The 40864-nt window shown below is 41.9% G+C and carries 39 protein-coding genes; 11 read left to right on the top strand and 28 right to left on the bottom strand.

All coding sequences use genetic code 11. From position 1 onward, the window contains the following. Positions 1 to 152: 152 nt before the first annotated feature. The 26 genes from RDN93_RS14365 to RDN93_RS14240 all read right to left on the bottom strand — a co-directional run bounded on the left by RDN93_RS14365 (position 153) and on the right by RDN93_RS14240 (position 27382). Positions 153 to 434 carry a type II toxin-antitoxin system RelE/ParE family toxin gene (locus RDN93_RS14365; protein WP_308746148.1) on the bottom strand — a complete coding sequence of 94 codons (282 nt, stop codon included), beginning with the start codon at positions 432 to 434 and terminating at the stop codon, positions 153 to 155. Continuing rightward, a complete protein-coding gene (locus RDN93_RS14360) occupies positions 428 to 649 on the bottom strand; it encodes a hypothetical protein (RefSeq protein WP_308746147.1) in 222 nt (73 codons plus the stop codon). Before RDN93_RS14360 ends, RDN93_RS14365 begins: the two co-directional genes overlap by 7 nt. 275 nt (positions 650 to 924) lie before the next feature. Further along, on the bottom strand, positions 925 to 1509 hold the full coding sequence (locus tag RDN93_RS14355; RefSeq protein WP_308746146.1) for an N-acetylmuramoyl-L-alanine amidase: 585 nt from the start codon (positions 1507 to 1509) through the stop codon (positions 925 to 927). A gap of 12 nt (positions 1510 to 1521) precedes the next feature. Next, positions 1522 to 1959: a WbuC family cupin fold metalloprotein gene (locus RDN93_RS14350; RefSeq protein ID WP_308746145.1), complete on the bottom strand. Its 438-nt coding sequence runs from the start codon at positions 1957 to 1959 to the stop codon at positions 1522 to 1524. A gap of 100 nt (positions 1960 to 2059) precedes the next feature. Further along, positions 2060 to 2737 carry a PIG-L family deacetylase gene (locus RDN93_RS14345; protein ID WP_308746144.1) on the bottom strand — a complete coding sequence of 226 codons (678 nt, stop codon included), beginning with the start codon at positions 2735 to 2737 and terminating at the stop codon, positions 2060 to 2062. Positions 2738 to 2755: 18 nt separating this feature from the next. Further along, positions 2756 to 3418, bottom strand: a complete 663-nt coding sequence (locus RDN93_RS14340; RefSeq protein ID WP_308746143.1) for a sugar transferase — start codon at positions 3416 to 3418, stop codon at positions 2756 to 2758. Between the two features lie 335 nt (positions 3419 to 3753). Further along, positions 3754 to 4947 (bottom strand): ATP-grasp domain-containing protein, encoded by a 1194-nt coding sequence (locus RDN93_RS14335; protein ID WP_308746142.1) that lies wholly within the window; start codon positions 4945 to 4947, stop codon positions 3754 to 3756. After that, a complete protein-coding gene (locus RDN93_RS14330; RefSeq protein ID WP_308746141.1) occupies positions 4944 to 6110 on the bottom strand; it encodes a glycosyltransferase in 1167 nt (388 codons plus the stop codon). The genes RDN93_RS14335 and RDN93_RS14330 overlap by 4 nt, the downstream gene beginning before the upstream one ends. Then, positions 6110 to 6901 (bottom strand): glycosyltransferase family 2 protein, encoded by a 792-nt coding sequence (locus RDN93_RS14325; RefSeq protein WP_308746140.1) that lies wholly within the window; start codon positions 6899 to 6901, stop codon positions 6110 to 6112. Before RDN93_RS14325 ends, RDN93_RS14330 begins: the two co-directional genes overlap by 1 nt. 2 nt (positions 6902 to 6903) lie before the next feature. Continuing rightward, positions 6904 to 7914 (bottom strand): EpsG family protein, encoded by a 1011-nt coding sequence (locus RDN93_RS14320; protein WP_308746139.1) that lies wholly within the window; start codon positions 7912 to 7914, stop codon positions 6904 to 6906. 43 nt (positions 7915 to 7957) lie between these two features. Continuing rightward, positions 7958 to 9079 carry a CapA family protein gene (locus RDN93_RS14315; protein WP_308746138.1) on the bottom strand — a complete coding sequence of 374 codons (1122 nt, stop codon included), beginning with the start codon at positions 9077 to 9079 and terminating at the stop codon, positions 7958 to 7960. Next, positions 9072 to 9629, bottom strand: coding sequence for an acyltransferase (locus tag RDN93_RS14310; protein ID WP_308746137.1), 558 nt, complete (start codon positions 9627 to 9629; stop codon positions 9072 to 9074). The genes RDN93_RS14315 and RDN93_RS14310 overlap by 8 nt, the downstream gene beginning before the upstream one ends. A gap of 2 nt (positions 9630 to 9631) precedes the next feature. Beyond that, positions 9632 to 10480 (bottom strand): ATP-grasp fold amidoligase family protein, encoded by an 849-nt coding sequence (locus RDN93_RS14305; RefSeq protein WP_308746136.1) that lies wholly within the window; start codon positions 10478 to 10480, stop codon positions 9632 to 9634. A gap of 56 nt (positions 10481 to 10536) precedes the next feature. Next, entirely contained in the window at positions 10537 to 11697 is a 1161-nt protein-coding gene (locus RDN93_RS14300; RefSeq protein WP_308746135.1) for a glycosyltransferase, read from the bottom strand. A 3-nt stretch (positions 11698 to 11700) separates the two neighbouring features. Then, on the bottom strand, positions 11701 to 12735 hold the full coding sequence (locus RDN93_RS14295; protein WP_308746134.1) for an acyltransferase family protein: 1035 nt from the start codon (positions 12733 to 12735) through the stop codon (positions 11701 to 11703). Continuing rightward, positions 12735 to 13733, bottom strand: a complete 999-nt coding sequence (locus RDN93_RS14290; RefSeq protein ID WP_308746133.1) for a glycosyltransferase family A protein — start codon at positions 13731 to 13733, stop codon at positions 12735 to 12737. The genes RDN93_RS14295 and RDN93_RS14290 overlap by 1 nt, the downstream gene beginning before the upstream one ends. Positions 13734 to 13922: 189 nt before the next feature. Next, a complete protein-coding gene (locus RDN93_RS14285; RefSeq protein ID WP_308746132.1) occupies positions 13923 to 15389 on the bottom strand; it encodes a lipopolysaccharide biosynthesis protein in 1467 nt (488 codons plus the stop codon). 163 nt (positions 15390 to 15552) lie between these two features. After that, positions 15553 to 16821, bottom strand: coding sequence for a nucleotide sugar dehydrogenase (locus RDN93_RS14280; RefSeq protein ID WP_308746131.1), 1269 nt, complete (start codon positions 16819 to 16821; stop codon positions 15553 to 15555). A 34-nt stretch (positions 16822 to 16855) separates the two neighbouring features. Next, positions 16856 to 17830: an SDR family oxidoreductase gene (locus RDN93_RS14275; protein ID WP_308746130.1), complete on the bottom strand. Its 975-nt coding sequence runs from the start codon at positions 17828 to 17830 to the stop codon at positions 16856 to 16858. A gap of 13 nt (positions 17831 to 17843) precedes the next feature. Continuing rightward, on the bottom strand, positions 17844 to 18926 hold the full coding sequence (locus RDN93_RS14270) for an NAD-dependent epimerase/dehydratase family protein (protein ID WP_308746129.1): 1083 nt from the start codon (positions 18924 to 18926) through the stop codon (positions 17844 to 17846). A gap of 1 nt (position 18927) precedes the next feature. Continuing rightward, the gene (locus RDN93_RS14265; RefSeq protein WP_308746128.1) at positions 18928 to 20247 is read right to left on the bottom strand and encodes a UDP binding domain-containing protein; all 1320 of its coding nucleotides are present in this window, start codon (positions 20245 to 20247) and stop codon (positions 18928 to 18930) included. 16 nt (positions 20248 to 20263) lie between these two features. After that, positions 20264 to 22684: a polysaccharide biosynthesis tyrosine autokinase gene (locus tag RDN93_RS14260; protein WP_308746127.1), complete on the bottom strand. Its 2421-nt coding sequence runs from the start codon at positions 22682 to 22684 to the stop codon at positions 20264 to 20266. A gap of 9 nt (positions 22685 to 22693) precedes the next feature. Then, positions 22694 to 23521 (bottom strand): polysaccharide biosynthesis/export family protein, encoded by an 828-nt coding sequence (locus tag RDN93_RS14255; RefSeq protein WP_308746126.1) that lies wholly within the window; start codon positions 23519 to 23521, stop codon positions 22694 to 22696. A 16-nt stretch (positions 23522 to 23537) separates the two neighbouring features. Next, complete coding sequence (locus tag RDN93_RS14250; protein ID WP_308746125.1) at positions 23538 to 25466, bottom strand: nucleoside-diphosphate sugar epimerase/dehydratase; 1929 nt, start codon at positions 25464 to 25466, stop codon at positions 23538 to 23540. A 52-nt stretch (positions 25467 to 25518) separates the two neighbouring features. Next, positions 25519 to 26091, bottom strand: a complete 573-nt coding sequence (locus tag RDN93_RS14245) for a UpxY family transcription antiterminator (protein WP_308746124.1) — start codon at positions 26089 to 26091, stop codon at positions 25519 to 25521. Positions 26092 to 26434: 343 nt separating this feature from the next. Continuing rightward, on the bottom strand, positions 26435 to 27382 hold the full coding sequence (locus RDN93_RS14240; RefSeq protein ID WP_308746123.1) for a tyrosine-type DNA invertase cluster 3b: 948 nt from the start codon (positions 27380 to 27382) through the stop codon (positions 26435 to 26437). 135 nt (positions 27383 to 27517) lie between these two features. On the opposite strand from RDN93_RS14240, the gene RDN93_RS14235 reads away from it, so the two are divergent. From RDN93_RS14235 to glyA, 8 genes are all read left to right on the top strand, one after another. Further along, positions 27518 to 27928, top strand: coding sequence for a DUF4119 family protein (locus RDN93_RS14235; protein ID WP_308746122.1), 411 nt, complete (start codon positions 27518 to 27520; stop codon positions 27926 to 27928). Between the two features lie 214 nt (positions 27929 to 28142). Further along, the gene (locus RDN93_RS14230) at positions 28143 to 28481 is read left to right on the top strand and encodes an SH3 beta-barrel fold-containing protein (RefSeq protein WP_308746121.1); all 339 of its coding nucleotides are present in this window, start codon (positions 28143 to 28145) and stop codon (positions 28479 to 28481) included. Between the two features lie 23 nt (positions 28482 to 28504). Continuing rightward, positions 28505 to 29293 (top strand): DUF4373 domain-containing protein, encoded by a 789-nt coding sequence (locus RDN93_RS14225; protein ID WP_308746120.1) that lies wholly within the window; start codon positions 28505 to 28507, stop codon positions 29291 to 29293. Between the two features lie 103 nt (positions 29294 to 29396). Continuing rightward, the gene (gene pyrB / locus RDN93_RS14220; protein WP_308746119.1) at positions 29397 to 30338 is read left to right on the top strand and encodes an aspartate carbamoyltransferase; all 942 of its coding nucleotides are present in this window, start codon (positions 29397 to 29399) and stop codon (positions 30336 to 30338) included. Further along, complete coding sequence (gene pyrI / locus RDN93_RS14215) at positions 30335 to 30796, top strand: aspartate carbamoyltransferase regulatory subunit (protein WP_308746118.1); 462 nt, start codon at positions 30335 to 30337, stop codon at positions 30794 to 30796. The genes pyrB and pyrI overlap by 4 nt, the downstream gene beginning before the upstream one ends. A gap of 29 nt (positions 30797 to 30825) precedes the next feature. Beyond that, on the top strand, positions 30826 to 31392 hold the full coding sequence (locus tag RDN93_RS14210; RefSeq protein WP_308746117.1) for a flavin reductase family protein: 567 nt from the start codon (positions 30826 to 30828) through the stop codon (positions 31390 to 31392). Positions 31393 to 31398: 6 nt separating this feature from the next. Next, positions 31399 to 32130 (top strand): porin family protein, encoded by a 732-nt coding sequence (locus tag RDN93_RS14205; protein ID WP_308746116.1) that lies wholly within the window; start codon positions 31399 to 31401, stop codon positions 32128 to 32130. 135 nt (positions 32131 to 32265) lie between these two features. Continuing rightward, the gene (gene glyA / locus RDN93_RS14200; RefSeq protein ID WP_308746115.1) at positions 32266 to 33546 is read left to right on the top strand and encodes a serine hydroxymethyltransferase; all 1281 of its coding nucleotides are present in this window, start codon (positions 32266 to 32268) and stop codon (positions 33544 to 33546) included. A 319-nt stretch (positions 33547 to 33865) separates the two neighbouring features. On the opposite strand, the gene RDN93_RS14195 is transcribed toward glyA, so the two are convergent. Continuing rightward, positions 33866 to 35533 (bottom strand): formate--tetrahydrofolate ligase, encoded by a 1668-nt coding sequence (locus RDN93_RS14195; protein ID WP_308746114.1) that lies wholly within the window; start codon positions 35531 to 35533, stop codon positions 33866 to 33868. A 116-nt stretch (positions 35534 to 35649) separates the two neighbouring features. Between RDN93_RS14195 and aspT the strand changes: the two genes are divergently transcribed. The 3 genes from aspT (at position 35650) to RDN93_RS14180 (ending at position 39686) form a co-directional block, all read left to right on the top strand. Next, positions 35650 to 37344: an aspartate-alanine antiporter gene (gene aspT / locus RDN93_RS14190; RefSeq protein ID WP_308746113.1), complete on the top strand. Its 1695-nt coding sequence runs from the start codon at positions 35650 to 35652 to the stop codon at positions 37342 to 37344. A gap of 49 nt (positions 37345 to 37393) precedes the next feature. Continuing rightward, on the top strand, positions 37394 to 39037 hold the full coding sequence (gene aspD / locus RDN93_RS14185; RefSeq protein ID WP_308746112.1) for an aspartate 4-decarboxylase: 1644 nt from the start codon (positions 37394 to 37396) through the stop codon (positions 39035 to 39037). A 115-nt stretch (positions 39038 to 39152) separates the two neighbouring features. After that, positions 39153 to 39686 (top strand): occludin, encoded by a 534-nt coding sequence (locus RDN93_RS14180; RefSeq protein ID WP_167965343.1) that lies wholly within the window; start codon positions 39153 to 39155, stop codon positions 39684 to 39686. A gap of 28 nt (positions 39687 to 39714) precedes the next feature. On the opposite strand, the gene RDN93_RS14175 is transcribed toward RDN93_RS14180, so the two are convergent. Further along, positions 39715 to 40737, bottom strand: coding sequence for an SDR family oxidoreductase (locus RDN93_RS14175; RefSeq protein ID WP_308746111.1), 1023 nt, complete (start codon positions 40735 to 40737; stop codon positions 39715 to 39717). Positions 40738 to 40864: the final 127 nt, after the last annotated feature.

Raw genomic sequence — 40864 nt, 5'->3', positions numbered from 1 at the left:
CGCAAAGATATGTCGGCTAACAACTTATGTCAAGGCGGAAAATAGAATGGTTACATATAATACTAAGCCATAATCTTCACAGAGAAAAGATATATCACCACATTCAAACCATTTATTTCACTACAATAGGAATCATTTTACTATCCATGCGATTATCCCATGATATATGCGATATAAATAACAGAATCTTCTATAAAATAAATTATACGATGATGAGGATACTCTAATAAAGAACGGTATTGCTTCTCTCTACCTACCAATAGTTCTTCTACCTTACCTAATTGAGGATTAGACTGTAAAATACGAACAGCATTCAATATGCCATTTCGAAACTTATCTGCAGCTTTCTGACCTAAATTCTTCTTATACCACTGAAATATAGCCTTGAAAACATCTAAAGCTTCTTCATCCCATTCAACTTGAAACTCTACCACGACATTATTCTCTTTAAGGCTTCTTCATTACACACCTTTTTTCCCTGAGAAAAATTCTTTTCTACACGGTCTAAAATTGTATGAAGTTCATCTATTGAACAACAACCTGGTATAGATGTAGAACTTGAATAAGCTCCATATTCAGAGGTTGGTTCTGACACATGTGAAAGATATTCTTTCTTCTCTTCTATATCATGAGATTCTTTCTTTTTCATTTTATGAATTATTTTATACCACAAAGGTAACAAGTAAATCCGAGAATAGATACTAATCCATAATTATTTTCCCTTAAACCGATAAAAAAGGACGTTAATCAACATACCCCCTAAAACTGATATATCAACCATCTTCACAGACAGTTGATATATCTTACATACAAACACATATCAGCTTTTACGCTAATATGAGGGATAAGTCAGGAATATACCGCTGTATTCTTCCCAACTCGTATAATGCAGGGAATTCATGAATATATCATGAGTTCAGGGACCTACATATTTCTTTGATATTCCTTTAAATAGTTCGTAATACCTTCCAGCAATATATTCGTGACACACTGCTTCCCTTCTTCCGAGAGAAGGAATTCAACATCCTCCTTATTATCCTGAAAGAAATTCTCGACCAGCACTGCCGGACAATTCGTTTTCTGACAGATATAAAGATTGGCAGTCCAATACAACTTTTGTGGAGACGGACGACGTACTTTCACCTTCATGTTCAAGGCAGCTTGTGCCAATTGCCGGGCAAGCCGTTTGCTATTCATTGAAGCATTGTTACCAACAAATACGCTCCATCCGTTTGCAGACATCCACTCAGCACCATTCCCCATCGCATTGCAATGGATTGATACCAATATAGCCTCTTTGCCGAATGCATTGACACGCTTCACACGCTCAGATAACGTCACATCATTTTCTTCCGGCACAATACGCATAGCATCAATGCCTTCATTTTGTAATCCGGTTACCACTCGGTCTGCAATCTCACGAGTATATGCATACTCCTTCAAACGACCGTCAGGCGAACATTTGCCGGAAGTTTCCTTGCCGTGTCCGTTATCTATTAATATTTTCATGTGTAGATGGTTCTATTTTTGATACGCTCCGTCCTTGGCCTCAAATATCACCGAAGGCTCAAATACTTCTACTGTATGCCATGCACCTTTGGGGATTTGACAGCCATACTTGGCTTCTGCAGGATTGAGGTGAATACGTTGTACTTCTTGATACGACACCTTGCGAGATACATCTTGAGCATCCATACCTTGTAGAAGTCCTGCCATATCATTCTCATATGAAACAACCTCTTCATAAATAATTTCGTCCAACTTACCACACAAGCAGATTACAGTTTCTGTAGTATCTTCATGGCGATGGATAGGCACTTCAGTTCCTGGCAACAATGCATTGAGCATGCGTTGGCTGGTATCAGCAGATGAAGTACGTAGGTCAAAGCTCTGACGCAAACGTGAATTTTCTTTAGCCTCTGCAAAGAGAGTTTCAAGCATTTTTTTATTTATTTCCATACTATATATTCAATTATTGGGCATTCGTTTTGCTCTTCTAGGGACAAAAAAGTAGAAGCAAAATATCCATATAGCTTTTAAATATTTCATACATAAAATATTAATAACGTCTCAACACCACTTGGAACGCCTCTGCGTAACTGCATCCCCATTGACTACCTCGCATTGCAGCCAAACCTGAAATATACTCATTGCTACGAGGATGAGGATATGGACGCATGACACCACGGTACATAGCCAACGCCTCGCATTTGGCATCCACACCTTCCTTACCCACCTCAACATAACAGTTAGGACGAAATAAATTCATGGCATCATTGATTGCCCACTCGCTACATGAAGGTACTTCCATATACCAAAACTCCTTCACAGACTTTATATTTGACTGGCGCTGAAACAAACGAACAGCCTCCTGACAAGCCATGGAAGTCTGCAAATGATCATTGTTTGTATCTGCAGGATGATGTGTAATGATAATATCCGGCTCACTCTCACGTATTACACTTTCAATAAATTGTACCAATTTCAAGTGAGGAACAGTATTCATTTCAATATTTGGGAAAGTTCCTTCATATATTTTACTTACACCCAAAAACTTATTTGATGCATTTGTGTCATCTTCCAATTCGTTATCTCCTAGACGAAACGCACGAGCCTTTGCTTCCGTACACATGATAGCTACATCCACTGTCTGTCCTTCACGAGTCCATTTATACATAGATGCACCAGCACCAAGAGTCTCATCATCTGGATGGGCTACTACAAGTAAGTATTTCATAAATTTAGATTTTAAATGTTACTTTTCCATTGTTTCTTTCGCATCATTTATAAACTCGTTCAGCATCCATGTACATTCCTTACCGAACAACGCATAAATAATACAAATCACTGTATATATAATCATTTTCAAATCGTAGAAGATACCTGCTTTTTTCACGTATGTATATTCCAATTCACGACGTGTAGGATATACTTTTTCCATATATTCCTTTTCATCCGTGATTTGGTCCCCATATATAAAATCATACAAAGCAGCAGGACCACTCAATCCTACAGGTACTTTTGCAGCCTCATTCCATTTGCCATAACGAAACATTTCAAACTGATCTTGAGCAACAGGACGAGGACCAATGATTGACATTGTGCCATTTAAAATATTTAACATCTGTGGTAATTCATCAATCTTCACTTTACGAATAAAATGACCAAATGAAAAGATACGTTCTTCATCAGGTCTTAAAGAAGCCTCCGTTGCCGCTTTTACTGCCCGCATAGAACGGAACTTATACATTTTAAAAGGTTTATTATCTTTACCTATACGATGTGCTATATAGAATATCGGTCCCCAATCGGAAACTAAAATACCAATAATACTAATAATCCACAATGGTGAAGTGCCAATGATACCTATCAAAGCACAGATAAAGTCAAAAATTCGCTTGATTAATTTGTAAAACATAATTTATTGAAGTTATGAATATCCTTTTAGTTTAGCCAAATAAAATAGCATTGTTCCCAATTTGGCGTTAGTAGGCAAATTTGAGCATTCCCCTTTTTATATAGTATCATAATCGATACCTTATAAAAAACACTCATAAAATTATTGGATTTTAACGGTACCTTGTTCTTCATACAGAACCTTCTACCAACACACTGACTGGTAAAACCTCCATCTAGTACTTAATATAAAGTTTTTCTAAATCTTCACTACTGTACATAAGGATATTTTTACTTCAGCAGTAAAGATATGGTTACCCAATTAAGCACCTTTTTGAATACTTACTTAATTTCTAATTATTTTTTTAATTTTGCTTTTCTGAAACTTGGGTTCAGATACTTCAGTATACCAGCAAACATACCAGCAAGCATTGGCAATGGATCATTCCATGCACCATCATGGTAACTTACTTCCTTGCCAAAAAAATTGAACCAAGACGGTCTAAACTTGAATCTGTCCTTTGAGAACAAGAACCACATCACATCCAACCCCATCCAACGAACCTGCTTTCCAATCTTATATTCGAACTTAGGCATCGGCTCATTAAACTCATCTGCAACGAACACTTTACCGAAATCCACTCCAGCGGCAAAGGCTGCCTGAAAACTCGATGGCACACGAGGATTAATCTCGATAATCTTCAATTCATGTGTCTGCACTTCTTCCAACACATCAAAATCAGCAAAGCCGACCCAATTCAGTTTTTGCAAGACTTCTCGGCATTGATTGAGCAAATACTCATGCTCAACCGTCTCACTGTAACAGCTGCTGCCACCTTTGATTGGGAAGAACCTGCGGATCTTTATAATGGTGTAGTTGTCCATATTGCCCTTCTTGTCGCGATAGAGCATCACGTTATAATAGTAATCTGGTTGCTCCACATACTGCTGCAAAGTGCATGCACCAAAATGCTTATGTACATCTGGATATTTCTCCATCAGCTCTTTCATGTTGTCCACACGCATAATACCTTTAGCTCCTTGCGACAGATTAGGCTTAATCATAGCGGGAAATCCTACATAGCCAACCACCTGCCTAATCTCATCGGCTACCTCTTGAATATCTCTAAATCCAACCGGCAGCCCTCTTGTATGCGGATGGCAGAGCCCATACTTTTCGCATAGCTCCATTAGCTTCTGCTTATCATTGGCAATATTGAAGACCTCAAAAGACAGTATAGCACACTTCAAATGAAACTTCTCTTCTATTATTTCTTTATTCTTACTCAGAAAATCCGCACCATCGTCAGCAAGTGGAATAATCAAGTCCACCTGATGCAGCCCCAAATAATCGTAGAGAAACGACTTGAACTCAACAGTATGCAATGTAATATCAGGCGATTGATGTTTTTCACTCAACCATCTTGTAGCATATCCGCTTGTCATCTTATGGTTACAGAAGCCAACCACACGATGCCCTTGCTTCCTCAGAGAACGAGCCAAACAGATAGCCTGAACCCCCTCGGCATTTATCAGAAGAATATTTTTCATTTTTGAGACTCTTTATATAGCTTTAATCGATCCTTGACAAATTCACACTGATAAAGTTGAGAGTCAAACTCATCCTTGACTTTATTATAGCAATTTTGACTCAGTCTAGCGTATTCTCCAGTATCCATACTCAACGCATCTTTCATTGCCCCTCGCAGGCTATCCGTTGATTTTGCCTCACAAACTATGCCGTTTTCACCATGATGGATAAACTCTGTTGGCCCCTTGATATTGCTAACGATTGTCGGCACGCCAAATGCAGCAGCTTCTAATGCTACAGAACCAAATCCCTCTCTATAGCTTGGAAAAACAAAAAAGTCAAATGCCGCATAAAACTTAGCCGGATTGCTCACAGATCCTGTGAAGTGGATCTTCGGATGCTCTTGGGCCTTTTTAAATATTTCTTGGTTCAGCCTTTCTGTTTCATAATAGGGACCTACGATAAACAAAGACACATCATTGTCGCTATCAAGCGACATGAATGCCTCGAGCAACTCATTTATTCCTTTCTCTGGTACTATACGTCCAACAAATCCTAATACTCGATCATTATGAGGAATGTCATACTCATTACGTATTTCTTCACTCCATTTTTCTTTTTTAGAAATGTTAAACTTTTTCAAATCCACTCCACAAGCACTACCATGAAATATCACATTTCCTTTTTTACGAGAATACAGTTTTTCTGCAGTTGCAAACTCCAGATTACCAAAACTATCAGGCTGCACACGGGTTGAGAACAAACAAGTCACCTTGACCATCGTCTTATAGAACCATTTCTTAATACCAGTATAATCTGTATAAGAAATCCCCCACTGGCAATAGATTCTGACTGGAACTCGGGCAAGCCAGCTTGCTATAGAGCCATACAATGCAGCATTGGAAGATGTATATTGTACGATGTCGAACTTCTCTTTCTTAAAAACTTTATATAGCATACGAACACTTTTAATCACTTCTAAAGGAGACACATTTCCCCTTGACATCTTTTGTGGTAAATATGTTATACCAGCCAAGCTCTCACCGTCAAACATATCACTTAGCTCACAGATGATATATGATTCAAATCCGTTTTTTGCTGCATAGCGTAAATTATCCAACATAAACCACTTGATACCCTGAGCCTTGGTAGCCACACCTGCTATCTTGATTTTTTTCTCCATTACGTTTTCTTGTTATGAATCATGTAAATTAACTTTTTAGGCAGCAACCACGATACAATGGGTTTCAAAATCCATGGATATAGAAACAGTGGCATTTTGCATGCATTAAACCCAAGCCACATAGTCTTTGTAGCTCCCCACGTCATATTCCACGAACTCTTCTTGCTGTAATCTGACAAACTGTCATGATAACGCAATACTGGCTCCTGAAGGTTATATCCTCTGAATCCTTTGGCATAGAAGCGAAACCACATATCATAGTCCTGCCCTCGCTTAGTGCGGTCGCTCACTATATAACCATTCAGTGCATCGTATACCGATTTGCGCATCATGATGGTGGGATGAAAGAAGGGTACACCCTTGGCTAAATACTCTTTCCGTGGTTTCTCGGGATTGAAGATGGTCTTCTTTACCTTCTCACCATCAAACAACATCACACCACCACCTACGACTGCTAAATCTGGATGTGCATCAAGAAAAGCCACCTGCTTCTCCAGACGGTCAGGCAGGCATAGGTCATCAGTATCCATACGAGCGATATACTCGCCTTGGACATACTTCAAACAATGATTCAGAGAATAAGCCAAACGACTATTTTTCTCGTTGCGAATCACTCGAATATTAGGATACTTCTCGGCATACGACTTTGCTACATCGAAGGTATTGTCCGTCGAGCAGTCATCGCAGATTATTAACTCCCAATCTTTACAGGTCTGCTGTAGTACAGAATCGATGGATGCGGATAATGTGGAAGCAGCATTGAAGGCTCCCATTATTACTGAGACTTTCATTTTTAATTCAACATTACATTAAAACTATATGGAACAATATGTCCAATCTTAGAAAGGTATATATAGAAATATCCTAAATGGCCTACTATAGCAATCAACCAGAATACTGCATTTAGAGAAGTGACTCGATGTTTGTGCAGGTATGCCCACAGAATTATTGTAGAGACCTGGAAGTATGCTGCAAGTCGGGTAACCTCTCCATACAAACCAGACAAAATTACAACTACATAAATCAAACTACCAAAAATCAACATATTCAGCAGGACATCATAATTCCTAATATACTCTGCCTTGATTTTTGACCGTTGCAAAATAAAGAACACACTCAGAATCAAATAAAAAACTGTAAACATTTCTCCACCGCCTTCATGTTCTGTATATACACTATATCGGTCCTCAATCGTAGCAGCAAAGGTCATAATTCGTGGAATGATAGCACCCGTTACCAAACCGCCAACAATAATCAATGCCAAAACCTTATTGGAAAATGGCAGTCTGAAGAAAAAGTATAGTGGTAAGGCTACAAGAGCTGTTTGGTGAAACAAGGCCGCAATACATACTGTAATGGCATACCTCTTAAAATCCTTATTAAGCAGATACGGTATCGACAACATATAAATACCGATTGCTACCGCCTGGCGAGAAGCAGCAAATGCAAACAAATAGAATGCCAAAGTAATATATACAAATAAGGAAAGAGTCTTTGATTTCGATAATTGATTTATCACTCTTAATGCAGCAGCTGTACAGATAATACCCACTGCGGTAAGAATTATAAAATAATGCTCACCCAAACGTATCAACAACAAATTCAACAAATTCCATCCGGGCTCAGTAGAGAATCCTTCGAGTGTATCAAGAGACAATGAATAGTTAGCCTTGTCCAAAAAACTGCGACAATAACCACCTGTATCCGTTCCCACCTCTGCACTTCTAAATCCAATTAATACTATCAAAGGTATAGCACAAAGAACCAAAAACAATTTGTTCTGGCTCTTCTGATAGACGGCCATAAAAATCGATGCTAATATTAAAACTACGAAATAGGGTGTCATATCAATAATTATATTTATTCAGCAAAGTTTCTATCACTTCACGGTGGGCATCACAACGCACAAGATTATTGGTCACATTCAACTGCCATTTGGAGTAAAGCAGTCGTACCAACTTATTTCGAAGCAGACGATTCAAGCGATTAGTCTGCAAGCCGTGACCATAAAGCATAGAAAGATAGAGGGGTTCTATTTCATTGCAGAACTTCTGCCATTCAGCCTCGATAAAGGCCATATCTGTGATTTTGGCTGATCGCTCCATAAAAGGTACCATAATACCATCGGGATTTGACGAAAGACTGATCAATCCATTGCTTTGTGTCTCCAAGGCCGTAAACACAACGCTTACTTTATCCTCAACACTAACTGTTAACACCAGACTTTCATTCCACTTATCATCGCCCTTCCTGTAACCAAAAATGCTATTGCCCTGACCGTACAGAATAGTTCCACCATGATACTTTTCGTAGGAACCTATGCAATGACTATGCTGGACCAACACCACATTAGCTCCCGAGTCCACAAACTTTCGACATTTCTTCCGAAGCAAAGGGCTGGGATAGCGATAATTCTCTATACCGCCATGAAACAACACAATAACACAATCCACCTGTGCCTTCAACTGACGTATGCGATCATAGTCTTCGAACACATCCAACGCCTTGGCACCCATCTTTCCGTTTTTTGTGTAGTTGAATTCTCGTTCTGCAAACGATGCAAAACCTATCTTCTTGCCCTTCACTTCAACTATCAGCGGAACGGAAGCTGCCTGCTCGTCGACACCAGCTCCGAATGTACGGATGTGGTGTTGCTGGCAAATGTCCAAGGTAGAACATATACCCTCATCTCCGCAGTCGCGAATATGATTGTTGGCAAGGCTCACAGCCTTCAAACCCGCATCGGCTATGGTAGCCATGCATTTAGTACTGCCATACAGCACCGGTCCGCATTTCTTTACCGGAGTAGGGTGGTCAGTAATTGCACATTCCAAATTGGCAATGCAATAGTCTGCCTCCTTGATTAGGGGAAGCACATTGCCAAACAAACTCTCACCAGAGCCCGACTCGAATGCCTCCTTGGTATCATTGGTTGGGCAAATATCTCCAAATATCAGTATCTTACTCATGTAGTTTCTTTATTACCTTCTCGCGTTTGTTATAATAGATGACATTAGCAGGAACATCCTTATTAACCAATGAACCAGCAGCTATCACACTACCAGAACCAATATGTACGCCTTTGAGGATGATTACATTATCGCCTATCCAGACGTTATCACCTATAACGATTTCTCCGTACGTATAACCAGCCTCCTTCATATTACCAGCCACATGTATTTCATGATCATGGTCATACATAGAAACGTGAGGTGCTATCATCACATTATTTCCGATGGAGATCTTGTGATGGCAAGTGATGATTGTATAAAAACCCATGGATGAGTTATTCCCTACTGTAAACTGACCATGACCGGCAACTGACAATATCACACCATCTGCAAAATTAGAAACTGCTCCAATTTTTGCAGATGCACCTTTTCTGATACGAATTGTTGCAGTACGAGAGACGTGGGGCAATCCAGTAAACTGCAAACTTCTACCAAAAGCGAACTTATAAAAGAATGCCTTGATTAGCCCCAATACAGAGGGGTATGTATATAAGAATCGACGTAACATACTTATTCTTTTTCAAGTTTCCACATTTCGCCTACAATCGCATCATACTCAGCAGGCACAAAGTCGGGAGCTCCGCCAGCAGGAAAGAAAGTCAATTCACCAAAATAAATCTTTCCACACACTTGGTAGAGGTCAACACGAACGTATTGGAAGGGTTTACAGAGATCACGTACAATTTTCTGCATCTCATCATACATCTGAGGGCGTGGGACATTGATGTTCGGATTGTGTGGGAGCTCCTTCCCGAAAGGCATCAGGTTCCAATCCATATCGTAGAAGTTGCGGGTGTTGTGCTCAGTTCCACGCCCCACTTCCAACTGCATAAACCTAGATTCACCATTGAAACAGTAAAACTTATAATCACGTAATTCTCCAGTCTCATCTTCAAGGTACTTCTCGGCAATGATGTGCCTTGGCATGCTTTGATACACCCACTCACGTCCGCTCCATGCTATGGTTTGGTGAAGCCAAGTGTGCATCATCATCTTTGCTTGCCATTTACACAATTGGCTCTTGTCTTTCACAATGATATTATGTCCGCTGCCATGAGTATCTTTCAGCACAAACTGATTAGGTAGAGCATTAAAGTCAATCTCCGACACATTTTTATATACTCCTAACAGATCATTCAGCAAATGTCCATAACCAACACTTTCTATATATTCTCGTACCGTATATTTATTTGCGACTTTCTCCATTAAAGGCTTACGAGCATACAACTTATACCACTGTAGTTTTTCGCTAAACAACTGCGGATCTTCCATATTAGCAGGACGGCCTCCAGTGTGCTTGCGATAGTAACAATCAACAGCTTTTTCGTCAGACACTACTATAGGCATCAGCCAGCTCATAAAACAGTGATAAACACTTATTGGATATTCTAACCAAAAACTTCTTGCCATAGTTCTTATTTATCGTTACAAATCATATTCAAATACTTATCTTCAATGTCTTTTATCATTGACACAGAGTTGTATCCTCGTTTGTCAAAGGCGGCTACGATTTCTTCATGCGTCGGTTCTTCCTCTTTTCTCTTTCGTCCAATCTCCTCCGCCCATGCATTAACGTCATCCAGCGGAAGAAATCTCACTAGCCCCAACTTTACATCTACTATCTGTGGAATACCTGTTGACAGTAGCGTAGATATGCCAGCAGCTTGAGCTTCGATGGCTGCCATTCCAAAACCCTCGGTGGTGGATGGCATCAGAAACACGTCAAATGCCTTGATGTCGTGCGCTACATGGGTGGTGTTGCCCATAAAGTGAACTTTGTCAGTGATGCCAAAACTCTCGGTCAGTGCCACCAATTCGGCACAATAGGCATCCTTCTGGGCATCAAAGCGACCGTAACATACAAAGTGTATCTCCATGCCTTGCTGATTGAGGAGAGCTACAGCCTTAAGTGCCAACTCATAGTTTTTGATGCGAGCCACACGCCCTACCGAACCTACCACAAACTTACCTTCCATACCTATGGCAGCCTTTGCCTCTTGCACGTCCTCGGGCGTAGAAAAGTACTTCTGCACATCAATCATGTTGGGGATAATCACCTCATGCTTCCAAGGATAGAACAGTCGTCTCCAAGCCTCGTGCGAACAAGCCCAATAATGGTTGGAATAGGTATTAACGTATGCTCTCAGCACTTGCAAAGTAAACTCTTCTTTCAGGTTACTAATGAGGCCACCCTTGAAGCGGATATCGGCATGACAATGGCTAATACGGCATTTAATGCCAACTTTCTTTGCTGCCATACAGATAATACCTCCATTGGCATTCAGGTGGCTGTGGAGAATGTCAATCTTACCTAATTTGCTTACATATTCCTTGAATTTGCGACAATATCCGCTGATACCTAAACTGCCCACAGATGGAATATAGACAATCTCCACTCCTAGGGAGTGAATCTCATCATCGAATATACCTTTCTGTATCTCACCTTGATAATGCACCATTAGGATATAGCGTACACGACCAGTCTGGTGGCGGAAAATCTCCATGATGAGCGTCTCCGTACCACCGGTATTCATCGTTCCATTTGCTATTAGTATGGTTGGTTTATGTTGTTGCATAGTTTATTTCTTATTCACCTCAAACAGTCCCATCACTCTCTGATAGATTGAAGCCAGTATATATGATGTTATTAATATGGTCAATGTGACGGGTATAAACCAAACAATAAACGAGTTCTGATCCGTATAGAACCTCTCCATCACCTGTGGGTATATCAGTTGGTCGCAGAGATAGGAAAAGAGGAACATCTCGTAGCTGGCAAGCGATACGCTAGTCACCACCTTCCCGATGGCCTTGGTCTTGATATCTACCTTATACAGACTGACGAACAGAAGCGTCATAGCTATATAGCCTGGGAGTGCGTAATATGGTCCAAATAAATTCGGCAAATTACCCTCATTACATACAATATTGATTTTCAACCAATTAGTCAAAGGATATTGTAGATATATTGCACAAATAGCCAAAATAGCCAAAACTTTACGCTTGATCACGGGTTGAAAATATCGTATATATGCTCCCGTAAAATACAGTAGCACAGGGAAACACATCTGCCAGTAGTTGGGTACAATACGAAACTCTCCCCTATCCACCAATGGAGGCAAGCTGGTCATGAAAATCAGTACTGCAAAGAGTCCATATATCAACTTCTTTTTATCCGAGTTGAATACCTTCTCCACCACTATATTCAGGAATGGTACACACAGGTATAGACCGATAAACATCTCTACATACCAAGCATAGCCAATGGTCTTATACCCCAAGGTACCAAAAAACAACTCCTTGATAGAATGATCAGCCGACAGTACTGCCCATGTCAGAACTGAGATGATGGCATAAGGTATCAGCACTCGCTTGATGTTCTTATAATATTCTGAGGAAAACTCCTTCCGGCAATTGAAATACCCCGTAAGCATCAAGAACAAGGGTACACCCAAGTTGCAGAAGAACGCCTTTAGGCATCCTTGCAGCAGCATACTTCCACCCTCAAATAGTACCTGATTGTAAGGTGTATTGACAGTGAAGAAATGACCACAAACCACACATACGATGGCCAACGTGCGGATTATATCAGGACCAATTTCTCGCTGCTTCATTATATTTTGATTTTTCGGTAAATAGTGCGCGCCAACATCAAACTGTCGTATTGCAACTTTGCAAGCAGATTTCCCATCATGTAGCCTTTATAGAAAAGATTGGTTCGCTTGCTCAAAGCGCATGCAGGAGAATTGATATAGGCGATAGCATCAGTATCCAGTCGCTCACGAATCATCTGCATAGCATCCGGTTGTAGTTCTGGCTTGATATAATCATACATGCCCTGAAGCAGTCCAAGTCTGCTCCGAAGGTATTCATCCTTGTAGGTCGCATAGAGATTGTTCCTCTTCAGATATTCGCCAGTGATATCCATTACGTATGCCAAAGAATAGACACTCTTATCCTTTCGGCTGGTAGTATTGAACGGATTTTGGCGATAGTATGACAAGCGCTCAGGAAGAACTGCAACTTTATCAAGAACAGTAACTAGATGCCACCATACAGGAATATCCTGTTTGGTTAAACCCTCTGGGAAATGTACACTATGATCACGAAGCACCTGTGTACGGATCAGTTTCAAACACGTGAAGGCAGGACACTTCAAGAGCGCAATCTTGTCTTTCGGTTCAAAGCCGATGAGGTCAGACGGTTTATTAAGAAGTTGCGGCAGGTCTTCATCCCTATAGAAAGCGCAATAGTCCCACATCACAAGATCTGCATCCGTTTTAGCAGCTTTTGTGTAAGCCTTCTCCACCATATCCAGAGCGAAAAGATCATCGCCATCAAGCATAAGTATATACTCACCTTGCGCCAACTCAATGGCACGATTTCTCGAAACTGACAACCCTTGGTTCTTAGGCTGCTTCACTAGTTTAATACAACTATACTTTTGGGCATACTCCTGCAGAATATCAAATGTCTTGTCTTTCGAGCAATCATCAATACAGAGTATCTCCAAATTCTGATACGTCTGGTTGATAATCGTCTCCAGTGACTGTCGTAAATATGATTCTACATTATAAACTGATAAAGCAAGGGTTATTAAAGGGTAACGCATAATTTAAAACTTCCCCTAAAGAGATGGGAATATATTTTATTATTAATTTATTTATGATTAGAACTATTATTAGAGCCAATGTTACTCTTAATTGACTGTGAAAATACAACTCTATTGATTATTGATATCATTACGATATCATATATATGATGACGATACCTTTGAGAATATCAAACTGATTAAAACGTACTATTTATATTTATGAAGTTTTGAAAGAACTAGTTCCTTAATCATTACTCTTTCTGATTTTGAGCAATCTATAAACAGTATCGCAATTAATCCAATAACCAGAGTACAAAAACATAGGACTATAAAGCCTGCCCAACCATCCGCTCCCCATTTATATAGCAACTGAACTCCTAAAGACAATACTAATGAAACCAGAAAAAGTCGGAATACCATGGCAAAATATTTTTTTAGCGATAAATCTATCAATTTGTAGCATCGCTCTATAGTCAGTAGCCAATAAAACAAAGATGACACTATCAACACTACAAACGGCCAAAAGCTATTCTGATCTAAGTTCAATATAAAATAAGATAATGGCAAGACTAACATAAATATACAGCCACTCCAAAACTGATATTTCGCTACCTTACCAGTAGCATGTATAGCGGTCATTAGCGGATTTGCCAATACTATAAACAATTGACCAATTAAGACTAATCGAGTAAAGGCTACAGAATATTGAGGAATCTGCCCTAACCATAATTTGAAAATCAAGGGAGTTTCATAAAGAAATACTAAAGATACAAGAAACATCATATAGTACCCCAATCTGGTTGATATATTCAACAATTTCAACATTTCTTCAGTTTCGTTGGCTGCATAAGATTTTATCAGCTGTGGACGCATAGCCGTATAAAAATTCTGAACCAAAGTATTAACAGCCCCCTCAACTTGATATGCAATACCTCTAGACGCATTCACCACAGGACCAAAGAATATGTTAAGAAGAATATTAACACCTTGAGCTTTAAATATATTCGATAATGCCCCCCAAACGCCCCAACCGGCGAAGCCACCAATTTCTTTTATCTTATTTTTATCATATATATATATATACTTAGTTTCCTCAAACTTCATTAAGCAATAAACCATATAAAAAACAAATACAGATACAGATAACAACATTATGAAGAAACCATATATAATCAACTTATCTCCACCCAAAGCCAAAATCGAATAAATCAAAGCTAGCTTCAATAAGGATTCGGCAATCGAAACATAGGCATATACCCCCATCTTTTCACGCGCAATGATAGCTGCATTAAATGGGGAACTAAGAATAGTACACAAAAAGGAAATGATAGAGAACTGATAAATCCAATTAGCAGCTACCATTCGCTCGTCAGGGATCACCAACTTATTGTTAATAAACCACAATCCTAAAGTCTCTGCTAAAACTAATAATATAACACAAACCCCAATATACAAAGTCATGCTGTTACAAAAGATAGAATGTAAATTCTTTTTATCCCCTTTTCCTAATTCGAATGATAAGAATCGTTGTGTGGCAGATGAGAGTGAGTTATTTAAAAATGCAAGCATCGTCACTACTCCACCGACAACATTATAAATTCCATAGTCTTCCTCTCCTAATGCATTTAAGACTATTCTCACAGAGAACAATCCTATAAACATAGTAAGAGCCATTCTGAAATACAGAAACACAGTATTCTTCGCTATTCGTTTATTATTTGATTGAGTACCTGACATTATTATTTGTATAAAACGAAACTCTTTCTTATTCGATGTACGTGATGGTATTAAACCATAGGCAATAGCCTCACCTATGCACGCACTTATCCATTACCTCTTACAAGCGAGCATCAACAATGCTACGGTCAAGAGTACACTTCACATCGAAGATAACATGCTTCTCTTTGAGGAGGGCAAGTACATCAAGACCTTCGAATGCTTTGTGTGCAACGGCTGCAATGACAGCATCGTACTTTTCTGCAGAGAGTTCATTCACGACTTCAATATCATACTCGTGCTTTGTAATAGTAGGATTAGCCCAAGGATCGTAGACAGTTACATTAACATTATACTCCTTGAGAGCTTTGTAGATGTCAATAACCTTGGTGTTGCGAACGTCAGGACAGTTCTCTTTGAAAGTAAAACCGAGGATGATGACCTCTGAGTTGAGCACCTGAATACCTTTCTTGAGCATATGCTTTACAGTCTCGGTGGCTACATACTCGCCCATACTATCATTCATGCGGCGACCTGCAAGAATGAGTTCTGGATTATGACCATGACGCTGAGCACACTGGGCCAAATAGTAAGGGTCAACACCGATGCAGTGACCACCTACGAGTCCAGGACGGAATGGAAGGAAGTTCCACTTGGTACCCGCCGCTTCAAGTACATCAAGAGTATCAATGCCCATCTTAGTAAAGATGTGTGAGAGTTCATTGACAAAGGCTATATTGATGTCACGCTGGCTATTTTCAATAACCTTAGCTGCCTCTGCTACCTTTATAGTAGGCGCAAGGTGAGTACCAGCAGTAATAACAGAAGAATAAACCTCATTCACATACTGACCAATCTCAATGGTAGAACCTGAAGTTACTTTCTTGATGTGTTCTACAGTATGTTGCTTATCACCTGGATTGATGCGCTCAGGTGAGTAACCTGCGAAAAAGTCTTCGTTGAACTTCATTCCACTAACTTTCTCTACTACAGGGATACACTCATCCTCAGTAACACCAGGATATACGGTAGATTCGTAAATGACTACATCCCCCTTAGAAATCACTTTACCCACAGTAGTAGAGGCCCCATAGAGAGGGGTAAGATCGGGATTATTATTCTCATCTACCGGAGTAGGAACAGCTACGACATAGAAATTACAATCGCGAATCTTCTCAATGTCAGCTGTACATATAAAACCATGGTTGTTGATAGCATCCTGAAGAAGTTCGTCACTAACCTCGAGGGTGGCATCGTGACCTGCCATAAGTGCTTCGCAACGCTTTACATTCATGTCGAAGCCTATAGTCTTGTACTTGGTAGAAAACAAACGGGCTAGTGGAAGACCTACATATCCGAGGCCAATCACACATATTTTTGTCTCTTTCATTTTGTTATGATGATTTATTATTTCTAGTGTTTGCTTACAGATTCTCTTTATACCATTGGATTGCAGCTTCAATACCTTTCTCGAAACTCCAGTCGGGTTTGTATCCGAGAAGTTCCTTTGCCTTGGAAATGTCGGCATTGGAATGTTTAATGTCGCCTGCACGGTTAGGTCCGAACTCTGGCTCCATATCTACCCCAAGGGCTTTGGTCAGACCATAGTAAATGTCAATGAGGTATTCGCGACCACCATATGCAATATTGAATGCCTGACCAGCTGCCGATGATGGTGCGAGACATGCCTTAAGATTGGCTTCAATAACGTTCTCTATGTAGGTAAAGTCGCGTGATTGCTTACCATCACCATTGATGAGACACTTCTGCCCGTTGATGAGAAGTTTGATAAACTTTGGAATAACGGCTGCATAAGCTCCGTCAGGATCCTGACGACGACCGAAGACATTAAAATATCGCATACCATAGGTATCGAGTCCGTAATGACGAGTGTACTGCTTGGCCCACTCTTCATCACAACGCTTGGTTACTGCGTAAGGGCTAAGAAGGTTGCCTTCAATACCCTCTTTTTTCGGAAGATTTGGTTCATCACCATAAACAGACGATGATGATGCATAAACAAACTTCTTCACTCCATTCTGTCGGGCAGCTTCAAGCATATTGAGAGTACCTTGAATATTATTGAGAGAATAAAATAACGGCATTTCGATAGAACGAGGAACAGACCCCCATGCAGCCTGATTGAGTACATAGTCAACATCTTTACAAGCAGTCATACAGGTATCAAGTTCCTTGATATCACCCTTGATGAACTCGTAACGAGGATTGCCGAGAAACATATCAACATTCTTCTGTTTGCCAGTAGAAAGATCATCGAGTGCACGCACACGATATCCCATCTCAAGGATTGCTTCACATAAGTTGCTGCCAATAAAACCTGCAGCTCCAGTTACGAGAAACAAAGAGTTCTCGGGAAATTTCAAATGTCTGTAAGCCATAATTGCTTTTTATTTACTTTATAATTTTATTCTTTTCGTTGTTACCATAATATTTTGCATACCACTCAGCAAACGCTCTCAAGCCATCACGAAGTGGCGTATTCGGCTTAAAGCCGAAATCTTGATCCAAAGGTGTGGTATCGGCATATGTAACAGGAACATCTCCCGGCTGCATAGGTACCAATTCTTTGTGTGCTTCGAAATCGTAGTCTTCAGGAAGCACCTTTGCAGCAATAAGTTCTTCCTGAAGAATGGTCACAAAGTCAAGAAGATTTTCCGGAGAGTTATTGCCTATATTGTATACTTTATAGGGTGGTATCGGAAGTCCGTCCTCTCCATTCTGTTTCTCAGGGGCATGCTGCATAATGCGGACCACACCTTCAACGATATCATCTACATAAGTGAAATCACGTTTGCAATTTCCATAGTTGAAGATCTTGATTGTCTCACCTTTGACCAGTTTGTTGGTAAAGCCAAAGTATGCCATATCAGGACGGCCCGCAGGACCATAAACCGTGAAGAAACGCAAGCCGGTACTCGGTATGTTGTAGAGCTTGGAGTAGGCATGGGCCATCAGCTCGTTGCTTTTTTTAGTGGCGGCATAGAGGCTGACCGGGTTATCCACCTTATCATCCGTTGAATACGGCACTTTCTTGTTGCTGCCATAGACTGACGAGGAAGAGGCATAGACAAGATGTTCCACTTCGTGGTGACGACATGCTTCAAGGATGTTATAGAAACCGATGAGGTTGCTTTGGATATAGGCATCAGGATGGGTGATACTATAACGCACACCTGCCTGAGCTGCAAAATTCACAACAACAGCAGGTTTGTAAATAGTGAAGATATTCTCAACAACCTCACGCTTAACAATGGAATCTTCAATAAATATCCAATCACGATTGAGAACTTGAATATCACTTAGACGTTCCTTCTTGATATTGATATCATAATAATCTGTCATAGAATCAATTCCAATGATCCTAATATTCTTTATGTCATGGAATAAACGTTTAACGAGGTTTGAGCCAATGAAACCTGCTGCACCAGTGACAAAAACTGTCTTGCCATCGAGATTTATGTTACACTGTACCATATTAGTCACGTCTAAATATATCTCTTGTATATACCTTATTCTCAACATCGCTAAGGCATTCGTCAAAACGATTAGCAATAATTGCCTTTGAGAGGGATTTGAACTCATCAAGGTTGTTTACTACACGTGAACCGAAGAATGACTCACCATTAGGAAGAGTCGGTTCATAAATAACAATCTCTGCCCCCTTTGCTTTGATACGCTTCATAATACCTTGAATAGCACTTTGTCGGAAATTGTCGGAATTACTTTTCATAGTGAGACGATATACACCAATAATGCATTGGTGTTCTTTACTTATGTCCCACTGACCATTTTCGCTATAGTACCCAGCCTTCTTTAGGATGGCATCAGCAATATAATCCTTACGGGTACGGTTAGACTCTACAATGGCAGTCATCATATTCTGAGGAACTGAAGCGTAATTTGCCAGTAGCTGCTTAGTATCCTTGGGCAAACAATAACCACCATAGCCGAATGAAGGATTATTATAATGTGTACCTATACGTGGGTCAAGCCCTACCCCTTCTATGATTGCCTTGCTATCCAATCCCTTAATTTCAGCGTATGTATCAAGTTCATTAAAGTAGCTAACACGTAATGCTAAATAAGTGTTGGCAAAGAGTTTCACAGCTTCCGCTTCTTTCATACCCATGAAGAGTGTATCTATATTTTCTTTGATAGCACCTTCTTGTAAAAGAGCAGCAAATATCTTTGCTGTTTCCTTAAGCATCCCAACATCAGTCACAGACTCTATTGCCTCATTTTCTTCAGCAAACTCTGGACGACTAATTATCTTCGGATAGCCAACGATAATACGGCTTGGATAAAGATTATCATAAAGAGCCTTGCTCTCACGAAGAAATTCCGGAGAAAATAACAAATTGAAATTCTTAACTCCCTTCCGAGCATATTTCACATAAAGGTTACGAGTATAGCCTACTGGAATCGTTGACTTGATTACCATAATCGCATTGGAATTCGCCTCAAGCACAAGATCAATAACCTCCTCCACACGACTCGTATCGAAGTAATTCTTTACCGGATCATAATTCGTCGGAGCGGCAATCACTACAAAGTCGGCATCGGCATAGGCCGACCTACCATCCAAAGTGGCAGTAAGTCTCAGAGGCTTTTCAGCTAGATACTTCTCGATATAATCGTCTTGAATAGGAGAAATCTTATTGTTCAGTTTCTCCACTTTCTCAGGAATCACATCAACCGCCGTCACATGATGATGTTGCGACAACAGTGTCGCTATGCTAAGCCCTACATAGCCTGTACCAGCTACTGCGACCTTAATGTCCTTGAAATCACGCATATTTTGTTTGATTTAGTTATTCTTTACTTCCATGTTTCTCTCCATACCCGTAACCATAACCGTAACGTTTACCATAGCCATAGTACTTGCCATATTTACCATAACCATAATAATAGCCGTACTTTTTCTTCTGAAGATCCAAACCATTGATGACAATACATAGATTAGGCAATTTATTATTCTCTGCAAGTTCATTTATCAAAGTAAACTCTGCCTTACGGGTATAATCGGCACGACAAACATATACGGATAAATCTGCAGTACGTCCTATAAGTAAAGTATCCGTTACCATACCCACCGGTGCCGTATCCAGTATCACGTAATCAAAATTCTTCTTCAGTGTTTCAACAGCCTTCTCCAACCCGTCACGAGCCAACAACTCAGTTGGATTAGGCGGAACTGTTCCACCGGGAAGTATAAACAGATTCTTGTTTATGTCAGAAGACTGTACCAAATCCATCAGATTTATAGTCGGATTAGTCAGAAACTGAGTTATACCATGCTCCTTTTTAGGGATATTGAATACTTTATTCAAACCAGGTTTACGGATGTCTAATCCTACTATCACAACCTTTTTCCCCAACAAAGAGAGACTGATTGCCAGATTAGCTGATACAAAAGACTTTCCTTCACCACTGATTGTAGAAGTTACCAAAATCACGTTCCTACCTTTTTCAAGCATAAACTGAAGGTTGGTACGTACATTCCGAAAGGTCTCACTCATTAGATTATTCTTATTTTCAAATACCGCAATAGAACCCGCCTTTTCGTCTGCTAACGGGATATCACCGACAACAGGAAGCAAAGCCAGCTTTTCAACATCCACACGACCTTCAATCTTGAACTTGGTCAAACCTATCAAATAAATAATACCTACTGGAAGTCCCATTCCTACTACTAAGGAAGCCAAATAAATCATCAACCGCTTGGGAGAAACCGGATTGTCATCTGCTAACGCTTCATCAATAATCTTTGCATTATTGGCAGTAGCAGCCAAAGTGATAGCATTTTCTTCACGTTTCTGAAGCAACATCAAGTAAAGTCCCGCCTTAATTTCCTGCTGACGGGCAATACTCACAAACTGGCGTTCCTGAGTAGGTGCATCATTGATACGACGTGAATAACGCCCTGCTTCACGGGCTAAATCTTCCTTGGTAATCTGTAATCCTTTCAATGTGGCATTCAAGGTAGCCTGCACATTACTTCGCATGGCACGAATACTGGTATCCAGGTTGATTATGGTCGGATTACTCTCTGTCGAGGTACGCAACAAACGTTTTCTTTCAACCAACATCTGATTATAACGATCTATCGCACTGGCTGATGCTGCATCCTGCAAGCCGATATTACTTGGTAATACTTCATATTCATTACCTTTCATATAGCGTTGCAAATCCATCACCAAGTTTATCTGGGTCTGATTTTCCACACGTTTCTTTTCATATTCAGCATTACCCGCCAAGGCTATTTGTGCTTCACTGCTCAAATCAGTAATGCCCGCACTACGCTTGAAATTCTCCAAATCCTGTTCCGTACTGCCTAATTCTTTAGAAATAATGCCTATACGTTCGTCAATAAATTCAGCTGTTTTCTGGGCCACCTCATTCTTGTCATTATTGGCATTAATATTATATGTCTCAAGCAATTTATCTATATAATCCTTACCACGCCGGGTATTAGAGTTTTTAAGTGAGACTACCACTACGGAAGTAATTTTCGAAGTTGGGGCTATCGACAAAGAATTGGCATATCCCTTCGCCACAGAAAAAGGCCGATTGATAAAAGCAGTGATATGACGTTCTTTCGTCACACTTTCCGGACGAACTGATGTTATTGTATCATTATTCGTAAAAAAAGCGACTGTACCTTCATCAGTTGGAAACACGGCAGGTAGTTTCTCAAACCGTTTCCGATATTCCTTCTCGCCTACTTTAATTTGTACATCCATCGCACCCGCAGGCTGCAAAACCATACTTACTTCCATTCTCCCTGGGAGTTTGTCCGCTTCCTGCGGAGTCAGGCTCACCAAAACAGGAGAAGTGCGGTACAGTTCTTGAATAGGGAATTCATCTTTATCCATATAAGTAACAAACAATCCCAAGCGATTCACTACCTCTCTTGCCAATGACTTCGAACGAAGAACTTCTATCTCATTGTCTACATTTTTAGAAGAGGAGACAAACCCGTCTAGTCCCATCCTTTCCAGTTCAGAGGACATGTTTGCACCGCCTCCTTTCTTTTCATCCTTAATCAGGACAGTAGCAGAAATATTATATATAGGTGTTGTCAGACGTAAGTAGCCCCATACAACAGCCACGCAAATGATTACAGAAACCACAAACCATGGCCAATGAATCAAATAACGGAAAAGGATTTCCTGAATATTAACCTGTTCTCCGGTCTGTTCTCCGTATTTTTCTTTTCTTTCCTTGATCATACGATGCTACTATCTGAAAATTGTTACTAATAAACTTGCCAATGACACCAGGATAGAAGTGGCAGAGAACCAGAGGCTGGTACTGTTGCCAATATCCGAGTTGCGCGCTTTAGCCTTGTTGGGGGTCACATAAACAATATCGTTCTGTTGCAACCAGTAATAAGGGGAAAGGATTGTCTCTGCTTTATTCATATCCAAAGTCACAATTTCTTGTTTACCGTCAGCGTCTTCGCGAATCAGCTTTACATTGTCACGAAGTCCCCAAACGGTCATGTCACCTGCCATAGCCAAAGCTTCCAACAGATTCACTTTCTCATTACTGATAGTGAATGTACCGGGGCGGGCAACCTCACCTATTACGGAGATTTTATAGTTTACCATACGGACAGTGACTATTGGAGTTTCTTTCATATAAGATTTCAGCTTTTCCACAATCATTGATTCCGCTTGTTTCTTTGTCAAGCCGCCTACTTTCAATTCACCTAAAACCGGGAAATTGATTTTACCTTCATTATCTACAAGATATTGCTGTAATGCTGGTTGAGAAGTTGTATTTGATATAGTTACATTATTTTGAGTAGCTACTGTCAAATTGAATGGGACTGCTAACTCCGGACTAGTACACGACACCACAATAGTAAGTAAGTCTTTCGGCATTATCTTAGCGTCATACAGATTTTTCTGTTGAGTCACCTGTTCCACCACTTCTGAATCTTGCAAATAAGGAACTTTTTTATAAGATTGGCAGGAAGCTAATAGAAACATCACAACTAGGCAGAAAGCCACTGTTCTACCCATTCCTCGTACACTCGCATTATTGCAAAATGATTTATTCATAAGATTTTCAAGTTTACTATTCTTTATCCAGTGTCTCAAATCTCGGAGAATTCTTTGATTTGAATTCAGGTACTACTTTCTTCATCAACCTAACAGTATCCATAATCTTCACAGTACGAGATAGTCTCTCAAACTCTTCATACGTATCAAGAATATCAGCATATTCATACCGGCGCACTTTAGCTATCATAATTTTCTTATTTTCAGTTGGAAGCGTGTTTTCTTTATCACTCAACACTTCCTCATAAAGTTTTTCACCAGGGCGCAAGCCTGTAAATTCAATTTTTATATCTTCACCAGGGCGATAACCGGCCAGCTCAATCATACGGGTAGCCAAGTCGACAATCTTTACAGCCTTCCCCATCTCAAAGACAAAAATCTCATTACCCTCTCCCATTGTTGCAGCTTCCATCACCAAGCGGCAGGCTTCGGGAATGGTCATAAAGAAACGGATGATATCAGGATGGGTAACTGTAACAGGACCGCCATTTTCTATCTGTTCCCTGAAACGGGGAATAACCGAACCGTTACTGCCCAATACATTACCGAAACGGGTCGTAATGAATTTGGTATTGCCTTTCACCTTTCCTTCACAAATTGCACATCCCAAACTTTGCACATAGATTTCCGCCAGACGTTTGGAACAACCCATCACATTGGTAGGATTAACGGCTTTATCGGTAGAAACCATGATCATTTTTTCAGCACCATATTCCACCGCCATATCAGCAACCTGACGCGAACCTGTGACATTCACCAGAACAGCTTCGCAAGGATTTTCCTCCATTAATGGGACATGTTTGTAAGCAGCAGCATGAAAGACGATTTGAGGATGGTAATTTTCAAACACCATGCGTACACGTTCTTTCACACGCACATCACCAATCACAGGTATAAAATCTATAGTAGGATAATTCTTTTCAAATTCAAGACGGACATTATGCAAAGGGGTTTCTGCAGAATCAAACATGATAAGTTTTTGAATACCCATCTGTACTAACTGGCGACAGAGTTCACTACCAATACTGCCAGCAGCACCTGTCACCAATATAGTTTTCCCTCTGAATTCTTCTGCAACCTGACGGAGATTGATATTAATCTCAGCACGTCCCAACAAATCTTCAATCTTTATAGGACGTACCCATTGATGAAAGTTTCCATCAGAATCCGCTTCACTGATAGTAGGTGCAATCAGAGTTTTAAGAGCATTGCTTTTACAGTATTCCAAGAGACGATTTTCTTCCAAACGGGTATCTTCATAACGGGCAAATAGAATGCCACGAATCCCCCGTTTACGCATTATATACTCAACATCCGATTCATTTTCAAAGTAATAAATGGGAAGGTCCGTCAAGCGACGCCTGCTATTACCTTTACCATACGTATAAAAACCTACAACCTTATAATGCGCACTATCACGGAGACGAAATTTCAAGGCTACACTCTTTTCATCAATACCATAAATAAGAATGCGCGTATTCTTCTTATTCACCCAATCCAACAAAGAGTCATAAACAATTATCAGTGAAACACGGAAGACTGTCAGTATCACCAAAGTTAATAAACCATCAAACAAGAGATAGGATATTCTATAATTGTCCGGCAATTCTGTCTCATAAATAACCCAATAAGAAATAACCGCCAGACAAGCAATCTTGAACAGGACGGCACACATAACACGCCAAAGTTCACGTGCTTGGGAAAAACGAATCGTATTACGATAAGTGTGGAATATTAAAGCCCCAGCAATACTTGACACAAAAGATACACAAACAAGTTTGCAAAGCATCCAGTCTGTTATTGGGAGATGTGCCATATAATGAATTACGGCATAAGCTACCAATGAACATAATACAGATATTACCGTATCAATACCTAAAATTACCCAATAGCTGAAATAGTTTTTACGGGCATATTGTACTATACCCTTCAATGTCTTTTCCATTGTAGTATAAACGAATAAAATTGCGTATCAGAGATACAATCAGAAATTAAAATCAAAGCCTCACCGGCTCTACATATCCTATCGGCATGTCAGCACAGGCACATCCGAGCATATTAAGCCGGACGGCGATCTTGCTTCTACCGTCTACCGTAACAAGTTCACCCACAAGTCCCATCAAAGGACCTTTGATGACGCGAACCTTCTCACCACGTGCCAAAGGAGCACTGTTCATACAGATTGCTTCTTCTGAATAATCAAGCATAAAACGGAAACGAGCCATCTGATCATCAGGAATTACAGTCGGACTGCTCTCACCACGCATTATCATATACCGACTTACTGTAGAAAAGGAAAGAACTTCTTTGCGTTCTTTTACATCAGCGTGTACAAACACCATCATTGGAAGAAGCACTGATTCAACAACTTTACGGCGGTCACTCCACTGGTGAACCTCCTGTTGAACCGGAACAAAATTTTCAATCCCCATTTTTGTCAAACGCTCTGCAACTTTCTTTTCGTGATGCATACGAACCAAAGCTACATACCAGCGTTTAGAGTGTGCTACGCCTTCCCCTGTCCCATTACTAGGCCCAGCAATTACTGATTTTGCTTTTGTTAAAATCATGTTTTTTTACCCCATATTTGTCCGTTACTTCTTAGGTAACGGATAAGTCACATACAACAATGAAAAAGGAAATTACACACATAGACAGGGGAAAAAAGATAAAAATGCCTAATAATCAACGAGAAGATTCTTCGGATTAGGCAATAAAAATGATTGAACATGAAAAATCTACGATTTCATGTTCGGGTAGTTTTTTGCCCTATGTTTCAGATAAAACTAAAAAAAGTGAAGAAATATTTGTATGCTATCTATGTTTTTGTCTATCTTTGCGTCAAATTTAAATCCGTTACCTAAGAAGTAACTGGTAATTATTATCACTGATTACCAATACATTACACTATAATTATCTGCTAGCGCAGTAGTTCCTTACGTAAGATAAATTCCCTTTATTTACCTTTGTACGTTCTTCAAGTTCGAAACCTTTCAAGTAGATTTGCGTGGTCTTTATAGATTTGTGCCCCAATGATTCACTAATCATTTCAATCGAAATTCCCCGGTATTTGGCAGTAGTAGCCCAAGAATGACGAAGCGTATAGGAAGTGACCGGAGACTTCAAGTGCAACGCCCTCGCCAACTCTTTCAAGCTATTATTAAACCGACGAAGAGCAGACTGGTATTCCCGATAAGCTGCCACATCTTTCCGTTTCTTATCCCCACGAAGAATATCAAAAAGATAATCAGGGCAATTGGGCAAAGAAGCCCGATTATTCCGAAGTTGGTTTATTATTTCCCTGGCGCTGTCCAGTACTTCCAAGCTCATAGAAGTCTTCGTCTTGATACGATTGTACCGAAGCACATTACTGTCCAAAGCAGATTTCTCCAGATGAGCCAAGTCGGCAAACGACATCCCGCAAAACTGGAACATCAAGACGGCAATAGATTGCGTACGACGTAAACGCTCCGACTTCGGATCCTCATACAGAAGCTTGTGCAATTCGTCAAGCGGCAAAGCTTTTTTCTGACGGACATCGACTCCCGTATAAACATCATGAAACAATCGCGGCACGTAAGGGGTATTCCCTGCTTCCACTCCCCGATTGTAAATGCTACGAAGCATACGCATATACGTAGAAATCGTATTTGGCTTCAAGCCACACTCATAAAGATACTGCCCGTAGCATTGTAAACGTCCACGGGTGACTTGTCTGAACGACACATTGGATATGCCGCAGAACTTACTGAAAGAAAAGAGGGCGTTCTTGTAGACATGCGCTGTGGAATGGCGACCCTCCTCTCGCAAACGACCGATGTAGAGCTCTCCACACCGGCTAAATCCATTTTTACTTGTCATTTGCATCACTAGTTATTTTATATATATACCATTTGGCAAGCGGCAAAAAAACGAATCTTTTTGCAGCTTTATAGCACACTTGCCAAAGTATATTTTAATATTTTATATTTTTAACAACAGTAAAAATTAGCAATTATGGCTAGTAAAAAAACATCCAAAAGAGAAACGAAAACACGAGTAAAAAACAATGCCAAAAATCAGAAAAAAAGCGGCGACAGACGTAAGAGAACTGAAATCATCAGTGAGGAAGAACTGGAAAAAAGAGGCGGACTGACCGGAGATGAAACGGCACTTTTCACAGTATATCTACAAAAGTTGGACGAAGGAGAAGTCCATATGGGATACTCAAAAAAGCTAAAAGATTTAGCCAAGCAAATCCATGAAAAAGAGCATTTGTACGTCCCAAAGCAAGGTGGATATAAGTTAATGGAAATCAGCAGCATAGAAACTGAGTTATCCGTAATCAGAGGAATTCTCCGGGAGCAGCGGGAAGAAAAGGAAAGACAGGCTAAAGAGAAAGGTTCTAATAAGTATTTACAAAAATAATTGTGCAGGTGAGATGCAAACTTTACTTTTGCCGCCGTTTTCAACCGGCTGAAAAACAGTAAACTTTTTCCCTAAAAATAGTGACGCTATCCGGTCGTGATGGCGTCACTATGAGGCGAGGATAGTGACGCTATATCTGCAGTATACCGTCATTATCCCGAAAGGAAGAAATTTGCTAAAACAAACATGAATTTATAATTAAACAATTTAAACAATGAAAAGAAATAAAAAAAGGTCTGATGACTGTATGTCAATATGGAAAAGACGTATTGCCGCTGAAAAAGGAATTTCAGAAATAAATGCGGAGAAGATTGTACAGAAGTGCATGGAACTGGTAAAACACATGTTGTATGGAAATGTAATGATAGCTTTTCAGAAACAGGACGGAACATTCTGCCTGGAGAAAGGCACTCTGGTAGGATACGAAAAATTCTTTCATCGGGAGTTCAAGTTAACAGTAAAGCAGGAGTCTGTTGTCTACTGGAGTGAGGAACAACACGGATGGAGAAGATTCAGAATCAGCAACCTGATGGGATGGAAAGCAGTCGTTTAATTCAAAGTAAAACATATTGAACTATGAGTATGATAAACAAAGGAATCTCCTATTTCCCTACACCGGCCAACTTTTTCGACGAAGAAGTTATGGAATTGCTGGAAGCAAAATTTGGCGTTTTAGCCTCTTATGTCGTTCTGCGATTGCTTTGCAAAATCTATAAAGAGGGATATTACATCTCTTGGGGAAAAGAACAAAGCCTGATTTTCGTCCGTAAAGTGGGCGGAGGAATTAATGAGGAAATGATGGAAAGGATTATGGGACTGCTATTGGAAAAGGGATTTTTCCATAAGGAAACTTACGAGCAATATGGTGTACTGACCTCGGAACGGATTCAGGAAGTATGGTTCGAAGCAACCACACGGCGGAAAATAGACTTTTCCCAATTACCTTATATATTAGAGACAAAAAGGAGAAAGGGGAAACAAAAGGAGGTGATGAACAATGAAAATGCAGACATTTCTTCGACTCAAGAGGACGCGAACCCGGAAAATGAGGACATTTCCGGACAAACTAAACTAAAGCAAACTAAACTAAATCTTGAGGAAGAAGAAATAAGCGATGCCTCGTTTGAAATTCCGGGGTATGCCTACAATCAGGCTACACACAACATAGCCGGACTAATAGAAAGCCTGGAATACCATAAAGTGACGAATCCGAAAGAAAGGCAGACGATTCTCCGGCTGTCGGATTATGGCAGGAAAGGCACGCAGGTGTGGAAACTGCTTTCCAATACGTCCTGGAACAAAATCGGGGCGCCGGGGAAATATATCATTGCGGTGCTAGCCGGCGGACGGAAACAAGCCGGCTGATAAAAAGGTGATAAAAAAGGTGCGAAAAATCTGTGCTTCTCACAAATTCTTCGTACCTTTACACTCCGGTAAAACAAGTTCTATCCACATAAAATATAACAAAATGGAAAACAGAAGTTTAGTAACCATTGCCGAACATTCTAAAGAAAAAATCCTCTACATGCTCGAAATGGCGAAGCAGTTTGAAATGAACCCCAACCGCCGGTTATTGCAAGGAAAGGTTGTAGCAACCCTGTTCTTCGAGCCTTCCACCCGCACCCGCCTGAGTTTTGAAACTGCCGCCAACCGTCTCGGCGCACGGGTTATCGGATTTTCCGATCCCAAAGCAACTAGTTCTTCCAAGGGGGAGACACTTAAAGACACGATTATGATGGTGAGTAACTATGCGGACATTATCGTCATGCGCCACTACCTCGAAGGAGCGGCACGATATGCCAGCGAAGTAGCTCCGGTGCCTATTGTCAATGCAGGAGACGGAGCCAACCAGCATCCGTCGCAGACCATGCTCGACCTCTACTCTATCTACAAGACGCAGGGTACGCTGGAGAACCTGAATATTTTCCTGGTAGGCGATTTGAAATACGGACGTACCGTACACTCACTGCTGATGGCAATGCGCCACTTCAACCCCACTTTCCACTTTATCGCTCCCGATGAGCTGAAAATGCCGGAAGAATACAAACTCTATTGCAAGACTCACCAGATAAAATACGTTGAACATACGGACTTCTCCGAAGAGATTATCGCTGATGCCGATATTTTGTATATGACCCGTGTGCAACGCGAACGTTTCACCGACCTGATGGAATATGAACGGGTGAAGAACGTGTATATCCTCCGCAACAAGATGCTGGAAAATACTCGTCCGAACCTGCGTATATTGCACCCGCTGCCACGTGTCAACGAGATTGCTTACGATGTGGACGATAATCCGAAAGCATATTACTTCCAACAGGCACAGAACGGTCTGTATGCCCGCGAAGCGATTCTTTGCGATGTGTTAGGTATCACATTAGATGACGTTAAAAACGATATTTTATTATGAGCGAAAATAAACAAGAACTGCAAGTAGCCGCCCTGGAAAACGGGACGGTGATTGACCATATCCCGTCTGAAAAGCTCTTTACCGTAGTGCAACTGCTCGGCGTGGAGCAAATGAAAAGCAATATTACCATCGGTTTCAATCTCGACAGCAAGAAGCTGGGAAAGAAAGGTATCATCAAGATTGCGGACAAGTTTTTCTGTGATGAGGAGATTAACCGTATTTCGGTAGTCGCCCCGAACGTGAAGTTGAACATTATCCGCAACTATGAGGTAGTGGAAAAGAAGGAAGTGAAAATGCCGGACGAGCTTTGCGGAATCGTGAAATGCGCCAATCCGAAATGCATCACGAACAATGAGCCGATGTCTACGTTATTCCATGTGATAGACAAGGATAACTGCATCGTGAAATGTCATTATTGCGAGAAAGAGCAGAAACGTGAGGAGATTACAATCATTTAATTTTCAACTTGCCATTTTCCATTAAAGAAGTGAAACAAGACTGGAAACCAGGAACGATGATTTATCCGCTGCCGGCTGTACTGGTCAGTTGCGGAAAGGAAGAAAGTGAATATAATATTATCACTGTGGCATGGACGGGTACGATTTGTACGAACCCGCCCATGTGTTATATATCCGTACGCCCGGAACGGAATTCTTATGGGATTATCAAGCGGAATATGGAGTTTGTCATTAATCTGACGACAAAAGACATGGCTTTCGCCACCGACTGGTGCGGAGTCCGTTCGGGACGCGATTATCATAAGTTTGAAGAAATGAAGCTCACTCCGGGACGATGTACCGTAGTGAACGCACCGTTGATTGAAGAGTCTCCCCTTTGCATCGAATGCCGTGTGAAGGAAATTGTTTCTCTCGGCTCGCATGATATGTTTATCGCGGATGTAGTGAATGTACGTGCCGACGAGCGGAATCTGAATCCCGAAACCGGCAAGTTCGAACTGGCGGAAGCTAATCCGCTGGTATATGTACATGGCGGATATTATGATTTGGGAGAAAAAATCGGCAAGTTCGGCTGGAGTGTGGAAAAGAAAAAATAAATCAGTATGTTGCGCAAAATCCTTCTTCTCGGTTCGTTGGCTATAGCCTGCATGGCTTCCGCCCAGAATTATAACTCTGACAGGGTAGACCGCCCCAATACAAGGAAAATAAATTTCGGGATCAAGGCGGGATTCAATTCTTCCATGTTCATGGTGTCCGAATTGAAGATTAAGGACGTAACAATTGACGAGGTGCAGAATAACTATAAAATCGGCTATTTCGGTGCTCTCTTTATGCGCATCAATATGAAAAAACATTTCATCCAGCCGGAAGTATCATACAATGTGACCAAATGTGAGATTACTTTCGACAAGCTGGGGTCGCAACATCCCGCCATCGAACCGGATTATGCTGCTGTGCAGTCTGTGCTGCACAGCATTGACTTTCCTATTCTTTATGGATACAATGTGGTGAAGAAAGGACCATACGGCATGTCTATCTTTGCAGGTCCGAAGCTCCGTTACTTATGGGGCAAGCATAATGAAATCACTTTCAAGAACTTCGACCAGAAAGGTATCCGTGAAAAGTTGTATCCATTCAATATCAGTGCAGTAATCGGCGTTGGCGTCAATATATCCCGTATCTTTTTCGATTTCCGCTATGAGCAGGGGGTAGGAAATATATCCAAATCCATCGTATATGATAATATCAATTCCGACGGCAGTACAGGAGTCAGCCACATCACTTTCCGCCGCCGCGACAGTGCGCTAAGTTTTTCGCTGGGATTCATCCTTTAGAGATAAAATATCATTAAATCCCGCCTTTTACTAACATTTTTCTTGCACTTCCTTCATTTTTTATTTATTTTCATTAACTTTGTACGCTTAAAAATAGGTATCTCGAATTAGAAATTTAATCTTACTTATAAAAGAATGAAAAGAGACGACTTAATTTTCGACATCATCGAAAAAGAGCATCAACGTCAGCTGAAAGGTATCGAGCTGATTGCATCAGAAAACTTTGTGAGTGACCAGGTAATGCAGGCAATGGGTTCTTGTCTGACTAACAAGTACGCAGAAGGTTATCCGGGCAAACGCTATTATGGTGGTTGTGAGGTTGTAGACCAGAGCGAACAAATCGCTATCGACCGTCTGAAAGAAATCTTCGGAGCCGAATGGGCAAACGTACAGCCGCACTCTGGAGCACAAGCTAACGCTGCTGTCTTCCTGGCTGTCCTGAATCCGGGCGACAAATTCATGGGATTGAATCTTGCACACGGCGGACACCTTTCTCACGGTTCACTGGTGAACACTTCAGGTATCATCTATACTCCTTGCGAATATAACCTGAACAAGGAAACAGGACGCGTTGACTACGACCAGATGGAAGAAGTCGCTCTGCGTGAGAAACCGAAAATGATTATCGGCGGCGGTTCCGCTTACTCCCGCGAATGGGATTACAAGCGTATGCGCGAAATCGCTGACAAGGTAGGCGCTATCCTGATGATCGATATGGCTCACCCTGCCGGTCTGATTGCTGCCGGAGTACTCGAGAACCCGGTTAAATATGCACACATCGTCACTTCTACTACACATAAAACACTTCGCGGACCTCGTGGTGGTGTCATCATGATGGGTAAGGACTTCCCCAATCCATGGGGCAAGAAAACTCCGAAGGGTGAAATCAAAATGATGTCTCAATTGCTGGATTCAGCCGTATTCCCCGGTATCCAAGGCGGACCGCTGGAACACGTGATTGCTGCCAAGGCAGTAGCTTTCGGTGAAATCCTGCAACCTGAATTCAAAGAATACGCTAAACAGGTACAGAAAAATGCGGCTGTACTTGCACAGGCTCTCGTAGACCGTGGCTTTACCATCGTTTCCGGTGGTACTGACAACCACTCCATGCTGGTAGACCTGCGTAGCAAATATCCGGATTTGACAGGTAAAGTAGCGGAAAAGGCATTGGTTTCCGCTGATATTACCGTTAACAAGAACATGGTTCCGTTTGACAGCCGTTCAGCTTTCCAGACTTCCGGTATCCGTCTGGGTACTCCCGCTATCACAACCCGTGGAGCTAAGGAAGACCTGATGCTCGAAATCGCTGAAATGATTGAGACTGTATTGTCTAACGTAGAAAATGAAGAGGTTATCGCACAAGTACGTGCACGTGTCAACGAGACAATGAAGAAATATCCTCTGTTTGCTTATTAAGAAATAATTTGTTTTTTAATTGATAGCTTTGGCTATCTGAATAAAAATTGTATTCAGGTCTGTCCTTTATGAAAAGAGACAGACCTGTTTTCTTTATATTTATTAACTCTACTTTTCGAACTATCTGTCCCGAAAACCGTTGTTCTTATCACAAAAAGGATCTAAAATATCTCTTCAACAAAAAATCGTACGGTACATCGGAAGAGATGTAAAAAATGTACCGGACTCTATATACTAGCATCCCCGTCTTTCCCTATTGATTTATAAGGAAAGACGGAGATTTACCATGTATTATCGGGAAATTTATTATTGATACACCTTAACTCAGCCCTTCAATTTCTCCATCCACAATGTCGATATGCAATGCCTGCGGCTCTTTCGGAAGTCCCGGCATACGGAGGATTTCCCCTGCTATCGCTACAATCATTTCCGCACCGTTATTGATAACTATATCCTTGATGTGGAATTCGAAATTGTTCACTGCACCATAAATTTTTGGGTCGGCAGAGAATGAGTATTGTGTTTTGGCAATGCAGACGGGATAGTGGGTAATTCCCATTTTCTCAATCAGCTTGATACGGTTGCGGGCAATGCTGCTATAAGTAATGACACTCGCACCATAGATATTGGTAGCCACTTTCTCAATCTTCTGCTCGATACTGTCCTCTTCTTTGTATGTATAACGCAGAGATTCGGAGGGTTTATTTTCGATGGTATCCACTACCAGGCGAGCCATATCCACTGCCCCCTCTCCGCCTTCACTGAAGGCGTTGTTGATGGCAAAGCCCACACCCAGTTGCTCACAATGTTCGCGAAGCAGTTCCATCTCTTCGTCTGTATCGGTAGCGAACTTATTGAAAGCTACAATCACTGTCTGCCCGAAAGAACGGAGATTGCGGACGTGCTTGTCAAGGTTGCGCAATCCTTCTTTCAATCCTTCCATATTCGGCTCCTTGATGCGGTCGAGACTGACGCCACCATGCATCTTCAGTCCTTGCGCAGTAGCAACGATTACTGTCAGTCGCGGTTGGAGCCCGCTTTTACGGCATTTGATATTATAGAACTTTTCCGCACCGAGGTCAGCACCGAATCCGGCTTCTGTGATTACGTAGTCACCGAAAGACATTGCCAGCTTGGTAGCCAGGATAGAGTTGCAACCATGAGCGATATTGGCAAACGGTCCGCCGTGTACGAAAGCGGCAGTACCTTCAGTGGTCTGGACGAGATTGGGGTGGATAGCATCTTTCAGCAATACGGTGATGGCCCCTGCTACTCCCAGGTCTTTGACTGTGAAAGGCTTGTCATCGTAAGTGAATCCGAGCAGGATATTTTCGATACGACGGCGCAAGTCGCTCACATCTTTCGAAAGACAAAGAATTGCCATAATCTCCGAGGCCGGCGTAATGTCGAAACCGGACTCTTGTGTGATGCCGTTCGATTTCGGTCCCAAGCCGACAACGATACTACGCAATGAACGGTCGTTCACATCGAGCACACGGCGCCAAAGGATTTCTTTCAGTCCGAAACCTTTTGCCTGGTTCTGATAAAGATAATTATCCAACAGGGCGGAAATCATGTTGTGTGCAGAGGTAATGGCGTGAAAGTCTCCGGTGAAGTGGAGATTGATTTTGTCCATCGGAAGTACTTGGGCGTATCCGCCACCGGCTGCTCCGCCCTTCATGCCGAAGCATGGGCCGAGAGAAGGTTCGCGAAGCGCAACAATCGCTTTCTTTCCTATTTTATTGAGTCCCAAGGCAAGACCGATAGATACTGTAGTTTTGCCGATACCCGCTTTAGTGGCTGTAATGGCAGTCACCAGGATGAGATTGCTTTTCTTTACTTTCTCTTCATCAATCAGTTGTTCGGGAATCTTTGCGATATAGCGACCATAATTTTCCACCTCCTCGCGAGGAATTCCAATACTTTCGGCAACCTGCTTTACTTTTTTCAGCTCAATGCTGCGAGCTATTTCTATGTCTGATTTCATACAGAATATGATTAGTTTTATTTTGAAAATGCAAAAGTAACAAATCTGCGCCGAGTAACAAACTCTTTCCGCACAATAACTGTTGTAAGTAGCATAACCTAAACAACAACTTAATTATGGAATGGATTATTAATCAACTAAGGGTACACCCTGAGCTTGCCATTTTTCTCACTCTCTTTGCGGGATTCTGGTTGGGCAGGCTCAAAATAGGGAAGTTTTCTTTAGGTACGGTGACCAGCGTACTTCTTGTAGGAGTACTGGTGGGACAATTGAACATTACCGTAGACGGTCCGATGAAGGCCGTATTTTTTCTGCTTTTTTTGTTCGCCGTCGGCTATAAGGTAGGACCGCAGTTCTTTCGCGGACTGAAAAAGGATGGGTTGCCGCAGGTGGGATTCGCCGTGCTGATGTGTATAGTGAGCCTGGTGGCGCCATGGATTCTTGCGAAAATCATGGGGTATCATATGGGCGAAGCTGCCGGATTGCTGGCCGGGTCACAAACAATATCCGCCGTTATCGGCGTAGCAAGTGATACTATCAATCAGTTGGGTATCAGCGATGCGCAGAAGGCTACATATATCAATGCCATTCCGGTGGCTTACGCCGTGACTTATATTTTCGGTACGGCAGGCTCGGCATGGATTCTGGCTTCCCTCGGACCGAAAATGCTCGGCGGACTGGATAAAGTGAAAGCTGACTGTAAGGAGCTGGAAGCTCAGATGGGGACTTCGGAAGCTGATGAGCCCGGCTTCTCTCCCGCCCTTCGTCCGGTGGTGTTCCGTGCCTATAAAATCACGAACAAGTGGTTCGGCAAAGGAAAAAAAGTCAGCGAACTGGAAACTTATCTGAGCGAAAAAGACAAACGTTTATTTGTGGAGCGGGTTCGCCAGCGAGGAGTTGTGAAGGAAGTCAGTGCCGACATGATTCTTCATGCAGGAGACGAAGTCGTACTAAGCGGACGACGGGAATTCGTTATCGGTGAAGAAGACTGGATTGGGCCGGAAGTGATTGACGCCCAGTTACTCGATTTCCCGGCGGAGACTCTTCCGGTAATGGTTACTCACCGGACTTTTGCAGGAGAAAAGATTGCGACCATCCGGGCACAGAAGTTTATGCACGGTGTCAGTATCCGCAGTATCAAACGTGCAGGTATCAATGTTCCCGTACTTGCGCAGACAGTTGTGGATTCGGGAGATATTCTTGAATTGACGGGAATGAAGCATGAGGTGGAAGCCGCTGCCAAACAGATGGGATATGTAGACCGTCCGACCAATCAGACGGATATGATTTTCGTAGGGCTGGGTATTCTGCTCGGCGGACTTTTCGGTGCGCTTGCCATTCATTTGGGCGGTGTCCCCATCAGTCTTTCGACGAGCGGCGGAGCATTGATTGCCGGACTTCTATTCGGTTGGTTGCGTAGTAAGCATCCTACGTTCGGCGGTATTCCCGAACCGTCTTTATGGGTACTGAATAATGTGGGATTGAATATGTTTATCGCGGTAGTCGGCATCGCTGCAGGTCCCAGCTTTATAGCCGGATTCAAGGAAGTGGGAGTCAGCCTGTTCATCGTCGGTGCACTGGCAACAGCCATACCTCTGCTTGCAGGATTGCTGATGGCAAGGTATCTGTTTAAGTTCCACCCTGCCCTGTCTTTGGGATGCACGGCGGGGGCACGTACTACAACTGCTGCGCTGGGTGCTATCCAAGATGCAGTGGAAAGTGACACGCCCGCCTTGGGATATACTGTGACGTATGCTGTCGGCAACACATTGCTGATTATCTGGGGAGTGGTCATCGTACTGCTCATGTAATCCTGCATTCAAACAATTATTTCGAAAATATATATAAATAAATATCATTATGGAAAAGAAAACAAATAATCCGGCTATCACCAAAAGTTATGCCAGGAAAATGGAATCCATCAGCCCGTTCGAGCTTAAGAACAAGCTTATCGATATGGCGGATGAAAGTATCAAAAAGATAGCGCATACCATGCTGAATGCCGGACGAGGTAATCCGAACTGGATTGCTACCGAACCGCGCGAAGCATTTTTCCTGTTGGGACAATTCGGGCTTTGTGAATGTCGACGGGCGTTCTCACTGGAAGAAGGAATTGCCGGTATTCCGCAAAAGGCAGGGATTGCCGCCCGTTTCGAGGCTTTCCTGAAAGACAATGAAAAGGCAGCGGGAGCCAATCTGCTGAAAGAGGGATACAACTATATGCTGATGGAACACGCTGCCGACCCGGACACGCTGGTGCATGAATGGGCGGAATCTGTTATCGGTGACCAGTATCCCGTGCCCGACCGTATCCTACATTTTACGGAAATCATCGTACAGGATTATCTGGCTCAGGAAATGTGCGACCGCCGTCCGCCGAAAGGGACTTTCGACCTCTTCGCGACCGAAGGGGGAACGGCTGCCATGTGTTATCTGTTCGATTCGCTGCAAGAGAATTTCCTGTTGAATGAGGGAGATGCCATCGCTTTGATGATTCCGGTTTTCACACCTTATATCGAGATTCCGCAACTGCGGCGTTACCAATTTGATGTCACTGAAATATCTGCCGACCAAATGACCGCCGACGGATTGCATACATGGCAATATAAGGATGAGGATATTGATAAGTTGAAAGATACGCGAATCAAGGCACTGTTTATCACCAATCCGAGCAATCCGCCCAGTTATGCGCTCAGCGCGGAGACTGCCGCACGTATTGTCAACATCGTGAAGAATGACAATCCGAACCTGATGATTATTACAGATGATGTGTATGGGACATTTATCCCGCACTTCCGTTCGTTGATGGCAGAATTGCCGCATAATACGCTTTGCGTTTATTCTTTCTCCAAATATTTCGGAGCTACGGGATGGAGAGACGCAGTTATTGCTCTACACGAAGACAACATCTACGACAAAATGATTGCCCGCCTGTCGGCGGAGCAGAAGGCAATCTTGAACAAGCGCTATTCCAGTCTGAGTTTGCAACCGGAAAAGATGAAGTTTATCGACCGCATGGTGGCTGACAGCCGGCAAATTGCACTGAATCATACCGCAGGACTTTCGCTGCCCCAACAGATGCAGATGAGTTTGTTCGCTATATTCTCCCTACTTGATAAGGAAGACCGCTATAAGGCAAAGATGCAGGAAATTATCCATCGCCGCTTGCATGCGTTATGGGATAATACCGGTTTTACACTGGTGGAAGACCCGCTGCGTGCCGGATACTATTCGGAAATAGATATGCTGGTATGGGCGAAAAAATTCTATGGAGATGATTTCGTTGCCTATCTGCAAAAGACATACAATCCGCTGGATGTAGTGTTCCGCCTCGCCAATGAGACTTCACTCGTGCTGCTGAACGGCGGTGGCTTCGCCGGACCGAAATGGAGCGTCCGCGTATCGCTTGCCAATTTGAATGAAGCCGATTATGTAAAAATCGGGCAGAGTATCAAGCGGGTACTGGAAGAGTACGCCGAGGTGTGGAAAGCATCCATATCATAAGTTTATTTAAAACGGGAAGTATCAATTTCTTCCCGTTTTTCTCTAAGAAAATATAACGAAAGCGGATAGTCAGACTGAAATATTCTATCTTTGTCGTAAATCAACCTTTACGAAGATGAAAAAACTGATTCTATTTCTTTCGTTGATATTGTCGGTCGGTTTTGCATCCGCACAGTCGGAAATACCTTCTGATAGTATCCGTCGTGCTCCTTCGGCTAATATCAAGGAGTTTGGCGGCTTTTTGCTGGATATGGGATTAATGAATGTCACTGCTCCGCAACTGCCTAAGTTTGATTTGAGCATGCCGGATATGAGCAAAGATTACAACCAGATATTCCGTTTGAATACGGATGCCACTTACTCACAAGGATTTACGGATGCATTTTCTTCCTCTTATTTCTCCGGTTTCGGATATGGTTGGGGGCTGTCGTCTTCTCCGCAGTTCATGCAGATGGGCTCTTTCAAGTTGAAAAACGGAATGAGAATCAATACGTATGGAGATTATGATAAAGACGGCTGGAGAGTGCCTAACCGGAGCGCTATGCCTTGGGAAAAGAATAATTTCCGGGGAGCATTCGAGCTCAAATCCGCTAATGGCAATTTCGGGATACGAATTGAAGTGCAGCAGGGGCGCAATGTCCCCTACTAATCTTCTGCTGATAAATTCTATGCTGAAATCAACGCGAGTTCTTTAAAAAGGCTTCGTCCGCCGCACGCATCGAATCAGCAATACGGTCACACCATGAGTCAAATTCCAAATCGGGAGTCTGAGTTTCGGGATGAGCAAGCATAAATTGCACGGCTTGCCGCAAACCGTCCGCCATTGATATATTACAGACAAAATCCGGCACAAGTCTCTTTATCTTCGAATTGTCAAAGACAACAGTAGAGGCTTTGTCTCCTAAGAGTTCGCCTTTGAAATCGTAGTTTTCTCCATGCCTGGCAAGGAAATCGGAAGGGACATGTAATGCGTTCAAAGGTTTTCCCAATGTATCGGCAATCGTTTGGTAAATTTGGTTCCAGGTCATACTTTCATCGGTAGTGATATGAAAGGCATTTCCTATGGCATGGGGATTTGCCATCAAGCCTACATATCCTTTGGCAAAGTCCTTGGAGTGTGTCAATGTCCACAGTGATGTCCCGTCACCGGGGATAATCACAGGTTTCCCGTCGAGGATACGTTTCAAAATCTGCCAGTTGCCTTTGCTTCCATGCACGCAGACAGGCGGTTTCGTGCCGTTATAAGTGTGGCTGGGACGGACAATAGTCACCGGAAAACCATCCGACCGATAAGCGGACATCAGTACTTCTTCCGCTTCTATCTTATTTCGTGAATATTGCCAATAGGGATTCGATAAAGGAGTGCTTTCCGTTATGCAGTAATCAGCCAATGGTTTCTGATAAGCAGAAGCGCTGCTGATAAAGATATATTGCTTTGTCTTATTCCGAAACAGGCGGATGTCACGCTGAACGTCTTCTGCCGTATAGCCTATGAACTGGGCAACTACATCGTAATTTTCATTTGCAATAGCTTTTGCCACGGCTTCTTCGTCATTTATATCTGCAATGATACTGCGGGTTCCTTCCGGCACCTTTTTCGAACCACGATTGAGAAGGGTAATCTCCCACCCTCTCTGTTGCGCCAACGCAACGACGTCGGTACTAATCGTACCCGTCCCGCCAATGAATAATGCTTTCATAAAAGTTGGTATTTAAATTCTTGGAACAAAGATATTAATTCTGCCATTCACTCCAAAGGTTGTATATAAATTTATTGCTGTCCGATAAAACTCAGAAAACGCGATACAGTATGGCTCGAACGCTGAT

It is taken from the genome of uncultured Bacteroides sp., from assembly GCF_902491285.1.
Classification (GTDB): domain Bacteria; phylum Bacteroidota; class Bacteroidia; order Bacteroidales; family Bacteroidaceae; genus Bacteroides.
The sequence above is the reverse complement of the archived record's forward strand: the minus strand, read 5'-3'. Positions and strand labels throughout refer to the sequence as shown.

What these genes read in the sequence shown, in the direction of transcription:
- RDN93_RS14335 (WP_308746142.1), bottom strand. Translation starts at nt 4,947, where the DNA reads ATGAAAAATATTCTTCTGATAAATGCCGAGGGGGTTCAGGCTATCTGT.
- RDN93_RS14310 (WP_308746137.1), bottom strand. Translation starts at nt 9,629, where the DNA reads ATGTTACGTCGATTCTTATATACATACCCCTCTGTATTGGGGCTAATC.
- RDN93_RS14350 (WP_308746145.1), bottom strand. Translation starts at nt 1,959, where the DNA reads ATGGAAATAAATAAAAAAATGCTTGAAACTCTCTTTGCAGAGGCTAAA.
- RDN93_RS14300 (WP_308746135.1), bottom strand. Translation starts at nt 11,697, where the DNA reads ATGCAACAACATAAACCAACCATACTAATAGCAAATGGAACGATGAAT.
- RDN93_RS14175 (WP_308746111.1), bottom strand. Translation starts at nt 40,737, where the DNA reads ATGAAAGCATTATTCATTGGCGGGACGGGTACGATTAGTACCGACGTC.
- RDN93_RS14275 (WP_308746130.1), bottom strand. Translation starts at nt 17,830, where the DNA reads ATGGCTTACAGACATTTGAAATTTCCCGAGAACTCTTTGTTTCTCGTA.
- RDN93_RS14285 (WP_308746132.1), bottom strand. Translation starts at nt 15,389, where the DNA reads ATGGCTCTTACTATGTTTATAGGATTGTTCTCTGTGAGAATAGTCTTA.
- RDN93_RS14340 (WP_308746143.1), bottom strand. Translation starts at nt 3,418, where the DNA reads ATGTTTTACAAATTAATCAAGCGAATTTTTGACTTTATCTGTGCTTTG.
- RDN93_RS14240 (WP_308746123.1), bottom strand. Translation starts at nt 27,382, where the DNA reads ATGACAAGTAAAAATGGATTTAGCCGGTGTGGAGAGCTCTACATCGGT.
- RDN93_RS14290 (WP_308746133.1), bottom strand. Translation starts at nt 13,733, where the DNA reads ATGCGTTACCCTTTAATAACCCTTGCTTTATCAGTTTATAATGTAGAA.
- RDN93_RS14230 (WP_308746121.1), top strand. Translation starts at nt 28,143, where the DNA reads ATGAAAAGAAATAAAAAAAGGTCTGATGACTGTATGTCAATATGGAAA.
- RDN93_RS14325 (WP_308746140.1), bottom strand. Translation starts at nt 6,901, where the DNA reads ATGAAAGTCTCAGTAATAATGGGAGCCTTCAATGCTGCTTCCACATTA.
- RDN93_RS14245 (WP_308746124.1), bottom strand. Translation starts at nt 26,091, where the DNA reads ATGATTTTAACAAAAGCAAAATCAGTAATTGCTGGGCCTAGTAATGGG.
- RDN93_RS14265 (WP_308746128.1), bottom strand. Translation starts at nt 20,247, where the DNA reads ATGCGTGATTTCAAGGACATTAAGGTCGCAGTAGCTGGTACAGGCTAT.
- RDN93_RS14315 (WP_308746138.1), bottom strand. Translation starts at nt 9,079, where the DNA reads ATGAGTAAGATACTGATATTTGGAGATATTTGCCCAACCAATGATACC.
- RDN93_RS14320 (WP_308746139.1), bottom strand. Translation starts at nt 7,914, where the DNA reads ATGGCCGTCTATCAGAAGAGCCAGAACAAATTGTTTTTGGTTCTTTGT.
- RDN93_RS14205 (WP_308746116.1), top strand. Translation starts at nt 31,399, where the DNA reads ATGTTGCGCAAAATCCTTCTTCTCGGTTCGTTGGCTATAGCCTGCATG.
- aspD (WP_308746112.1), top strand. Translation starts at nt 37,394, where the DNA reads ATGGAAAAGAAAACAAATAATCCGGCTATCACCAAAAGTTATGCCAGG.
- pyrI (WP_308746118.1), top strand. Translation starts at nt 30,335, where the DNA reads ATGAGCGAAAATAAACAAGAACTGCAAGTAGCCGCCCTGGAAAACGGG.
- RDN93_RS14280 (WP_308746131.1), bottom strand. Translation starts at nt 16,821, where the DNA reads ATGAAAGAGACAAAAATATGTGTGATTGGCCTCGGATATGTAGGTCTT.
- RDN93_RS14260 (WP_308746127.1), bottom strand. Translation starts at nt 22,684, where the DNA reads ATGATCAAGGAAAGAAAAGAAAAATACGGAGAACAGACCGGAGAACAG.
- RDN93_RS14195 (WP_308746114.1), bottom strand. Translation starts at nt 35,533, where the DNA reads ATGAAATCAGACATAGAAATAGCTCGCAGCATTGAGCTGAAAAAAGTA.
- RDN93_RS14355 (WP_308746146.1), bottom strand. Translation starts at nt 1,509, where the DNA reads ATGAAAATATTAATAGATAACGGACACGGCAAGGAAACTTCCGGCAAA.
- aspT (WP_308746113.1), top strand. Translation starts at nt 35,650, where the DNA reads ATGGAATGGATTATTAATCAACTAAGGGTACACCCTGAGCTTGCCATT.
- RDN93_RS14225 (WP_308746120.1), top strand. Translation starts at nt 28,505, where the DNA reads ATGAGTATGATAAACAAAGGAATCTCCTATTTCCCTACACCGGCCAAC.
- RDN93_RS14180 (WP_167965343.1), top strand. Translation starts at nt 39,153, where the DNA reads ATGAAAAAACTGATTCTATTTCTTTCGTTGATATTGTCGGTCGGTTTT.
- glyA (WP_308746115.1), top strand. Translation starts at nt 32,266, where the DNA reads ATGAAAAGAGACGACTTAATTTTCGACATCATCGAAAAAGAGCATCAA.
- RDN93_RS14360 (WP_308746147.1), bottom strand. Translation starts at nt 649, where the DNA reads ATGAAAAAGAAAGAATCTCATGATATAGAAGAGAAGAAAGAATATCTT.
- pyrB (WP_308746119.1), top strand. Translation starts at nt 29,397, where the DNA reads ATGGAAAACAGAAGTTTAGTAACCATTGCCGAACATTCTAAAGAAAAA.
- RDN93_RS14250 (WP_308746125.1), bottom strand. Translation starts at nt 25,466, where the DNA reads ATGGAAAAGACATTGAAGGGTATAGTACAATATGCCCGTAAAAACTAT.
- RDN93_RS14270 (WP_308746129.1), bottom strand. Translation starts at nt 18,926, where the DNA reads ATGGTACAGTGTAACATAAATCTCGATGGCAAGACAGTTTTTGTCACT.
- RDN93_RS14235 (WP_308746122.1), top strand. Translation starts at nt 27,518, where the DNA reads ATGGCTAGTAAAAAAACATCCAAAAGAGAAACGAAAACACGAGTAAAA.
- RDN93_RS14255 (WP_308746126.1), bottom strand. Translation starts at nt 23,521, where the DNA reads ATGAATAAATCATTTTGCAATAATGCGAGTGTACGAGGAATGGGTAGA.
- RDN93_RS14330 (WP_308746141.1), bottom strand. Translation starts at nt 6,110, where the DNA reads ATGGAGAAAAAAATCAAGATAGCAGGTGTGGCTACCAAGGCTCAGGGT.
- RDN93_RS14345 (WP_308746144.1), bottom strand. Translation starts at nt 2,737, where the DNA reads ATGAAATACTTACTTGTAGTAGCCCATCCAGATGATGAGACTCTTGGT.
- RDN93_RS14305 (WP_308746136.1), bottom strand. Translation starts at nt 10,480, where the DNA reads ATGAGCTGGCTGATGCCTATAGTAGTGTCTGACGAAAAAGCTGTTGAT.
- RDN93_RS14295 (WP_308746134.1), bottom strand. Translation starts at nt 12,735, where the DNA reads ATGAAGCAGCGAGAAATTGGTCCTGATATAATCCGCACGTTGGCCATC.